The organism is Agrobacterium bohemicum, from assembly GCF_002896715.1.
Classification (GTDB): Bacteria; Pseudomonadota; Alphaproteobacteria; order Rhizobiales; family Rhizobiaceae; genus Agrobacterium; species Agrobacterium bohemicum.
The window spans coordinates 173,014-230,684 of the sequence record NZ_PGEL01000027.1; the positions used below are offsets into that span (position 1 = coordinate 173,014).

53 protein-coding genes, 1 tRNA gene, 1 pseudogene and 1 riboswitch (1 of these 56 running past the window's edge) are annotated in these 57,671 nt (G+C 55.4%); of the genes and pseudogenes, 28 read left to right on the top strand and 27 right to left on the bottom strand.

The genetic code is table 11. The features are described from left to right. Positions 1 to 61 precede the first annotated feature (61 nt). On the bottom strand, positions 62 to 1,438 hold the full coding sequence (locus CUC55_RS16260) for an SPOR domain-containing protein (RefSeq protein ID WP_425352173.1): 1,377 nt from the start codon (positions 1,436 to 1,438) through the stop codon (positions 62 to 64). Positions 1,439 to 2,071: 633 nt separating this feature from the next. Between CUC55_RS16260 and CUC55_RS16270 the strand changes: the two genes are divergently transcribed. The 4 genes and pseudogenes from CUC55_RS16270 (at position 2,072) to CUC55_RS16285 (ending at position 4,719) form a co-directional block, all read left to right on the top strand. Further along, positions 2,072 to 2,323, top strand: coding sequence for a hypothetical protein (locus CUC55_RS16270; RefSeq protein ID WP_082760107.1), 252 nt, complete (start codon positions 2,072 to 2,074; stop codon positions 2,321 to 2,323). A 487-nt stretch (positions 2,324 to 2,810) separates the two neighbouring features. Further along, positions 2,811 to 3,176, top strand: a complete 366-nt coding sequence (locus tag CUC55_RS16275) for a hypothetical protein (RefSeq protein WP_103088524.1) — start codon at positions 2,811 to 2,813, stop codon at positions 3,174 to 3,176. Between the two features lie 139 nt (positions 3,177 to 3,315). Then, on the top strand, positions 3,316 to 4,296 hold the full coding sequence (locus CUC55_RS16280) for a zinc-binding dehydrogenase (protein WP_103088525.1): 981 nt from the start codon (positions 3,316 to 3,318) through the stop codon (positions 4,294 to 4,296). 68 nt (positions 4,297 to 4,364) lie between these two features. Then, positions 4,365 to 4,719, top strand: a pseudogene (locus CUC55_RS16285) (DUF1304 domain-containing protein). A 1-nt stretch (position 4,720) separates the two neighbouring features. Here the strand turns inward: CUC55_RS16285 and CUC55_RS16290 are convergent. Continuing rightward, positions 4,721 to 4,891 (bottom strand): hypothetical protein, encoded by a 171-nt coding sequence (locus CUC55_RS16290; protein WP_157940971.1) that lies wholly within the window; start codon positions 4,889 to 4,891, stop codon positions 4,721 to 4,723. A gap of 185 nt (positions 4,892 to 5,076) precedes the next feature. Next, a tRNA-Ser gene (locus CUC55_RS16295) sits at positions 5,077 to 5,166 on the bottom strand. Positions 5,167 to 5,401: 235 nt separating this feature from the next. Here CUC55_RS16295 and CUC55_RS16300 point away from each other — a divergent pair. The 11 genes from CUC55_RS16300 (at position 5,402) to fghA (ending at position 16,878) form a co-directional block, all read left to right on the top strand. Next, a complete protein-coding gene (locus tag CUC55_RS16300; protein WP_067642971.1) occupies positions 5,402 to 6,481 on the top strand; it encodes a septal ring lytic transglycosylase RlpA family protein in 1,080 nt (359 codons plus the stop codon). Positions 6,482 to 6,617: 136 nt separating this feature from the next. Beyond that, positions 6,618 to 7,784, top strand: coding sequence for a D-alanyl-D-alanine carboxypeptidase family protein (locus CUC55_RS16305; protein ID WP_103088526.1), 1,167 nt, complete (start codon positions 6,618 to 6,620; stop codon positions 7,782 to 7,784). 71 nt (positions 7,785 to 7,855) lie between these two features. Beyond that, a complete protein-coding gene (gene tmk, locus CUC55_RS16310) occupies positions 7,856 to 8,542 on the top strand; it encodes a dTMP kinase (protein ID WP_082760108.1) in 687 nt (228 codons plus the stop codon). Then, entirely contained in the window at positions 8,539 to 9,564 is a 1,026-nt protein-coding gene (locus CUC55_RS16315) for a DNA polymerase III subunit delta' (protein WP_103088527.1), read from the top strand. The genes tmk and CUC55_RS16315 overlap by 4 nt, the downstream gene beginning before the upstream one ends. Positions 9,565 to 9,660: 96 nt before the next feature. Further along, entirely contained in the window at positions 9,661 to 11,211 is a 1,551-nt protein-coding gene (metG, locus tag CUC55_RS16320) for a methionine--tRNA ligase (RefSeq protein WP_067642981.1), read from the top strand. Between the two features lie 5 nt (positions 11,212 to 11,216). Further along, the gene (locus CUC55_RS16325; RefSeq protein WP_103088528.1) at positions 11,217 to 11,999 is read left to right on the top strand and encodes a TatD family hydrolase; all 783 of its coding nucleotides are present in this window, start codon (positions 11,217 to 11,219) and stop codon (positions 11,997 to 11,999) included. 3 nt (positions 12,000 to 12,002) lie between these two features. Further along, on the top strand, positions 12,003 to 12,836 hold the full coding sequence (locus CUC55_RS16330) for an MBL fold metallo-hydrolase (RefSeq protein WP_103088529.1): 834 nt from the start codon (positions 12,003 to 12,005) through the stop codon (positions 12,834 to 12,836). A gap of 24 nt (positions 12,837 to 12,860) precedes the next feature. Then, positions 12,861 to 14,642 carry a chloride channel protein gene (locus CUC55_RS16335; protein ID WP_103088530.1) on the top strand — a complete coding sequence of 594 codons (1,782 nt, stop codon included), beginning with the start codon at positions 12,861 to 12,863 and terminating at the stop codon, positions 14,640 to 14,642. 243 nt (positions 14,643 to 14,885) lie between these two features. Continuing rightward, positions 14,886 to 15,332 carry a YaiI/YqxD family protein gene (locus CUC55_RS16340; protein ID WP_067642989.1) on the top strand — a complete coding sequence of 149 codons (447 nt, stop codon included), beginning with the start codon at positions 14,886 to 14,888 and terminating at the stop codon, positions 15,330 to 15,332. Positions 15,333 to 15,353: 21 nt separating this feature from the next. Beyond that, complete coding sequence (locus CUC55_RS16345; protein ID WP_103088531.1) at positions 15,354 to 16,016, top strand: DUF1345 domain-containing protein; 663 nt, start codon at positions 15,354 to 15,356, stop codon at positions 16,014 to 16,016. Positions 16,017 to 16,044: 28 nt separating this feature from the next. Then, entirely contained in the window at positions 16,045 to 16,878 is an 834-nt protein-coding gene (fghA, locus tag CUC55_RS16350) for an S-formylglutathione hydrolase (RefSeq protein ID WP_103088532.1), read from the top strand. Positions 16,879 to 16,984: 106 nt separating this feature from the next. Here the strand turns inward: fghA and CUC55_RS16355 are convergent, their stop codons facing one another. The 6 genes from CUC55_RS16355 to CUC55_RS16385 form a co-directional block, all read right to left on the bottom strand. After that, positions 16,985 to 17,500 (bottom strand): hypothetical protein, encoded by a 516-nt coding sequence (locus CUC55_RS16355; RefSeq protein ID WP_103088533.1) that lies wholly within the window; start codon positions 17,498 to 17,500, stop codon positions 16,985 to 16,987. 71 nt (positions 17,501 to 17,571) lie between these two features. Then, positions 17,572 to 18,369 (bottom strand): ATP12 family chaperone protein, encoded by a 798-nt coding sequence (locus CUC55_RS16360; RefSeq protein WP_103088534.1) that lies wholly within the window; start codon positions 18,367 to 18,369, stop codon positions 17,572 to 17,574. 12 nt (positions 18,370 to 18,381) lie between these two features. Next, the gene (locus CUC55_RS16365; protein WP_103088535.1) at positions 18,382 to 19,038 is read right to left on the bottom strand and encodes an HAD-IA family hydrolase; all 657 of its coding nucleotides are present in this window, start codon (positions 19,036 to 19,038) and stop codon (positions 18,382 to 18,384) included. Further along, positions 19,035 to 20,027, bottom strand: a complete 993-nt coding sequence (locus tag CUC55_RS16370) for an RluA family pseudouridine synthase (protein WP_103088536.1) — start codon at positions 20,025 to 20,027, stop codon at positions 19,035 to 19,037. Before CUC55_RS16370 ends, CUC55_RS16365 begins: the two co-directional genes overlap by 4 nt. Before the next feature lie 62 nt (positions 20,028 to 20,089). After that, entirely contained in the window at positions 20,090 to 20,467 is a 378-nt protein-coding gene (gene crcB, locus CUC55_RS16375; protein ID WP_067643009.1) for a fluoride efflux transporter CrcB, read from the bottom strand. A gap of 498 nt (positions 20,468 to 20,965) precedes the next feature. Continuing rightward, positions 20,966 to 21,952 carry a copper chaperone PCu(A)C domain-containing protein gene (locus tag CUC55_RS16385; protein WP_103088767.1) on the bottom strand — a complete coding sequence of 329 codons (987 nt, stop codon included), beginning with the start codon at positions 21,950 to 21,952 and terminating at the stop codon, positions 20,966 to 20,968. A gap of 627 nt (positions 21,953 to 22,579) precedes the next feature. On the opposite strand from CUC55_RS16385, the gene CUC55_RS16395 reads away from it, so the two are divergent. From CUC55_RS16395 to gcvP, 4 genes are all read left to right on the top strand, one after another. Beyond that, entirely contained in the window at positions 22,580 to 22,765 is a 186-nt protein-coding gene (locus tag CUC55_RS16395) for a DUF3008 family protein (protein WP_067643018.1), read from the top strand. A 128-nt stretch (positions 22,766 to 22,893) separates the two neighbouring features. Further along, a riboswitch (glycine riboswitch) is annotated at positions 22,894 to 22,981 on the top strand. Positions 22,982 to 23,134: 153 nt separating this feature from the next. Continuing rightward, on the top strand, positions 23,135 to 24,274 hold the full coding sequence (gcvT, locus tag CUC55_RS16400; RefSeq protein ID WP_067643021.1) for a glycine cleavage system aminomethyltransferase GcvT: 1,140 nt from the start codon (positions 23,135 to 23,137) through the stop codon (positions 24,272 to 24,274). 15 nt (positions 24,275 to 24,289) lie between these two features. Then, entirely contained in the window at positions 24,290 to 24,652 is a 363-nt protein-coding gene (gene gcvH / locus CUC55_RS16405; RefSeq protein ID WP_067643024.1) for a glycine cleavage system protein GcvH, read from the top strand. Then, positions 24,652 to 27,516 (top strand): aminomethyl-transferring glycine dehydrogenase, encoded by a 2,865-nt coding sequence (gene gcvP / locus CUC55_RS16410; protein WP_103088539.1) that lies wholly within the window; start codon positions 24,652 to 24,654, stop codon positions 27,514 to 27,516. Before gcvH ends, gcvP begins: the two co-directional genes overlap by 1 nt. A 63-nt stretch (positions 27,517 to 27,579) precedes the next feature. On the opposite strand, the gene CUC55_RS16415 is transcribed toward gcvP, so the two are convergent. Further along, the gene (locus tag CUC55_RS16415; RefSeq protein ID WP_103088540.1) at positions 27,580 to 28,083 is read right to left on the bottom strand and encodes a hypothetical protein; all 504 of its coding nucleotides are present in this window, start codon (positions 28,081 to 28,083) and stop codon (positions 27,580 to 27,582) included. Between the two features lie 141 nt (positions 28,084 to 28,224). On the opposite strand from CUC55_RS16415, the gene CUC55_RS16420 reads away from it, so the two are divergent. Continuing rightward, a complete protein-coding gene (locus CUC55_RS16420; RefSeq protein ID WP_103088541.1) occupies positions 28,225 to 29,493 on the top strand; it encodes an MFS transporter in 1,269 nt (422 codons plus the stop codon). Between the two features lie 56 nt (positions 29,494 to 29,549). Here the strand turns inward: CUC55_RS16420 and CUC55_RS16425 are convergent, their stop codons facing one another. From CUC55_RS16425 to cysG, 5 genes are all read right to left on the bottom strand, one after another. Further along, on the bottom strand, positions 29,550 to 30,362 hold the full coding sequence (locus CUC55_RS16425) for a ferredoxin--NADP reductase (protein WP_103088542.1): 813 nt from the start codon (positions 30,360 to 30,362) through the stop codon (positions 29,550 to 29,552). Positions 30,363 to 30,508: 146 nt separating this feature from the next. Next, on the bottom strand, positions 30,509 to 31,015 hold the full coding sequence (locus tag CUC55_RS16430; protein WP_067643041.1) for a DUF934 domain-containing protein: 507 nt from the start codon (positions 31,013 to 31,015) through the stop codon (positions 30,509 to 30,511). 11 nt (positions 31,016 to 31,026) lie between these two features. Beyond that, the gene (locus CUC55_RS16435) at positions 31,027 to 32,697 is read right to left on the bottom strand and encodes a nitrite/sulfite reductase (RefSeq protein WP_103088543.1); all 1,671 of its coding nucleotides are present in this window, start codon (positions 32,695 to 32,697) and stop codon (positions 31,027 to 31,029) included. Between the two features lie 8 nt (positions 32,698 to 32,705). Continuing rightward, entirely contained in the window at positions 32,706 to 33,020 is a 315-nt protein-coding gene (locus CUC55_RS16440) for a DUF2849 domain-containing protein (protein WP_067643048.1), read from the bottom strand. Further along, positions 33,013 to 34,473, bottom strand: a complete 1,461-nt coding sequence (gene cysG, locus CUC55_RS16445) for a siroheme synthase CysG (RefSeq protein ID WP_103088768.1) — start codon at positions 34,471 to 34,473, stop codon at positions 33,013 to 33,015. The genes CUC55_RS16440 and cysG overlap by 8 nt, the downstream gene beginning before the upstream one ends. Positions 34,474 to 34,706: 233 nt before the next feature. On the opposite strand from cysG, the gene CUC55_RS16450 reads away from it, so the two are divergent. Continuing rightward, complete coding sequence (locus CUC55_RS16450) at positions 34,707 to 35,294, top strand: tRNA-specific adenosine deaminase (RefSeq protein WP_067643054.1); 588 nt, start codon at positions 34,707 to 34,709, stop codon at positions 35,292 to 35,294. Between the two features lie 23 nt (positions 35,295 to 35,317). Next, positions 35,318 to 36,154, top strand: coding sequence for a nucleoside triphosphate pyrophosphohydrolase (gene mazG, locus CUC55_RS16455; RefSeq protein WP_067643057.1), 837 nt, complete (start codon positions 35,318 to 35,320; stop codon positions 36,152 to 36,154). 16 nt (positions 36,155 to 36,170) lie between these two features. On the opposite strand, the gene CUC55_RS16460 is transcribed toward mazG, so the two are convergent. The 6 genes from CUC55_RS16460 to CUC55_RS16485 all read right to left on the bottom strand — a co-directional run bounded on the left by CUC55_RS16460 (position 36,171) and on the right by CUC55_RS16485 (position 44,557). Next, entirely contained in the window at positions 36,171 to 37,358 is a 1,188-nt protein-coding gene (locus tag CUC55_RS16460; protein WP_103088544.1) for a GGDEF domain-containing protein, read from the bottom strand. Between the two features lie 194 nt (positions 37,359 to 37,552). Then, the gene (gene hflX, locus CUC55_RS16465; protein WP_067643063.1) at positions 37,553 to 38,881 is read right to left on the bottom strand and encodes a GTPase HflX; all 1,329 of its coding nucleotides are present in this window, start codon (positions 38,879 to 38,881) and stop codon (positions 37,553 to 37,555) included. A gap of 203 nt (positions 38,882 to 39,084) precedes the next feature. After that, positions 39,085 to 39,327 carry an RNA chaperone Hfq gene (hfq, locus tag CUC55_RS16470; RefSeq protein ID WP_103088769.1) on the bottom strand — a complete coding sequence of 81 codons (243 nt, stop codon included), beginning with the start codon at positions 39,325 to 39,327 and terminating at the stop codon, positions 39,085 to 39,087. A gap of 189 nt (positions 39,328 to 39,516) precedes the next feature. Continuing rightward, the gene (gene trkA, locus CUC55_RS16475; protein ID WP_067643066.1) at positions 39,517 to 40,893 is read right to left on the bottom strand and encodes a Trk system potassium transporter TrkA; all 1,377 of its coding nucleotides are present in this window, start codon (positions 40,891 to 40,893) and stop codon (positions 39,517 to 39,519) included. A 39-nt stretch (positions 40,894 to 40,932) separates the two neighbouring features. Next, a complete protein-coding gene (ntrX, locus tag CUC55_RS16480) occupies positions 40,933 to 42,297 on the bottom strand; it encodes a nitrogen assimilation response regulator NtrX (protein ID WP_103088545.1) in 1,365 nt (454 codons plus the stop codon). Beyond that, positions 42,287 to 44,557 (bottom strand): sensor histidine kinase NtrY-like, encoded by a 2,271-nt coding sequence (locus CUC55_RS16485; RefSeq protein WP_103088546.1) that lies wholly within the window; start codon positions 44,555 to 44,557, stop codon positions 42,287 to 42,289. The genes ntrX and CUC55_RS16485 overlap by 11 nt, the downstream gene beginning before the upstream one ends. A 453-nt stretch (positions 44,558 to 45,010) precedes the next feature. Here CUC55_RS16485 and CUC55_RS16490 point away from each other — a divergent pair, with 453 nt between their 5' ends. Further along, a complete protein-coding gene (locus CUC55_RS16490) occupies positions 45,011 to 46,324 on the top strand; it encodes an MFS transporter (protein ID WP_103088547.1) in 1,314 nt (437 codons plus the stop codon). A gap of 157 nt (positions 46,325 to 46,481) precedes the next feature. Beyond that, the gene (locus CUC55_RS16495) at positions 46,482 to 47,849 is read left to right on the top strand and encodes an enoyl ACP reductase FabMG family protein (RefSeq protein WP_103088548.1); all 1,368 of its coding nucleotides are present in this window, start codon (positions 46,482 to 46,484) and stop codon (positions 47,847 to 47,849) included. 92 nt (positions 47,850 to 47,941) lie between these two features. Here CUC55_RS16495 and ntrC read toward each other — a convergent pair whose 3' ends face one another. The 3 genes from ntrC to dusB form a co-directional block, all read right to left on the bottom strand. Beyond that, positions 47,942 to 49,393, bottom strand: a complete 1,452-nt coding sequence (ntrC, locus tag CUC55_RS16500) for a nitrogen regulation protein NR(I) (protein ID WP_067643079.1) — start codon at positions 49,391 to 49,393, stop codon at positions 47,942 to 47,944. Continuing rightward, positions 49,390 to 50,538 carry a two-component system sensor histidine kinase NtrB gene (locus CUC55_RS16505; protein WP_103088549.1) on the bottom strand — a complete coding sequence of 383 codons (1,149 nt, stop codon included), beginning with the start codon at positions 50,536 to 50,538 and terminating at the stop codon, positions 49,390 to 49,392. Before CUC55_RS16505 ends, ntrC begins: the two co-directional genes overlap by 4 nt. Then, a complete protein-coding gene (gene dusB, locus CUC55_RS16510; RefSeq protein WP_103088550.1) occupies positions 50,535 to 51,551 on the bottom strand; it encodes a tRNA dihydrouridine synthase DusB in 1,017 nt (338 codons plus the stop codon). Before dusB ends, CUC55_RS16505 begins: the two co-directional genes overlap by 4 nt. A gap of 251 nt (positions 51,552 to 51,802) precedes the next feature. On the opposite strand from dusB, the gene CUC55_RS16515 reads away from it, so the two are divergent. Then, positions 51,803 to 52,990, top strand: coding sequence for a bifunctional 2-C-methyl-D-erythritol 4-phosphate cytidylyltransferase/2-C-methyl-D-erythritol 2,4-cyclodiphosphate synthase (locus CUC55_RS16515; RefSeq protein WP_103088770.1), 1,188 nt, complete (start codon positions 51,803 to 51,805; stop codon positions 52,988 to 52,990). Then, positions 52,987 to 53,490, top strand: a complete 504-nt coding sequence (locus tag CUC55_RS16520; RefSeq protein WP_067643091.1) for a CinA family protein — start codon at positions 52,987 to 52,989, stop codon at positions 53,488 to 53,490. The genes CUC55_RS16515 and CUC55_RS16520 overlap by 4 nt, the downstream gene beginning before the upstream one ends. Here CUC55_RS16520 and CUC55_RS16525 read toward each other — a convergent pair. Then, positions 53,478 to 53,927 carry a type II toxin-antitoxin system RatA family toxin gene (locus CUC55_RS16525; RefSeq protein ID WP_067644174.1) on the bottom strand — a complete coding sequence of 150 codons (450 nt, stop codon included), beginning with the start codon at positions 53,925 to 53,927 and terminating at the stop codon, positions 53,478 to 53,480. The two genes, CUC55_RS16520 and CUC55_RS16525, sit on opposite strands and share 13 nt — an antisense overlap. Before the next feature lie 9 nt (positions 53,928 to 53,936). Beyond that, the gene (locus CUC55_RS16530) at positions 53,937 to 54,506 is read right to left on the bottom strand and encodes a EutP/PduV family microcompartment system protein (protein ID WP_067643094.1); all 570 of its coding nucleotides are present in this window, start codon (positions 54,504 to 54,506) and stop codon (positions 53,937 to 53,939) included. Positions 54,507 to 55,389: 883 nt separating this feature from the next. Here CUC55_RS16530 and CUC55_RS23670 point away from each other — a divergent pair. After that, a complete protein-coding gene (locus tag CUC55_RS23670) occupies positions 55,390 to 55,650 on the top strand; it encodes a helix-turn-helix domain-containing protein (protein ID WP_425352868.1) in 261 nt (86 codons plus the stop codon). Between the two features lie 62 nt (positions 55,651 to 55,712). After that, positions 55,713 to 56,645 (top strand): DMT family transporter, encoded by a 933-nt coding sequence (locus CUC55_RS16545; protein ID WP_103088551.1) that lies wholly within the window; start codon positions 55,713 to 55,715, stop codon positions 56,643 to 56,645. Between the two features lie 103 nt (positions 56,646 to 56,748). On the opposite strand, the gene lipA is transcribed toward CUC55_RS16545, so the two are convergent. Then, positions 56,749 to 57,671: the 3' portion of a lipoyl synthase gene (lipA, locus tag CUC55_RS16550; protein WP_103088552.1), read on the bottom strand. 49 nt of this gene lie beyond the right edge of the window; the window shows 923 of its 972 coding nt (coding positions 50-972); the start codon falls outside the window, past its right edge; the stop codon is at positions 56,749 to 56,751.

The following is a 57,671-nucleotide window of genomic DNA, read 5'->3' on the forward strand; positions in this document are numbered from 1 at the left end:
TCGAGGAGTGGAACCGGTAATCTGTATTTTCATCCTACCGGCCCCTGAAACCGTCTTCCGCTTACTGGAGCGATGCCCAGCAGCTGATGCCTTTCTTCTTCAAAGCATTACATGCATTGACCGCTTCATTCTGGCCACCAAAGCCACCGAAGCGAGCGCGGAACATCTGGGCGCCATCCTTATTGAAGGCGACCGTAAAGGGCTTGGCCGAACGGAGCGAGATGCCACCTTTGTCCTGCGCTGCCTGAAGCAGGTTACGGGCGGAGCCTTCGTCTGGAGACGCACCGATCTGGATAACCCAACCTGCTTTGCCTGTTCCCGAAGGAGCTGGGGTGGTGGACGCAGTAACGATGTTGTCCACCTTGGTGGAATTGGTCACCATTGAACGATCAGGCCGCATGTCGACAGGTGGAGTGAGGTTGGCCGGAGGCTTTCCACGTGTTGCTACATCCATGGCCGTGACTGCTGCATTGGCCTGGCTTGGAGCGAAAGCGGATACAGGTGTCTCGTCGGCATAGCGTGCCTGCGGAACGGGGCCAGCATTGGGAAGACCCGCAGACGGCGTATATGCTTGCGTCGTTGCAGCAACAGCCACCGGCTCTTCAATCCGCATGGTCGGTGTCGACGCAATCAGGTTGCTGTTACCGCCACGTGAAGCCTGAGGAAGGTATTGCGCCACAAGCTTGCGCATCGTTGCATCGCGGGCAGCACTGGAGCGACCGCCAAGAACAACAGCGACGATGGAACGACCGTCGAGTTGGGCCGAAGTTGCCAGATTGCTCCCTGCCGCACGGGTGTAGCCCGTCTTGATACCATCAACGCCGCGAACGGTGCCAACCAGACGATTGTGGTTGCCGATGACCTGCTTGCCGAAATTGAAGGTGCGGGTGTTGAAATACCCGTAATATTGCGGGAAATGCTGGCGTAGCGCGACGCTCAACCGAGCTTGGTCGCGTGCCGTCGTCATTTGAGCCGTATTTGGCAGGCCATGTGCGTTGCGATAGGTCGTGCGGGTCATGCCCAGAGCACGGGCTTTCGCCGTCATGATGCGCCCGAAACGTTCTTCGTTGCCGCCGATCAATTCACCCAGAGCTGTCGCAACATCGTTGGCAGAACGGGTCACGAGGGCGAGAATTGCCTGCTCCACGGTAATGCTACCGCCAGCGCGCACGCCCAGCTTGGATGGAGGTTCCTTGGCGGCATTCGCCGATATAGGAACCATCGAATTCAAAGAGAGCCGACCTGAATTCAACGCTTCGAACGTCAGATACAGGGTCATCATCTTGGTTAGTGATGCTGGATAGCGCAAGCCATCAGGGTCTTCACCATAAAGAACCTTGCCGGTCTTGGCATCAACAACGATGCCCGCAAATTTGGGGTCAGCATTCGCAACCTGGGTGGCGGCGGCAGTTGCCGTCGCCATTGCCATTGCAAACATGAAAACTTTCACGAAAGACGAAGCGCCTGCCGTGCGCCCTAGTGCCTCAGATAGTTTTTTGAACACGGTTGAACTCTTTAATCGCATGCCACAGGTTCCGTCCGACACGCCCCGCCAGACTTTTTCAGACGCCAACCTTAGAACCATGGCGTTACCAAGTGGTTTATGAATGGTATCTGAAGCGGATAAAATGCGGTCTTTGATCGAAAACGGAGCAGGGGGAGGTCGCACGGGCCTTCCACGCAGATGTGCATTCGGTGCGGGAAATGAGATATTCTAAAGGTGACGTGTATTGAACTGCCGCAAGCAGATTGCTACCTGTCCCGAAACAAAGGATAAACCATGGCTTCGCGTGACCGATATTCCCGCAAACTCGAATGTGCNAAATGCGGCCATAGCGGNTTTGCCGAAGCCTCGGAGCAGGATGAAAAGCGGAATACCGACGTCGATTTTCGTATAGACGAGATGCCGCAGGGATTTCGGGCGGAGCGTCCTTCCAGAAACCCCGCCGAATACATGATACGATGTGCACAGTGCGGCAGCANTTTCCGGTTTCTGCAAAAGGCGACCTATGCGCCAGGCGGGGAGCCTCGGCGGAGTCGAAACTAGTGCTTTTGCGCTTGAGAGGACGGCATGACGATGGTCGACAACAACGATATCAAGGGCAGGCCGCACCGTAAAAAGCCGCTCTGGCCTTGGCTGTTGCTGCTGATCTTGACACTCGCCGCCATCTATTCCTGGAACAGGGCAACGGAGTTATTCGATGATTTCGAGCGGAACATGCCAGCCGCCATTATCGATCTGTTCAACGATATATTGCGAGATCATGGCCGTGAAAAGCCTTATGGTCCGGGTGTGGACGTGGTCGTTCCGACCCGTATTTAGAACGAATAGAACCGTCATTTACAAAAAAGCCCCGCAAAGTGGCGGGGCAGGTTGTTCGCTCGGGGAAAAATCGGGCAATGCCCTTGAGCGATAATCTTCTCATATTCAAAAACGGGATGTGGCTGGTAGTGCAGTCGTTACGATATCGGTACGCTCTACGAGATAAAAACGTCAGGAAATGTGACATANTTTCATCGAGGATGTTAATTGCCATAAAAAAGGCCCCACCAAGAGGCGGGGCTAAAGTTTCGCCTGATTGGCTTTCAGGACTTGGGAGCTCCTCCCGTGGAGGAAGCCAGTTTGAGATACCGTCGATCTGCAAACTGCGAAAGGCCAGTGTGCCTGCGAACGGTACTCCAGTCCGATTTAAAGAATATAAAGGCATGGTGAATTTAGCGTTCAGAACTTGTTCATCAGTGGCGTGCCATTTTTGGAGCATATTGAGACGCTACCCGGTAACGGTTCGGCTCACATGGAGAGGCCCGCTATGNAAAAAATTCTTCTGACAATGCTTGCTGGTGTTATCGCGAGTGGCGCAGTTCTGGCCAGCGTTCAGACCGCATCAGCGCAGTATTATGACGGCCCCTATCGCTATGATCGTCGCGGTCCTCCGCCACCACCATATCGCGACCCACCGCGCAGACATCGCGACCATGACAATGGCCGTGTCATCGCTGGCGGCATCGCGGCCGGTGTTTTGGGTGGTCTCATCGGCGGTGCGTTGGCACGTGATAGTGGTCCTCGTTACGTTGAGCCCCCACCACCACCGCCACGTTGCTGGTTTGAGGACCGGCAGGTTCGCAACGCCTATGATGGCGGCTGGCACATGGAAAGCATGCGCGTCTGCCAATAAGGCGTACTTAATCGNAAAAAAACGAGAGCCGGCCCTTGGGTCGGCTTTTTTGTTTTCATGCTGTCGATCTCGATCCATGCTTCATAGCAATGCCTCATTGTTTCGAGACTCTTGGACATCCATCAAAAAGGNAAATCTTATGCGTAGCGCAACCCACGACGTTTTTGGTGACCCGCAGGACGTTCTTCAGTTAAGGGATTCGCCCGTTCCGCAGCCGGGTGAGGGCCAATTGCGCATTCGCACGTTGCTATCGCCCATTCATAACCACGATCTTTGGACAGTTCGGGGAAACTATGGATACAAACCACCACTGCCCGGCGCTATCGGTGGTAGTGAAGCCGTTGGCATCGTCGATGCTATAGGCAAGGGCGGTGATCAGTCACTGGTCGGAAAGCGGGTTGCCGCCGCAGGCGTTCACGGCTCCTGGGCCGAATATTTTCTGGCTACGGCCTCTGGCGTCGTACCCGTTCCCGATACGATCTCGGATGAAGCGGCTGCTCAACTCATCGCCATGCCGTTCAGCGCCATCACACTCTTGGAATTTCTAGGTGTCGNAAAGAATGACTGGATCATTCAGAACACCGCCAATGGCGCGGTTGGCAAGGCGGTCGCGATGCTTGCGCAGGCACGCGGCATCAACGTCATCAACCTCGTTCGTCGGGATGAGGGAGTTGAAGAACTTGCGGAACTTGGAATCGTCAATGGTGTGTCTACAGCAGGTGATGATTGGAAAGACGAGGTGCGTCAATTAACCGGCGACAAGCCCATTCGCGCCGGTGTCGATTCGATTGGCGGCACAGCCAGCAACGATATCGCCGAGCTTTTANGGGATGAAGGCCTTCTAGTATCCTTCGGAAGCATGACGGGAGAGCCGATGCAAATTTCATCGGGTCCGGTTATCTTCAAGCAGCTGACAATCAAGGGGTTCTGGGGCAGCACGGTCATCGGCTCGATGCCAGCCGATGACAGGCGCCGCCTGATCGGCGAATTGATCCAGCTTGTTGCAAATGGAACAATCCAGTTGCCTGTCGAAGACATCTATGAACTGGCGGACATATCCGCAGCTGTAAAAGCGTCTCTCGGCTCAGGCAAGACAGGAAAAGTATTGCTGAAACCATAGGCTGCATTGCACCCAGATCACTTTTCGTCTTTCAATCGGTTTTTGTTGCAAGCCCGGGAGGACGAAACTTGATTGCCAACGCTCTGATTGCGATGATTGGCCTTTTGCATTGTTATATTCTTGTGTTGCAAATGGCACTGTGGACGAAACCGGCAGGTCGCAGAGCCTTTCGGCTTTCGCCTGAATTTGCTGAATCGACCAAAGTCCTTGCTGCTAACCAAGGGCTTTACAATGGCTTTCTTGCTGCCGGTTTGTTTTGGGGTCTGATGCAAGGCGAGGAGAGCCGCGGCATTGCGATCTTCTTCCTTGCTTGCATTTTCATCGCCGGTATTTTTGGCGCCGTGACGGCGAACAGAAAAAATACTGTTCATTCAAGCGATGCCGGCAGTTCTAGCGCTGATAGCGGTGTATGCGAAGATCTGACTTACTTAGGCGCTGTGGCATGAAGGCGGGCAACGATGTAATCGTAGCTTTCCATGACCTGCACGCGCTCATTACCAGCCCGTAGAATAAGCGTGCCTTGGACAAGCGGCGATATCTGCGTGACGTGATCGAAGTTGATGGCGAATTTCTGGTTGTTGCTAACCGCTGTCACTTCAATCCACATATCAAGGCCTTTCAAGAATCGTCGTTTGTTGGACCTTATAAATGCACGCGCAAACGTCGCCAATGCTTGCAGACAACACCACGCGCAACTTTTTCNAAAAAAATAGTATGATAAAATTTCCGATTCTCGGCTTCGCGACTGTGACAGCGGTTTGTAATAACAAACGGNAAATATGGCAGATGGGGTNGGATTCGAACCCACGGTACGCTCTCACGCACGCCGGTTTTCAAGACCGGTTCCTTAAACCACTCGGACACCCATCCGTGTTACGCGACGCTTTATAACTGTTTGCTCTGTCTCGTCAATCCATCCTCACAGCCATTTTGGTGCGCAAAAGGAGGGCGCCTCGTTAACCAACGGCTAACCACGTTGATTACAATTTTACCTAATCTGAGAGGAGCGTTCGTAATTTTGCCATGTTGCGGGCAAGATTAAGCGGCTGTTAGGTGCTTCGATGTCACGGGCATGATTATCGAAGCTTGAGGGGTGTCGTGTAAAATGCGACACAATGCAGCACGGGGCGTGGATTTGAACAATACCGTTACGAAAGTCGGTGTGAGCGCGAAATGGCTCGGCATTGCCGTTCTTTGCGCAGCGACCGCATCCTGTTCTACGACATCAAAAACCGAAACGAAGCCGAAGCGTAGCAAGGAATATTTTTCCGAGTCCGAGTACGGCGTGAAGGCTAGCCCACGGGTTGCCGAAGGTGCCAATGTTCCCAAGGGCGGCGGGCGATTTCTGGTTGGTAAAGCCTACACGGTCAAAGGCCGTCGCTATTTCCCCAAGGAAGAGCAGAACTACGATAAGTCTGGCCTCGCGTCCTGGTACGGCTCCGCGTTCCATGGGCGCCTGACGGCCAACGGCGAAGCTTATGACAAGGAACACCTGTCTGCTGCGCACCCGACTTTTCCGCTTCCAAGCTATGCCCGCGTTACCAATCTGAACAATGGCTCTTCCGTTATCGTTCGCGTCAATGACCGTGGCCCTTTCCACGAAGGCCGTTTGATCGACGTATCGAGCAAGACCGCAGATCTTCTGGATATGAAAGCGACCGGCACGGCCAGCGTTCGCGTCCAGTATGTTGGCCGCGCGCCGCTCGATGGTCACGACATGCCCTATCTGATGGCATCCTATTCGCCTAAAGGATCGCGTAATCCGGGTATCAACCCTGAAGGACAGATCGCAACCGGTGTAATGGTTGCGTCAGCTTCACGATCCAATCTCCCAATTCCGCAGAGCGCTGCCTATGGTGGTTCTGCACAGACGGCACTAGTAGGTTCCAAAACCAACCACGCGCTCCAGGCGATGCCGCTGGTCAACGGTCCGGCACCCGTCATGGGGCAGGGTAATGAGGAGTTTGTGATTCTGCCCGAAATCGGCCCCTTCATAACCGAGCGGCCAGAGGGTAACTTCCTGCGTGCGCCAACGCCCGCTGGCAGATTTGCCGCAGCTTATTCCGAAGAGGCACCGGTCTCCCAAGCTGCCAGCGCATTCGACAAGGTTCTTGTCAAGCGCGGTGCTCTGACCGAACAATCCATTCTCAGCTTCGTGAAAAACAAGCAGGGCAAAACCCGCTGATTTTTGCCCTTTCAGACCGCCACTCGCATATTATCCAAAATTGCGTAGTGATTCTGATAAACCCTGCCGCAGATACCGGCAGGGCGTTGGATCATCTGCACAGACAAAGTGTTACAGACTGACGGGCTGACGTTTGATGTGCAAACCTACTTATCGACATCTTTGTACGCTTGTCATCGCAGCCGCTTGTCTGGCTGCGGCTCCTGCGATTGCTTTGGCGCAATCGGCCACCATCGCCATCAAGGCGCAGCAAGCCTATATGATCGACGCCGAGACGGGCACGGTTCTGCTGGCAACCAACGNAAATACGGCATTCCCACCCGCTTCGCTGGCCAAACTTATGACGGTCGAGGTCGTAACGGATGCGCTCTCCAAGGGCCAAATAAGTGCGGACACCAGCTATCCGGTTTCAGAATATGCCTGGCGCACGGGCGGTGCACCTTCGCGCACTTCGACCATGTTTGCGGGGCTGAAATCGTCTATCAGCGTCAATGATTTGCTGACCGGTATCATCGTGCAGAACGCCAATGACGGCTGCATCATCGTGGCAGAAGGCATGGCGGGTTCAGATGCCGCCTTTGCCAAACGCATGACCGAGCGTGCTGGTGTACTGGGTATGAGCGGCAGCACCTTCGCCAACTCCACAGGTCTCCCTGATCAGGTCAGCAAGACGACGGCCAGGGATATGGTTCTGCTGGCAAAACATATTCATGAGACGTTTGGCGAGCGCTACGGTCTCTTCAGCAAGCCTGATTTCGAATGGAACCGCATTTTCCAGCGCAATAAAAACTCGCTTCTCGGCAACGGCATAGACGGGCTGGGACTTGGTTTCGCAGAAGGTCACGGCTTCTCCACCGTCCTGTCCGCTGAGCGCGATGGCCGTCGCATTTATCTTGCGCTAGCGGGTCTTGCAGATGACAAGACGCGTCAGGAAGAGGCGCGCCGGGTGGTGGAGTGGGGTCTAACGGCTTTCCAGAAGCGCAACCTGTTTCAGAAAGATGAAACGGTCGGCAATATCGGCGTTTACGGCGGCGGGGTCGGGGCTATCGATCTTGCCGTTCATGAGGCCGTGAGTGTGCTCATACCCATCAGCAACCCGGAGCGCCTGTCCGGTCGCATCGTCTATAACTGGCCATTGAATGCCCCGCTGGCGGCGGGATACAACGCCGCAACGCTGAAGATATTTTCCGGCGAGAAGCTGCTTCGTGAGGTGCCGCTTTACACCACCGTTGCAGTGGAAAAAGGGACGCTGACTCAAAACGCAGCGGGCGCGCTCAAGGAACTTCTGTTCTTCTGGTTATAGTCCCATGGTTTCGCAACGCACCGAGATGGGTTAAACACGAAATTGCGTATCGCTGACATCAGGAAGAAACATTGCCGGAAAATACTGGTCCCAAAAACACTGGATTGTTCATCAGCTTTGAAGGCGGCGAGGGTGCTGGCAAATCCACGCAGATCCGCATTCTTGCCGATAGTTTGCGGGCGCGCGGTCTCGACGTCGTCGTAACGCGAGAGCCTGGTGGTTCGCCGGGTGCGGAGGCGGTGCGGCATGTGCTTTTATCGGGTGCAGCAGAACCGTTCGGCGTGCGTATGGAAGCAATGCTTTTTGCCGCTGCCCGAAACGATCACGTCGAAGAAGTCATTCGCCCCGCTCTGGAAAAGGGTTCCGTTGTGTTGTGCGACAGGTTTCTGGATTCGTCGCGTGTCTACCAGGGCACCACCGGTAATCTGGAACCTGATTTCATCGAGACCCTGCAACGAATTGCCATCGATGGCACCATGCCGGATATGACGCTGATCTTCGATATTTCAGCCGCAGCGGGTCTCGCCCGTGCCCGCAAGAGAGCTGATGAGGGTGCAACGCCCGATCGCTTCGAAAAAGAAGAGCTGGAGACGCACGAGAAGCGTCGCGAGGCCTATCTTGACATCGCGCTCAATGAGCCCCGCCGCTGCCGCATCGTAAACGCTGACCAGTCTCAGGAAAGGGTCACGGAAGACGTCTTTTCCTTTGTTGAGCCACTGCTTTCGAAACTGAACGCCGCTTCGGAAGTGGCGCAATGAGCGAAGGGCAGGGTGTTCTGGACGGAGCCATTCCGCCGCAGGAAAATGCCAAACTGTTTGGCCACGATGAGGCGCAGCAGTTTCTGGCGCAATCCTATCGCTCTGGCAAAGGCCACCATGCGATCCTCATCGANGGGCCGGAGGGCATTGGCAAGGCGACACTGGCTTTCCGGTTTGCCAACTACGTTCTTGCCAACCCCGAACCATCGCTGGCGCCTTACATTATCAGCGATCCCGATCCTGCATCCATGGTCAGTCGCCAGATATCGACAGGCGCATCCCATAATCTTTTACATCTGACACGTCCGGTCGATGAGNAAACGGGGAAGGTCAAATCCGCCATTACGGTGGATGAGGTGCGCAGGGCAGGGCATTTCTTTTCGCAGACGTCGGGCACCGGCAACTGGCGGATCGTCATCATTGATCCCGCCGATGACCTCAACCGCAACGCCGCGAACGCAATCCTGAAAATACTGGAAGAGCCGCCAAAACGGGCGATGTTTCTGGTGCTTTCCCACGCGCCGGGCAAGCTTCTGCCGACCATTCGCTCTCGCTGCATGCCGCTTCGTCTACTGCCGTTGCAGAATGACGAGATGGAGCAGGCCTTGCAAAATCTCGGCCTTTCGATGTCCGGCGAAAAGCGCGACGCGCTGTTGACTGCTTCCAAGGGCAGCGTTTCGCAGTCGTTGAAACTTCTCAATTATGGCGGCTCGGATATTGTCGATGTCTTTGCAGAAGTGATGGCTGCAACCGGCCCATCTGCGCGCAAGCAAATGCACAAGCTAGCCGATGTTCTTGCACAAAAGGACGGCGATATCGTCCTTGGCTTTTTCATGGAGCACGCGACCGAAACGTTGATGGAACGGGCGCGGGCAGCGGCGATGGCGGGTGACATCAACGCGGCGGAACGCCACGCACGTCTTTCCTCTTCGTTGTCAGAACGCATCACCATTGCGCAAGCCTACAATCTCGACAAGAAACAGATGGTGCTTTCGATTCTGGAAGATATGCGCTTGGTTTGATGTGGTCGANTTTGTACTGCTTTTGCTTTCGCTTGTGCGAACAATAGGCTAAGAGCGGTCTATCNAAAAACAGACCGTNAAAACCGATTGAGCGTCATGACAGACAAGACACCTTTCTACATCACCACAGCGATTTCCTATCCCAACGGCAAGCCGCATATCGGCCACGCCTATGAGCTTATCGCAACGGATGCCATGGCGCGTTTCCAGCGTCTGGATGGAAAGGACGTCTTCTTCCTGACCGGTACCGACGAACATGGCCAGAAGATGCAGCAGACCGCACGCAACGAGGGCATTACGCCGGAAGAGTTGGCGCAGCGCAATTCCGACCAGTTTCGCGCAATGGGCAAGCTGCTTAACGCCTCCAATGACGATTTCATCCGCACCACGGAAGAGCGTCACCACGAGACGTCGCGCAGTATCTGGAAGATGATGGAAGCCCGAGGCGACATCTACAAGGACAGCTATGCGGGTTGGTATTCCGTACGTGATGAGGCATATTTTGCCGAAGAAGAAACGGAACTGCGCGCAGATGGTGTTCGCTATGGACCACAAGGCGCACCGGTCGAATGGGTCGAGGAAGAAAGCTATTTCTTCAAGCTGTCCGAATATCAGGACAAGCTGCTAAAGCTCTACGAAGAAAACCCCGATTTCATCGGCCCTGCAGAGCGCCGCAACGAAATTATGTCTTTCGTCAAATCCGGTCTGAGAAATCTCTCGGTTTCACGTACGACCTTCGATTGGGGCATCAAGGTTCCCAACGATCCGAAGCACGTCATGTATGTGTGGGTGGATGCTCTCACCAACTACATTACCGCGACAGGCTATATCGAAGACAAAAACGGTCCGCGTGCCAAATACTGGCCAGCAGATGTTCATATTATCGGCAAGGATATTATCCGCTTCCACGCGGTCTACTGGCCAGCCTTTCTGATGAGTGCCGGTCTGCCGCTGCCCAAGCGGGTCTACGCGCACGGCTTTCTGCTCAACAAGGGCGAGAAGATGTCGAAGTCTGTCGGTAACGTCGTTGATCCAGTCGATCTGGTGAACCATTTCGGGCTTGATCAGGTGCGTTATTTCTTCCTGCGTGAAGTCTCGTTTGGCCAGGATGGCAGCTACAGCGAAGATGGCATCGCCACGCGTATCAATGCCGACCTCGCAAACGGTATCGGTAACCTTGCCAGTCGCTCACTGTCCATGATCGTGAAGAACTGCGAAGGGCAGGTGCCAACACCCGGCGCTTACACCGATGAAGACAAGGCGATGCTTGCCGCCGCTGATGCTTTGCACACAACGTGCCGTGATGAGATGAGCAAGCAGATGATCCACAAGGCACTCGCTGCCATCATCGCCGTTGTTTCGGAAACCGACCGCTACTTTGCAGGCCAAGAGCCTTGGGCGCTGAAAAAGACGGACCCTGAGCGCATGGGAACCGTGCTTTATGTGACGGCGGAAGTCGTTCGCCAGATTGGCATTCTGCTTCAGCCATTCATGCCAGATTCTTGTGAAAAACTGCTCGACCTCGTCGCTGCACCTGCAGACAAGCGTGATTTCGCGGCGTTGGGCGAAGCCGGACGTCTGGTTCCCGGGACGCCGCTCGAAGCGCCGAAGCCGGTCTTCCCACGCTATGTAGCACCAGAGGCTTGAAGCCGATGCTCATCGATACGCATTGCCATCTGGATTTTGCCGATTTTGATGCGGAGCGCGATGATATCATCGCCCGCGCTCACGCATCCGGCGTTCGGCAGATGGTGACGATCTCCACCCGTGTTGCCCGCTTACCGGAACTGTTGAAGATTACAGAGAAATATCCCTCGGTTTTCTGCTCGGTCGGCACGCATCCCAACAACGCCGACGAAGAACTCGACATCACTGCTGACGATCTGGTGCGGCTGGCCAACAGCCATGAGAAGATCGTCGCGATCGGCGAGGCGGGTCTGGACTACTTCTACGATACGCAAAAGCCGGAAGACCAGAAAACCGGCCTGCGACGCCACATCGAGGCTGCGCGCATCACGCAGCTGCCGCTCGTCATTCACAGCCGCAGCGCCGATGACGACATGATTGCCANTTTGCGCGAGGAAAGCGGGAAGGGGACTTTCCCCTTCATTCTCCATTGCTTTTCCGCCGGACCGGAGTTGGCAAAAGTCGGGGTCGAGCTTGGTGGCTACGTTTCTTTCTCCGGTATTTTGACCTTTCCGAAGTCTCAGGACATCCGTGATATCGCCGCAACCGTGCCACTCGAGCGGTTGCTGGTGGAAACCGATGCTCCGTATCTTGCGCCCAAGCGTTGGCGCGGGAAACGTAACGAGCCATCATACGTCGTCAATACAGCGGACGTGTTGGCCGAGGTTCACGGCATTGCTTGTGAGCAAATGGCAGAAATCACTACCGAAAATGCCTTCCGCTGCNTTTCGAAAATGACGAAGGTGTAGGCTTTGGTACTCTATCGGCGCCGGTTCACGATACTCGGTTGCGGTTCATCGCCCGGCGTGCCGCGTATCAACGGCGACTGGGGCGCTTGTGATCCCGCCAATCCGAAGAACCAGCGCATGCGTGCCGCGTTCATGGTGCAACAATTGGCACCTGGCGGCGGTGTGACGACAGTCGTTATCGATACCGGGCCGGATCTGCGCGCTCAGTTAATTGCCGCAAAGGTCTCGCATATCGATGCCGTGCTCTATACGCATGCCCACGCTGATCATCTGCACGGGATCGATGATCTACGCGGCTACTTCATTTCAAGCCGGGAACGCATTCCCATTTACGCCGATCCGACGACAATGCAGCGTATTCGCGATGGTTTTCCCTATTGCCTCGAAACCCCGCAAGGCAGCAGCTATCCACCTATCGTCATATCGCACACGATTGACAACTTGAGCGCGGACGTGGCGATCAATGGTGCAGGTGGAATGATCCANTTCAAGCCGCATATGCAGCAGCATGGCGATACGCATTCTCTGGGTTTCCGCATCGGTAACGTCGGCTATTGCACCGATGTCAGCGACTTTCCACCGGAGACGGTATCAAAATTGGGTGGCCTCGATGTGTTGATCATCGATACGCTGCAATATCGCTATCACCCTAGCCACCTTTCGCTGGAGCAGTCTCTCACATGGATCGAAAAGCTTGCGCCTAAACGCGCGATCCTAACGCACATGCACACGCCTCTCGATTACGATACGGTGATGCGCGAAACACCCTCACATGTCGAGCCGGCATATGATCAGATGCAATTTGAATTTGAAGTCGAACTGGCTCACTCACTCTGATATTGCGAGGCACGGAGGTACATCATGGCGATCAATCCATTTCGTGCTCCCAGCATGTCCAGCTTTTTCGATAATATTCGCTCGACACGTCTGCGCGCAATCTTTCGGCGCGGAGAGCTGGCGCTGGTCGTTCTCGCGATTTTCGTGGGGATCGCTGCAGGCTTTTTCGTTGCATTGATCGGCGCGATAACCACAAAACTTCATGTTATGTTCTTCGGCGTCGAAAGGCTGAGCAGCAGCGATCTTTCTGGCTGGATCGTGCTCGCCGGTCCGCTGACAGGCGGCGTGATCCTCGGCATTGTCATTTTCGTTCTGTCGAAAACGCGAAAAAAGCCGATGATCGACCCCATCGAAGCCAATGCACTTCACGGCGGACGGCTGTCTCTTACAGACAGCATGATCGTTTGCCTGCAAAACATAATATCCAACGGGTTTGGCGCGTCAGTCGGGTTGGAAGCCGGCTACACCCAGGTGGCCAGTGGCGTTGCATCCAAGCTCGGCGTGAATTTGAAGCTGAGGCGAGGGGATATGCGCATCCTCGTCGGCTGCGGTGCCGCTGGCGCAATAGCCGCCGCATTCAATGCGCCTTTGACCGGTGCTTTCTACGCAATAGAGCTGATCATCGGCACCTACACCGTTGTCACGCTGGCACCCTTGATTGTATCTGCGCTGGTCGCGACTATCGTTGCAGGCTTGATGTCGCAGCACGGCCTCAGCATCGACATACTGGGTTCCAGCGTCGTCACGCCACCGGATTATGTACCTGCCATATTCCTCGGTGCCGTCTGTGCCGGCATCGGCATCGTGCTCATGCAGGCCGTGTCCTTCATTGAGGAAACGGCACGGNAAAGCAAAATTCCCATCTGGCTGAGGCCATCCATTGGCGGCATTGTNGTTGGTGCTCTGGCGCTCATTTCGCCCCAGGTTCTATCCAGTGGTCACGGCGCTTTACACCTCAACATCGATGCTGACATGACGATTGCGGGCCTTGCCGGTCTGTTCATCCTGAAAGCAGCGGCTAGTGCCATTTCTATCGGCTCCAGCTTCCGTGGCGGCCTGTTTTTCGCGTCGTTGTTCATGGGCTCGCTGCTTGGCNAAATCTTCGCTGTTTGCGCACCTTATATCGGCTACGGCGATACGCAGCCCATCGTCTATGCCGTTATTGGCATGAGCGCATTTGCAGCCGCCATCATCGGTGGACCTTTGACGATGACGTTTCTAGCGCTTGAACTGACAGGAGATTTTCAGATCACTGTCCTGGTTCTGGCAGCCGTTATGACGACATCGCTGGTGGTGCGAACGACGTTCGGCTACTCTTTTGCCACATGGCGCTTCCATCTGCGTGGCGAAAGCATCCGCAGCGCCCATGATATCGGCTGGATCCGCGACCTGACGGTCGGCAAGATGATGCGCGCAGACATCCGCAAAGAACCGGTTAGCATCGGCCTTGCGACTTTCAAGGAGAAATTTCCACTAGGCTCGACACAGCGGGTCATCATGACCCATGACGACGGGCGTTATGCGGGCATGATCATTGTCGCTGAAATCTACGCCGATCCGATGGAGCGAGACTCAACAAAGATCAGCCTTGAAACCTATTTGCGTTTCAAAACCGATGTGCTGTTGCCAACCATGAACGCCCGCCAAGCCGCAGCCTTGTTCGACGCGACAGAAAGCGAAGCATTGGCCGTCGTCAACGACNAAATCGNAAACAGGCCCATCGGACAGCTGACCGAAAGCCATACGTTGAGACGTTACAGCGAAGAACTCGACATCAGACGCCGGGAAGCATCAGGAGAGATATAAAACCGCTAGAACTTTTCGTTTTATCACTATGATATATCTGGTGTTACGGCCTGATAGAACGAGAGTTTGGTATGGATATTGATAACTGATTAGCATCAAAAAGTTCCATAATCTATCTTATGCGATCTTTATCTGNTTTCTGCNTTTCGAGTGAATGCGGATATACGTGGCAAATAGCTCTTGGGAATTGTTTGCAGTCCTTCTAAAAGCTAACCGAAGATTGAGCCGAAGAAGAAGTGCCTTATGCCGCAGATTTATGTTGATGCTGATGCGTGTCCGGTAAAGCCGGAGATTTTGAAGGTTGCTGAACGGCACGGGCTTGAGGTTACGTTTGTTGCCAATTCCGGTCTGCGGCCTTCCCGCGACCCGATGGTCAAGAATGTCATCGTTTCCAACTCTTTCGACGCCGCTGACGACTGGATTGCGGAGCGTGCTGCGCATGACGATATCGTCATTACCGCCGACGTGCCTCTGGCGGGACGCTGCGTTGCCAATGGTGCGCAGGTGACCGGCCCTACGGGTCGCATCTTCGATAAGACCAATATCGGCATGGCAACTGCGATGCGTGATTTGGGCGCACATTTGCGCGAAACCGGTGAAAGTAAGGGGTACAATGCGGCCTTCTCTCCTCGCGATCGCTCCCAGTTTCTTGAAACGCTTGACCGCCTCTGCCGTCGCGTCAAAAAATAGCCAACGCTTTGGAGGCGGATTATGAAAGCAACGCAGTCTCGGGTCAGTAATTTTTACCGTCATCAACCATTTCTGATCGCTCTTGCCCTGGCCTTTGTGGTGCTGCTCGCTTCACTCATCTTCACACCGTCTCTGGCGGTCGAGGGCGCNGCAATTGCGTTCTTTCTGACCTACCTCGTGATCATCCNTTTTCGCCTTCCTCGCCTCACCGCCGCGCACTTGAAAGCGCATGCCGATAGCGACGACCTGCCCGCAATCGCCATCATCGCCATCACGTTTCTGGCCGTGGGTGTATCAGTCGCATCCCTGTTCAGCGCGCTCAACCACACGACAGGTGAAACGGTCTGGACGCTGAGTCTGGCTTTCATGTCGGTCGTTTTTGGCTGGTTGACGATCCACACGATGACCGCGATGCATTATGCCCATGTCTTCTGGCGGCCTTCTAAAACCAAAGGGAAACAACAGACACGTGGCGGCATGGATTTTCCCGATACGGGGGAACCAGGTGTCTACGAATTTCTCTATTTCGCGATCGTAATTGGCATGACGGCGCAAACGTCCGATGTCGCCGTTACCACGACATCGATGCGAAAAGTCGTGCTTTTACATTCCATCGTCTCTTTCTTCTTCAACACAGTGTTGGTTGCCGCTGCGGTCAACGCCGCTGTGTCGCTTGCAGGTTAAGCTGCGCTTATAAAACAAGGAATGCACCATGAAAATCATCTCCCAGAATTCCTCCTTTGGTGGCATGCAGAGTGTTTTTTCCCATGATTCTGATGTCAATAAATGTGAGATGACATTTGCGGTTTATGTTCCGCCTAAAGCGATACAGGAGCCCTGCCCGGTCGTCTGGTATCTCTCTGGCCTGACCTGCACCCATGCCAACGTCATGGACAAGGGTGAGTATCGTCGTATGGCGTCGCAGCTTGGCTTGATCGTGGTTTGCCCTGATACCAGTCCGCGCGGTAATGACGTGCCCGATGAGCTTACGAACTGGCAGATGGGCAAGGGCGCGGGCTTTTATCTGAATGCGACAGAGACACCATGGTCCGACCATTACCAGATGTATGACTATGTTGTAGATGAACTCCCTGCCCTCGTTTCAGAACAGTTCCGGGTCGATATGAGCCGTCAGGGAATTTTCGGCCACTCCATGGGCGGACACGGCGCCATGACGATTGCGCTGAAAAACCCGGACCGCTTCAAAAGCTGCTCGGCCTTCGNCCCGATCGTGGCGCCCTCCTCTGCCGACTGGTCGCAACCGGCGTTCGAGAAATACCTTGGTGCCGACGAAGCCGCATGGCGTCAATACGATGCCTGCGCGCTGGTGGAAGATGGCGCGCGCTTCGCCGAGTTCCTGATCGATCAAGGCAAGGCCGATAANTTTCTCGAAAAAGGCCTGCGTCCCTGGCTTTTCGAAGAAGCCGTCAAGAGAACTGAAATCGACCTGACGCTGCGCATGCATGAGCGTTACGACCACTCCTACTACTTCATCTCGACATTCATGGATGACCACCTGAAGTGGCATGCGGAGCGTCTTGGCTAACGCTCTAGCTTGCAACCCCGTTTATTCCGGTTTGCGGTGTTCCAACCGCAAGCTCTGGCGCATCGGGGCGACTGCGGTCGATAACCAACGGTCAGAAAATCACGTTCTAACCAAAAAAGGTGACGGTGAATTNAAACCTGCCGGGAAACAAGGCTGTCGCCAAAGTGGCAGGACGGTTGAGCCTAAATTCTGCGATCACGCGCTCAGCAATACCGTAAGCTAACTCCTGTTCTATGGAGGCTTTATCCATGCCGAGAATGGTAGCCCTGAATTTTGCCTCCGCAACCACCTCGCCCGTCTGGACCGCCGCGGCTCGTACTACCACGCGGGCCGACGCCCTACCGCCAAAAATGAACGAGCCCTTGGTGACAGATAAAAGACGAATCGTCAGAACCACCCTTGGACGTGTTCTGTCGCGGGTGGTCGATTTGATGGCATTCGACATTTGATATTGAACGGACTGCATCAGTTCGGCGGAAATATCCGGCCTTGCTGCGACGAATGCGCCACGCACGTCATACAGCAACCTTTCGCCTTCGCTCGTCTCAGGCTCCAGCCTGAAAGACATGAGCGACAAAGATGCCAGCAAAACGATGCCAAGGCGCTTCAGCGACAGGTGCATGATAGACGCCTCCCCTTACGTCAGGATATGCGTCCATACTCCTCATTTACGGTTAGAAAAGCGTTAAAGCGTCACGCTTTATCAACTCTGGCTGCGCGTAAAACATCAACAGCAGCCCGCATTTCCACCAGCCGTTTGGCGCGTCTGATCTGCGCATCCTCGTCTTCGCCCCACTGCTCCGCAGTCCAGTCTTCGTCGATATGCGCCAAGGCCCAGACTTCCTCCAGCGAGCGTTCGCCTTCCGCCAAGGCGACCGCCAGGATAGCCGATCCGGTCAGCGACGTCATGGTGTGAAGGGCGGCAAGCTCAATCGCCGTATCATANTTTTGCAGTGTTACGGCAAAGGCGGCAATCGCTTCGCGCGGCTGCTCCTGGTGCATGACGCCTTCGACCAGAATGAAGCGAGCGCCAAGTGAGTACGCGGCCCAGTCGATGACAGGGTCCCAATGCTCCGACTGACGCGCCACGAGCGCCTCCGGGTCCGCCGCCCGATAACACAAAAGATCGCTGGAAGAAAAACGCAGGATGTCTTCAAACACGGCCTGAGTATCAACGGCTATGCCATCGATTGCCGTGTTGATGTGGCGGGAGACGGGCATGATCGTCGGATCTATGACATCCGCCTGTGCGTCCCACTCGTCGCGCAGCAATTGCGCAAGTGCTCGCGTGGGCACCGTCAACGGGCTCTTCGCAGGCGTGCGCAAAGTCTTACCGTCGAGCAGAACGTTGAATGCGCCCTCTTCCGTCTCACCCACTGCCACGTCCTTATAGAATCGCTTCGGCAAAGGTTTCTGCATCTGGATTTGCGAACGACGGATGGGATCGGGGTGGCTGAGACCTTCGGTCAGATCATTCAACAGGTCACGCATGATACGTCCTTATCAGCCCGGAATGTGACCGGGAATTTCACTTGGATGGTTCACGATGGCATCGGCGCCCGCTTTCCACAGGTCATCCACGGAAGCATAGCCCCACGCCACGCCGATAGCCTTGGCACCAGCCGCCTTCGCCATCTGCATATCGTAAGTAGCATCGCCGATCACAATGGTATCGGCCGGAACGATGCCGGTCTGGCTGCAACATTCCGTCACCATGGCTGGATGCGGCTTGGAAGGGCAGTCGTCGGCCGTGCGCGATACGATGAAATGTTGGCGGAACCCGTGTGTATCCATGATGAGATCAAGCCCGCGACGGGANTTTCCTGTCACGGCACCCATCAACAGTTCTTCGCGCTTTGCCAACGTCTCGATCATAGCCCGAATACCATCGAAAACGGGTTCCTGNAAACCGGCCTCTGCGCGGGTTTGCGCATATATGGACTTGTAGTGCCCCGTCATCGCCACAGCTTCATCGTCCACATGCGGTTTGCCCTGCATGCGGGCAATGGCGATATCGAGCGTCAGGCCGATGATCGATTTGGTCAGCGACACGTCCGGTCGATCATAACCGAAATGAACGAAGGTACGCGCCATGACCTCATGAATGAGGCCGACGCTGTCCACCAGCGTGCCATCGCAATCGAACAGGACAAGCTTCATTCGTCGTCCCTGTCACCATCTGCAACATCAAGGCCGAGCAGATTCCAGGTCTGCACCATATGCGGTGGCAGCGGCGCTGTAACACGCAGGCGCCCGCCGGATGGGTGCGGAATGTCGATGCGACGTGCATGCAGATGCAGGCGTTTCTGGACGCCGCCAGGGAAATCCCAGTTGCTGTCCTCGACGTAATATTTCGGATCGCCGATAATCGGATGGCCCATATGCAGAGCATGAACGCGGAGCTGGTGCGTGCGGCCGGTGTAAGGCTCCATTTCCAGCCATGCCAGGTTTTGCGCAGCGGTATCGATAACGCGGTAATAGGATATGGCGTGGTCGGCGCCCTCTTCACCGTGCTTGGCAATGCGCATGCGGTCGCCATCCGGTGTCTGTTCCTTGACGAGCCATGACGACAGCTTGTCCTGATGCTTACGCGGCACGCCTTTCACCAGAGACCAATAGGTCTTCTTGGTGTCGCGTTCACGAAACGCAGCCGTCAGCTTTTGTGCTGCACCCCTGGTGCGGGCAACGACGAGAACGCCCGACGTATCGCGGTCGATACGGTGAACGAGGCGCGGCTTTTCGCCCTTCGAACTCGTCCATGCTTCCAGAAGGCCATCGATATGACGATTGATGCCGGAGCCGCCCTGCACTGCAATGCCAGCCGGTTTATTGNAAACGAAGACCTTTTCGTCTTCATGTNAAAGCATACGCTTCAAAAGATCGACATCGTCGGAATTCTTGAGGTCTGTCGAGCTGATCGGTCCACCCTTGACCTTGCTGTCGACATCCAGCGGCGGCACCCGAACCATCTGTCCGGCTTCAACGCGCGCATCCGTTTTCACCCGGCCGCCATCGACCCGAACCTGCCCGGAACGCATCAGCTTTTGCAGCGGTCCGAAGCCGAGACCCGGATAGTGAATCTTGAACCAGCGATCGAGACGCATCCCGCCTTCTTCGGCCTCTACCTTGATGTGCTCGATACCAGCCATGGCAATTCCAGTCTTTCTTTTCTCAACTCCGCATCGTCAGTGTGCGGTATTTTCCGTTGCCTTTAGAACAAAGCGCGGCCCAAGGCCAGCCCGGCGAAGACCGCAGCGAAAGAAACGACCAGACTGCCGGCGAGATAAAGCGCCGAAAGTCCCAAATCTCCCCGTTCGAACAGCACCACCGCGTCCAGCGTGAAGGACGACCATGTTGTGAAACCGCCGAGGATGCCAGTGACCAGAAAGACCCGCATTTCTATGGAGGCTTCAAACCGGCGCGCAATGACTTCTACAGTCAGCCCGATCAGAAAGGCACCGATGACGTTCACCGTCAATGTACCCCATGGAAAGCCGGGTCCGGCAAGACGCATACTCCAAACCCCAACAAGATACCGAGCAACCGAACCGATTGCACCACCCAGGGCGACAAGTGCGATATTCAGCATGAGGCTACTCCCGTTGTTATGCTTTTCTCTACGATAAAGCGGAGGAAAGAGAAATTCCCGCCTATACAGGCTTCGGTAAAAAATCCATTTTTTTATTCATTAAAATTCAGCTCAATTGCAACCCTTGGATTTAATTGAGAATAAATTCACCAATGATAACGTAATTCAATTCAGGATTAGGAGGGTGATCGTATGGTGCAAATTTTGTCAGTTTCAGCGACCACCGCTGGCTATGTTTCTGACAGCATCAAGTCCGTGCAGCGCCCCTCCAGAAAAAACGAGGTCGAGCAAGCCGCGCGTGAGCTTGCTCGTNAAACAAGTCGGAGTGAAGAAACGCAAGTGGATGCTGCCTCGACCGTCGTTAGACAGCCCGCAATATCGCTTCATTTCCTGACAGCTGGNAAACATCAGAATCCGCAGGCTACTCTGGAAGAGGTCATAGAAGCCTATGAGGAAAACAAAACCGCCTGATCACAAACGATCAGGCGGCCGGATTTTTTAGTTATGGTTATGCATCTGATCCGCGCCCTTTGCAGATCCGACCTCGATGACAACATCGACCTTGCCAGCCTTTTCGAAGGTCAGCGTCACAGGCACCTTGTCACCCTCAGCAAATGGCTTCTTCACATTGAAGAACATGAAGTGCAAACCGCCCGGCGTCAGTTCGATGGTCTTGCCAGCGGGAATGACGATACCGTCATCCAGCTTTCTCATCTTCATCACGTCCTTGACCACGGCCATCTCATGGATTTCGGCTCGACCGGCGGCGGGCGNTTCTACCGAAACAAGGCGGTCGTCCGATGAACCGTTGTTTTTGATCGTAACGAAGCCGCCACCCACCGGCTGTCCAGGCAGCATGGCTTTCGCGGCTGCACCCGAAAGCTCCAGATCTCCCGCCTTCACCGTATCTGCCATGTGGTTGGCAGCGCCGTGATCATGATCGTGCTCGCCGCCATTGTTCTGNTTTGCAAGGACCTTGATCGTGGGCGCAGGATTATCGAGAGAATGCGGGTCCTGACCATTTTCTGCAATTTGATCCCAGATAGCTGTCGCCTTGTCTCCGCACAATTGCGTCACTTTGAACGACAGATTTGTGTTTGCCGCGATGCCTGAGATTTTGCCCTGCACGTTGAAGGTGTCGTAAAAAGCATCCGGCAGGTCACCACCCTTCCAACGAATTTCCACTGGTCCGCTTTTTACGTCCGCGCCGTGGTTCTTATAGGCTTTCTGATAATCGCCCTGGATGATTTCGAGGTCCCATCCTGCCTTTGGCTGTGGCTTCGCTGAGATAAACCCTTCAGGCAGCACCATCCGCACCTCGGTAGTGGCAAGCCCACCTTCGCAGCCATGTGGCACCTGAAGCGCTGCGACAATGGTGCTTTCCTGTTCAGCCGTTGGGTTGACGAAACTGGTATGGGCAAACGCCGGAATGCTGGAGACAGACGCCAGCAAAGTGGCGCAAAGGGTGANTTTGCGAATATTCATTTTGAAATCCTCTCGACTGCGGCGCATCGGCATCATCAGTCGTCTGTGCCGCTAAAGGCGGCTAACTTAACGCGGGCTCGTCCTGATCAATTGAAAATGGGTGGCGCGCGTGCCTTCGGTCGTTGATGATCGAAATCCAGCGCAGAAGCCAGATAGAGCGGCGGGCGGTTGACGAGCCAGGCGAAATGCGCCCTCGCCCAGGAAGTCGTATCCGGCGTAGGCAGAAGAATTGACGCTGCCAAAAGACAGGCTTCGCAAAACAGCGATGTTTTGCCGGAATGATCCGTCGTCTTGCCGTTCTCGTGGATAATCTGCACGCCCGCATGACCTTCGCAAATTTCGGCGAAACTGCCATCAGGAAGGCGATACGCTTCATCAAGTAGAGATACGGGCGCAGCCATTGCTGCGACGGGCTTGTGTGCAAAACCGAGAGACAGCATCAGCACAGCGCNAAAGATGCGTGTGAAATATGCCAAATCTGCTGATCGACTGTTGATGGAAGCCCTCATGCAACGAAGCGATATCTTGGATTGGAAGGTAAATCAAAGTGGATTTTCAGCCGCGAGGAACCTGCGCATCCAAAAATCATTCTTGTCGATATAACTAAATTTCGAGGAGATTCTCCCAATGCCCGCGAAATCCAAGGCCCAACAGAAAGCTGCTGGTGCAGCACTGGCCGCTAAACGTGGCGACATGCCTACAAAACGTTTACAAGGCGCTTCAAAAAGCATGGCTAAGTCCATGACAGAAAAAGAACTTGAAGAGTTTGCTTCTACGAAACGCGATAATCTGCTGGATAAGAAAAGTGGATGAGTTTAAGCGCATCGTCACCTGAGCATCNAAACTGCACTCGACAAGCGCGATGACGCAAGCTGAACAAAAAACTGTTTAGATGCGTCATTTGGTCCTTGCCAAGAAACTGGCTTAGCAGATATTAAACTTTCATCCCGCTGGGAGACACCGCCTCACGGCGGGGCCGAAGGAGCAACCGCCCCGGAAACTCTCAGGCAAAAGGACCAGCGGACGAGGACGGAACTCTGGAGAGAAGCCACCTGCGTAAGGANGGCTCGCCGAAGGGATAACAATCTCAGGCGACAAGGACAGAGGGGGCTCTTGAACCCGGCGCTTTAGACAGTGTCATGACATGAGCCCGCGCGACATCGCGCAAACCTGGAGGCGTCCTTGGCCGATACAGCCGAGTTACAAGTCACCCCACTTCATTCTCTGCACGTGTCCCTTGGTGCCCGCATGGTTCCATTCGCAGGCTACGACATGCCGGTGCAGTACCCTGCAGGCGTGATGAAAGAGCATGTGCAGACGCGCATATCCGCTGGCCTGTTCGACGTTTCCCACATGGGCCAAGTCCTTGTGAAGGCGAAGTCCGGTAAGATCGAAGACGCAGCAATTGCGCTAGAAACACTTGTTCCTGTGGATATTCTCGGCCTTAAGGAAGGTCGTCAGCGTTACGGCTTCTTCACGGATCAGAATGGCTGCATTCTGGATGATCTGATGATCACCAATCGCGGAGATCACCTCTTCGTGGTCGTCAACGCCGCCTGCAAGGATGCAGATCTGGCGCATATGAAGGCGCATCTATCCGATAGCTGCTATGTCACGCTGCTTGAAGATCGCGCTTTGATCGCCCTTCAGGGTCCCCGCGCCGAGGCCGTTCTGGCGGAACTCTGGGCTGGTGTTTCGGCCATGAAGTTCATGGATGTCCGAGACGTGCCGTTGCACGACGTTCCCTGCATTGTCTCCCGTTCCGGCTATTCCGGCGAAGACGGCTTTGAGATTTCCGTCCCGGCCGCTAAGGCACAAGAGGTTGCCAAGGCGTTGCTGGAGCACCCAGACTGCGAAGCTATCGGTCTTGGCGCACGTGACAGCCTGCGTCTCGAGGCGGGATTGTGCCTCTATGGCAATGACATCGACACAACGACCTCCCCAATCGAGGCATCGCTTGAATGGGCAATCCAGAAAGCACGCCGCACCGGCGGTGATCGTGAAGGCGGTTTTCCGGGTGCCGAGCGCATTCTGGGTGAGCTTGCCAACGGAGCCACGCGTCGCCGCGTTGGCCTGAAGCCGGAAGGCAAAGCCCCGGTTCGCGGCCACGCCAAGCTGTTTGCAGATGCCGAAGGCAAGACCGAGATTGGCGAAGTCACGTCAGGCGGTTTTGGTCCAACTGTCGAGGGCCCCGTCGCCATGGGTTACGTACCGAAAGAATTCGCAACGCCCGGCACGACAATTTTCGCGGAAGTCCGTGGAAAATACCTGCCAATCGCCGTTGCTGCCCTGCCCTTTATAACTCCCACTTACAAACGCTAATTTCCGGAGAGACCGATGCTGAAATTTACTCAAGAACACGAGTGGCTGAAGATTGAAGGCGATGTCGCCACTGTTGGCATCACCAGCCACGCTGCAGAACAGCTGGGCGATCTGGTCTTTGTCGAGCTACCGGATGTGGGCGCGACCTTCTCAAAGGATGGCGATGCAGCAACCGTCGAAAGCGTAAAGGCTGCCTCCGACGTCTATTGTCCGCTGGATGGCGAAGTTGTGGAAGTCAACCAAGCCATCGTGGATGATCCATCACTGGTGAACTCTGATCCGCAGGGCGCTGGCTGGTTTTTCAAGCTCAAGCTTTCCAACGTCTCCGACGTCGATGCCCTCTTGGATGAAGCGGCCTATAAGGAGCTTATCGCGTAATGACGACTCCCACTGAGTTCCATTTCACCGATTATCAGCCCTATGACTTTGCTAACCGGCGTCATATCGGGCCGTCGCCGTCGGAAATGACGGATATGCTGAAGGTGATCGGTTACAATAATCTCGACGCCCTCATCGACGCGACCGTGCCATCCTCCATTCGCCAGAAAGCGCCTCTCACCTGGGGCGCAGCATTGACGGAGCGCGAGGCGCTGGACCGTCTCCGCGAAACCGCCAACAAAAACAAGGTTCTGACATCTCTCATCGGTCAGGGCTATTACGGCACCATTACGCCACCGGTCATCCAGCGCAACATTCTGGAAAACCCGGCCTGGTACACAGCCTATACGCCCTACCAGCCAGAAATATCGCAGGGCCGTCTGGAGGCGCTGTTGAACTTCCAGACAATGATTTGCGACCTGACGGGTCTGGATGTCGCCAACGCCTCGCTTCTGGATGAAGCAACCGCTGCTGCCGAAGCCATGGCCATGTGCCAGCGCGTAGCGAAGTCCAAGGCGACCGCCTTCTTCGTGGATGCCAACTGCCATCCGCAGACGATTGCACTCATCGAAACACGCGCCGCACCGCTTGGCTGGAACGTCATTGTCGGCAATCCCTTCACCGATCTCGATCCTGTCGACGTCTTCGGTGCGCTGTTCCAATATCCCGGCACGCACGGCCATGTGAATGACTTCACCGGCCTGATTTCCCGTCTGCACCAGACCGGCGCCATTGCCGCTGTTGCAACAGACCTGTTGGCGCTGACGCNTTTGAAATCCCCCGGCGAAATGAATGCCGACATTGCCATTGGCTCGTCGCAACGTTTCGGTGTTCCCGTTGGTTATGGTGGCCCGCATGCGGCCTTCATGTCCGTCAAGGACGCGATCAAGCGGTCCATGCCTGGTCGTCTCGTCGGCGTATCGGTCGATGCGCGCGGCAACCGCGCCTATCGCTTGTCGCTCCAGACCCGTGAGCAGCATATCCGCCGTGAAAAGGCGACGTCCAACATTTGCACCGCGCAGGTGCTTCTAGCCGTCATGGCTTCCATGTACGGGGTGTTTCATGGCCCGCAGGGCATCAAGGCCATTGCTCAGCAGACCCATCAGAAGGCCGTATTGATGGCCAANGGGCTGGAAAAGCTGGGCTATGTCATCGAGCTTGAAACATTCTTCGATACGATTACCGTCGATGTTGGCCATATGCAGGGCGTCATCATGCGCTCGGCCGTTGCAGGTGGCGTGAACCTGCGCAAAATAGGCGCGACCAAGATCGGCATGAGCCTTGACGAGCGCACACGCCCCGCGACACTCGAAGCCGTCTGGCGTGCTTTTGGCGGCAGTTTCTCCATCTCGGATTTCGAGCCGGAATATCGCCTTCCGAAGGATTTGCTGCGCACCAGCCAGTACATGACGCATCCGATCTTCCACATGAACCGTGCCGAAAGCGAGATGACCCGTTACATCCGCCGCCTTTCGGACCGCGATCTGGCGCTTGACCGCTCCATGATCCCGCTCGGTTCCTGCACCATGAAGCTGAACGCGACAGCCGAAATGCTGCCGATCACATGGCCGGAATTTTCCGACATCCACCCCTTCGTGCCAGCCGATCAGGCGCTGGGTTACAAGGAAATGATCGACGATCTTTCCAACAAGCTATGCCAGGTCACCGGCTATGACGCCNTTTCCATGCAGCCGAATTCCGGTGCGCAGGGCGAATATGCGGGCCTGTTGACCATCCGCAATTATCACCTCGCACGCGGCGATGCCCACCGGGATGTCTGCCTCATCCCTACCTCCGCACATGGCACAAACCCTGCCTCAGCGCAGATGGTCGGTATGCGCGTGGTGCCGGTGAAGGTGAGAGAAAACGGCGACATCGATATTGATGATTTCCGTTTAAAAGCAAAGAAATACGCAGAAAACCTCTCGTGCTGCATGATCACGTATCCGTCGACCCACGGCGTGTTTGAGGAGACCGTCCGCGAGATTTGCGACATCACACACGAACATGGCGGCCAAGTCTATCTCGACGGTGCCAACATGAATGCCATGGTCGGTCTATCCCGCCCCGGCGATATCGGCTCCGACGTCTCGCATCTCAACTTGCACAAGACCTTCTGCATTCCGCATGGCGGCGGCGGTCCCGGCATGGGTCCGATTGGCGTCAAGGCGCATCTGGCACCTTACCTGCCCNGGCATCCGGCAAGCGACGGACGCACGGGTGCGGTTTCGGCGGCCCCCTTTGGCTCGCCATCGATCCTGCCGATTTCCTGGAGTTACTGCCTGATGATGGGAGGCGAAGGGCTGACGCAGGCAACAAAGGTGGCAATCCTCAACGCCAACTACATCGCGGCACGGCTAAAGGGCGCTTATGACGTGCTTTACAAGTCTGAAGCCGGACGCGTGGCACATGAGTGCATCATCGACACACGCCCGCTCAACGACAGCTGCGGCGTCACGGTGGACGATGTAGCCAAGCGTCTGATCGACTGCGGCTTCCACGCCCCGACCATGAGCTGGCCGGTTGCTGGCACGCTGATGATCGAGCCTACCGAATCCGAGCCAAAGGCCGAACTTGATCGCTTCTGCGACGCGATGCTGGCCATCCGTCAGGAAGCCCGCGATATCGAGGAAGGTCGATCGGACAAGACCAACAACCCGCTGAAGAACGCGCCTCACACGGTGGAAGACCTTGTCGGCAACTGGGATCGTCCGTACTCCCGCGAACAGGCCTGCTATCCACCCGGCGCGTTCCGCGTGGACAAATACTGGTCCCCGGTCAACCGCGTCGATAACGTCTACGGCGACCGCAACCTCATCTGCACCTGCCCGCCGATGAGCGAATATGCCGAAGCGGCAGAGTAACATTCACACACAAAAAGGCCCGGAGAGAACCGGGCCTTTTCACCGAACTACGAGCGCTTGTGTCTAACGCGTCAGTTGAATATCGGCTGTCACCACCGTCGGTCCGCCTGCACCATCCTTGTCGGTCGTGCGCAGACGCAATCCATTGTTGCCAACCTTTGTAATCGTCATGCCAGCGACCCGGTCACCATTGATGACGCGCTTCCAGGTGATCGAAAGATTGATAGAATTGTTTCTACGGCTGCCCGAGAGTGCCGAGGGGATGCCGGACGGGCCGACGTAGTTTCCGCGGTAGCGCGTGNCCGACGCGCTCAAATCGGCGGAGATAGCACGGCGGATGACCAATAGACCGCGGCAGGTTCCATTCATACGCAATGAAGGACCTGAAGAGGTCGAGTTAAAGGTGCAATTGACGTTGATGGGNTTTGAGCCAATCTTCATGGTGACTGTGCCGGAGCCTTTCCAGCTTCCTTTCAGCGAGGAAAGAAACTGGCTTTCGTCGGCCATTGCTGGCGGCGCCATCAGGGCGGTCGCGAGCGTTAATATGGAAATGAATTTGCCTGTCATTCGCGTTTTCCTTGTGTGTGGAAACCGAACGCTCCGCTCTAACGATAGTTCCTTCGCACAGATTCTATTGCGACAAAGCAACCTAAACCTATCAAGTGCGTTTCTCGCCAGCTTCATCTCGCCCGTCCCGGAGAGCCTTAAATGACAACGCTAACACCGCCTATCGATGCCAGCGCTCGCTCGCTCGGGAAATCCCCTGGGACCGGCCTATCCGATCGTTCGATTTTTGCTCTTGCCGTGCTCAATTTCTTTCTCGCAGATGCACGCGACGGGCTTGGACCGTTTCTGGATGCCTTTCTGGCCACCAACGGCTGGTCGGCCATGCAGCTTGGCGTCATAGCGACGGTTGGCGGCTTGGTCGGACTTGCCGCAACGCCGCTCTGCGGTGCTTTGGTTGATGGCACCACATGGAAGCGGACACTCATTGCCGTTCCAGTCGTCCTCGTCACGATCGGTGCGTTGATTACGCTGCTCTTCACCAATGAGGCTGTCGTCTGGACGGGCCAGATTATGACGGCTGTTGTCGGTGCGGTCGTCGGCCCTGCCCTCGCCGGTCTCACACTGGGTCTCGTTGGTGAAAAACTGTTCTCACAACAGATTTCCCGCAACGAGTTCTGGAATCACGGTGGCAATTTCGTCTCACTGTTCGCCACCTATTTCGCGGTAACTGCCTTCGGCATATCAGGCGTTATCGGCCTGATGGTGGCGACAGCGATTGGAGCGCTTGCGGCGGTGGTGGCGATTGATCCCAAAAGGATCGATCACAAGGTGGCGCGCGGGCTGGGCCACGATGAAGGCGAGCCAGGACCATCCGGGGTCAGGGTTCTGTTTAAGGAACGCGGACTGATCTTTCTGTCGATTATCCNTTTGATTTTCCATTTTGGAAACGCCCCCATGGGCCGCTTGATCGCACAGAATTTTGCAATCGAGTTGAATACACCGTTCCGAACCACCGCGATCATTACCGGCGTTGCGCAATTTGCGATGATTTTCGTGGCCGCCGCCGCGCCTTGGCTCATCCGGCGGTTCGGGTTGTCAGCTGTGTTTATAATTGCACTGATTGCTCTGCCTATTCGTGGCGTCCTAGCCGCTTCGTTTGATTGTTTCTGGGTTATCTATCCGGTCCAGCTACTGGACGGCATTGGTGCAGGATTGCTCGGCATTGCAACACCGGTTGCGGTCGAGCGAATTTTGAAAGGCACGGGTCGTTTCAACGTGGGTCTCGCCAGCGTCATGACGGTGCAGGGCATCGGTGCTTCGCTCAGCAATGGCGTGGCGGGATGGCTGACCACGCAGGGCGGCTATGCCCTCTCTCACCTTGTCGGCGGCGGCATTGCGGCTATCGCCATCATTACCTTCATCGTTTACAGACACGATATTGCGCCGAGGCAGGATACCGATGGGACGTGATATNAAAAAGGAGGCCGTAGGCCTCCNTTTTTTCATTCGTTTGGTGCGCGCGGCGCTTAACCGACGAAGGCGCGCTCGATAACAAACTCAGCGGGCTTGTTGTTTGCACCTTCCGTCAATCCAGCGTTTTCCAGCAGAAGTTTGGTGTCCTTCAGCATCGCGGTAGAGCCGCAGATCATGCCGCGATCCACTGCCGGGTCTAGGGCTGGGACGCCGAGGTCTGCAAACATCTTGCTATTCTCGATCAGATCGGTGATGCGACCCGTGAAGGCGTAATCTTCACGGGTGACAGTGGCATAATGCTTGAGCTTGTCACCGACTATTTCGCTCAGGAACTCGTTGTTCTTGATTTCCTCGACCAGATCAAAGCCGTATTTCAGCTCTGCAACGTCGCGGCAGGTATGCGTGAGGATGACTTCCTCGAACTTCTCGTAGGTTTCAGGATCACGGATGAGGCTCGCAAAAGGCGCAATACCGGTTCCGGTGGAGAACATGTAGAGACGCTTCCCAGGGGTCAGTGCATCCAGAACTAGCGTGCCTGTCGGCTTCTTGCGCATCAGGACCGTGTCACCAGGCTTGATCTGCTGGAGATGCGATGTCAGAGGACCATCAGGTACCTTGATCGAGAAAAACTCAAGTTCTTCATCCCAGGCAGGGCTGGCAATGGAATAGGCGCGATAGATCGGCNTTTCACCGACCATCAGGCCGATCATTGCGAACTCGCCTGAACGGAAGCGGAAGCCCGCAGGGCGCGTCATCCGAAAGCGGNAAAGATGGTCGGTGTAATGTTCGACGGACAGCACCGTTTCGGCGTAGACACCATCAGGGANTTTCACCGCAAATTCTTCCGTCTTGGCTGGAGCGTTCATTCTCTCTATCCGTCCATCTTCATAGGGGTGTGCAACATTCCAGATGGGCAATATACCATCTGACCCGCCTTTTGAAGGCACAGGAATGTCATTGTAGCTATGCGTGTAGAAATATGTATTAAAAACTCATATTTCTACATAACACCTCAATTCGAGGCGCGACGACGCCAGCTATAAGCCGGTCCATTGTCCGCCGCCTTTGCCGTTGGCTGATAATAGTGATCGATGCCCGGCAGACGCCCTTCAGACAGCCGCCGGATCGCCGTTTCGTTGCTCACTGCAAAGCTGTTAAAACCGGTACGCAGCATCAACGGCACCTGGTCGATCAGCACATCACCAACCGCCCTGACCTCGCCTTCATAATTCAGGCGAGAGCGCAAAAGCGATGCATGGCTGAAACCACGACCATCGCTGAACGCCGGAAAGCTGACGGCGACAAGTTCGATGCGATCGATGAAAGGCCGAAGCTTTTCGACATTATCTGCGGGAGTAATGAGGACCCCGAGGCCGACATCATTGCTTTCCTCGGCGCGCGCGATAAAAGCATCAAGGGTTAGAACGGCCTGCTGGCCATCCTGCGCCTTAAGCTCTTCCGTCTCTATGACCCAAGGGTCGTTTTCAACGAAACCGCGCTCGTTCCAGATTTTTGTCATCACACGGTTCCTTATGCAGCGGCAGCAGCGGCGGGGTAGAGCGTATCCTTGAACGGCTGCGGTCCGACACGACGATATGCTTCGAGGAAAGTCTCCTCCTTTGACAGCCGCAAACCAAGGTAGGTATTGACGATGGTTTCCACCGCGTCTGTCACCTTATCCGGCTCAAAGCCGCGGCCGATGATTTCACCGATTGATGAGNTTTCATCACCCGATCCGCCAAGTGTGATCTGGTAGAGTTCCGCGCCCTTCTTTTCTACACCCAGAAGGCCGATATGGCCGACATGGTGGTGGCCGCAGGCATTGATGCAGCCGGAAATCTTGATCTTCAGCTCACCGATTTCCGCCTGACGCTCCGGCGAGCCAAAGCGGCTGGAGATTTCCTGAGACAGCGGAATAGAACGCGCATTGGCAAGCGCGCAGTAATCCAGCCCGGGACAGGCAATAATATCCGTAATCAGACCAGCATTGGCCGTGGCAAGACCAGCGCCCAGCAATGCACGATAGACCGGTTCCAGATCGGCCAGTGCCACGTGCGGAAGAATGATATTTTGCTCGTGGCTGATGCGGATTTCGTCCAGCGCATACTCTTCGGCAATATCTGCGACGATATCCATCTGCTCATCGGAGGCGTCACCCGGAATGCCGCCAATAGGCTTCAGCGACACCGTCACCATGCCGTAGTCCGGATTCTGATGTGGCTGCACGTTCTGGTCCACCCAGCGCGCGAAATCCGGGTCGGCCTTCTTCCAGCGTGCCAGACTTTCCCAACCTTCGGGACGCGCCTTCAAATCGGGCAAAGCGAAGTATGAGGTAATCGCTTCGATGTCGGCATCCGGCAATTTCAGCTCGCCGTTTTTCAGCTGCGCGAATTCCGCTTCCACCTGACGCGCCAACTCTTCGGCACCAGTCTCGTGGACGAGGATTTTGATACGCGCCTTGTACTTGTTGTCGCGACGGCCATGCAAATTATAAACGCGCATGATCGCGGTCGTGTAGGACAGCAAATCTTCTTCGGACAGGAAATCATTGATCTTCTTGGCGATCATCGGTGTTCTGCCCTGCCCGCCGCCAACGTACACTGCAAAGCCAATCTCGCCTTTTTCGTTCTTTTTCAGATGCAGACCGATGTCGTGGACCTGAATGGCGGCTCGATCTTTGGCAGCACCCGTGACGGCGATCTTGAACTTTCTCGGCAGGAACGAGAATTCCGGGTGAACGGAAGACCATTGACGCAGGATTTCCGCGTAAGGGCGCGGATCGGCGACTTCATCTTCGGCAGCACCAGCAAAGTGATCTGCGGTGACGTTGCGAATACAGTTGCCCGAAGTCTGCAAGGCATGCATTTCAACGCTGGCCAATTCCGCCAGAATGTCTGGCGTATCGGCGAGGCGTGGCCAGTTGTATTGAATATTCTGGCGCGTGGTGAAGTGACCATAACCGCGGTCGTATTTGCGCGCAATATGCGCCAGCATCCGCATCTGCCTGGCATTCAAGGTGCCATAGGGAATGGCAACGCGCAGCATATAAGCGTGCAGTTGCAGATAAACCCCATTCATCAAACGCAATGGCTTGAAAGCATCTTCGGCCAACTCACCGGAAAGGCGTCGTTCCACCTGATCGCGGAACTGATCCACGCGGCCTTGAACGAAAGCATGGTCGAACTCATCATAGCGGTACATGATATTCCTCAGACTGCAATAAAGTCGGGATCGGCAGGCTTGAAGCCGGCGGCATACTGAATGGTTGGCCCTGCGGCACGAATGCGTTCGCGAAGGCGCGTGGGCCATAAACGACCGTCCGTCTCCGCGACATCAACAATGTTCACATCAACGACCTTGTTGGCGGAGAAATCCCGCTTGCCGATTTCTTCCAGCGAGGCTTCCGCCTCAGCATGACGCGCCACGAGTGCCGACTGGAGGTCTTCGGACCACTCACCATTCGCATCAAGCCACACGGCGATGCCATCACCCAGACGGTTGGCTGTCAGAACCTTGTCAACCATTTGCATACTCCTGCTTTAAATCCGAATGTTCGCCAGCAAGGGATAGAGCTTCGGATCTCTCGAAATTCGCACCGGCAACCGCGTCACCGATGATGACCATGACAGGGCCGGTCAGTTCGTCGCGATGTTCCAGATCCGGTAAATCTTTCAATGTGCCATGCATGAGGCGGCGATAGGACCGGCTGGCATTTTCGATAACGGCGACTGTCGTGTCCGCATTGAGGCCAGCATTCATGAGGCGTGTAGCAACCGAAGCGGCAACAGACCGGCCCATGTAAACTGCGATGGTTGCTCCCGACACTGCGAGCCGAGCCCAGTCAGGCAAAATGTCACCGGCTAGATCATGGCCGGTGGTAAAGATGAGCGAAGATGCGACCCCGCGCAAAGTCAGGGGTAGTTCGAAATCCGCTGCCGCTGCGAAGGCAGATGTAATACCCGGCACGATTTCGTAGCCGATGCCAGCCTCGCGCAAAGCCGCCATTTCTTCTGCGGCACGTCCATAAACAAGCGGATCCCCAGACTTGAGGCGAACGACCCTTTTGCCCTCTTCCCCCAGTTGCACCAGCAGCTTGTTGATGTCTCCCTGAGACTTGGAATGACAGCCTTTACGCTTGCCGACAGACAGACGTTCGGCATCCCGGCGGCCCATATCAACGATTTCCTGCGGCACCAGCGCATCGTAAACGATGACGTCAGCCTGCATCAACACGCGCTGCGCACGCAAAGTCAGCAAGTCCTCAGCACCGGGACCTGCGCCAACCAGCCAGACGTAGCCTTCGCGGCTTTCAGGTGACTGAAGAAGTTTCGATGCGGCTGCATGAGCAGCATCGATATCATTAAGCGCGACTGAGTCCGCCACGCTGCCCGTGAAAAACCGACGCCAGAAATTACGGCGAAGCGCGCCCTTGGGAATGGAGTTTTCAGCCGCGTCGCGATATTCGACCGCAAGCCTAGCCAGACGGCCGAGCGACGGCGCCAGCATTTGATCGATGCGTGCGCGTATCATCTGCCCTAAAACCGGTCCCGCACCTTCCGTGCAGATGGCAACAGCGAGCGGTGCGCGCGCGACCAGACCAGGCGTGTAGAAATCGCAGTAACCGGGCTGATCCACCGCGTTGGCAGGAATAGATTTGGCGCGTGCTGCGTCCACGATGTCCCGGTCCAATGCCTCTTCGCCGGTGGCTGCGAAAACCAGAACCATTCCGTCGATCAGCTCCGGTGCAAACGCAAGCGGACGGTGGACGACGTTTCCCTGCTGAAGCAAGGCCGCATAGTCATCCTGGGGAGCATCAGCGAATGCGCAAATCTCGGCACTCGTATTAAGAAGAAGCCGCACCTTGGCAAACGCTTCGTCACCATTTCCAAACACCGCCACAGAACGTCCCTCAACCCTGNAAAAGGCAGGAAATGTCGTCAGCCGATGATCGGCTTTTTCTGTGGGGTCTTTAAGCATGGTCATAATATGTCCGATCCGGTGCCCGTATTGAAGGTACAGAAATTCAGTTGCTATATTGCAGTAGATTTTTATTTCCCGACAAGGGTAGATTTGGAGGAAAAGCACCCGACAGGGCGAAATCGCCACACTGTTGTAATCCCAACGATATTCTACAAATTTGCTATACTTTTATGGCGATTCCCGCCGTATTCACGACTTGACCGCTGGCCCCTCTACGACAGGAAATTACCTTGACTGAACAGACAATAGCATCTCGACTGCTGGACGTCATCGAGAACGATATTCTTCCTCTGACCGTGCGCGGAGTTTCACTCGGCAATAAGGTATTTGGCGCAGCTATTTTACGCAAATCCGACCTATCGCTTGTTATTGCTGAAACCAACAACGAGCTTGAGAACCCGCTATGGCATGGTGAGATTCACACATTGAAGCGGTTCCATGAACTGGGCGAGAAACCCGACACGAAAGAGCTGATCTTTCTATCGACGCATGAGCCCTGCACCATGTGTATGTCGGCAATAACATGGGCGGGTTTTGACAATTTCTATTCCTTTTTCAGCCACGAAGATTCGCGTGATGCCTTCGCCATTCCGCATGATCTGAAAATTCTGAAAGAGGTATTCGGGTTAGAGCCGGGTGGTTACAGGCGTAGTAACGCGTTCTGGAACTCCTATTTTATTTCCGATCTGGTGGAAAACGAGGATCAGCCCCTTAAAGCACAGCTTAAAGACCAGACGGCGCGCATCAAAGCAGCCTATGATGATCTGTCGACCAATTATCAGTCGTCCAAGAGCGAAAACAACATTCCGCTGAACTGAAACACGTCAGAAAGCAAGATGACATGGAAGCCTCGAAAGATATTTCTCGCCTCATAGAGATCATGGAAGCGCTCCGCCAACCGGAGACAGGCTGCCCGTGGGACATCGTCCAGACGTTTGAGACGATCAAGCCTTATACGATTGAGGAAGCCTATGAGGTTGCGGATGCCATCGAGCGTAACGACATGGACGATCTCTGCGACGAGCTTGGTGATCTGTTATTGCAGGTGGTGTTCCATTCCCGCATCGCAGAGGAAATGGGCGAGTTTTCATTTGGCGACGTCGTCAATGCCGTAACGACCAAGATGATCCGCCGCCACCCGCATGTTTTTGCCAAGTCGGAAGCCGATACGCCCGCATCGGTAAAGCTGCAGTGGGACGCGATAAAAACCCAGGAAAAACGTGAGCGGGCAGAGCGCCGCGCTCTAAGAGGAACAGGCGGGGATTCGAAAGCCGGTTTTCTAGGCGCTATCCAGCGCGCTCAACCCGCGCTGACAGAAGCATTGAAACTTCAGGAACAGGCCGCGCGCGTTGGTTTCGACTGGTCAGCGCCAGAACCCATTCTCGACAAGATCGAAGAAGAAATAGCCGAGCTACGCGAAGCTCTGGCCGAGGGGAAAGCTGAGAAAGTGTCAGACGAATTGGGAGACCTTATCTTCGCGCTCGTCAACATAGGTCGACATGTGAAAGCCGACCCGGAAAATGCACTAAGAGGGACCAACACGAAGTTTCGCCGCCGTTTCCAACATATCGAGACATCACTGGCGGAAAATGGTGAGACTTTGGAGTCTGCGACGTTGGACCGGATGGAGCAGCTTTGGCAATCGGCCAAGGCCATCGAACGCCAGATCGCAGAATAACCGGTTGACTGGCCAATCAACCAGCGTGTCGTACGGTATCTGACAATGCCGGANTTTTTTCGAAATCTTCGGCATTGTAAACTGTCAGTCGATCACGACCCGCAGCCTTCGAGGCGTAGAGCGCCGTATCGGCCATTTTCATGAGAGCATGCGGCGTGCAGGTTTTATCTGCGCAAATCGCAAGCCCCATACTCAGTGTAGCAACGACGTTCTGATCGTCGATCGAATGNTTTATCGAGCTGACGACTTGGCGAATGCTTTCGGCCAGAGCTGCAGCTTCCCCCTCACCTGCCGCCGGCATGAAGAGGATGAACTCTTCACCGCCAAAGCGCGCAAAACTATCATTGGGTCGAACGCGCACGGATAGCTCTCGCGCTACGCGCGCGAGCACTTCATCACCAGCAAAGTGACCAAAACCGTCATTTATACGTTTGAAGTGGTCGATATCGATCATGACGATCGCATCGCCCTGGCGCATGTGTTCGGGCAGCCGCGTCGAAAACGAGCGCCGGTTGAGAACTCCGGTCAGAACATCGAGATCCGCGAGCCGTTTCAACCCCTCTTCCGCGCGCTCCTTCACCAATGCGAGAACGAAGACGGCAATTGCGAAGTGACAGACGATTGATACGAAAAACGCATTTCTCGATGAAACGAGTGCAACATCTGGAAATAGAATGCCGATGACGACAAGTGCACTCAGCAAAGCAGCAAACGCCATTGTGGCCGCGAGAGCTTTTCTAACCGGAAGCGGTTCGATAACTCGGTCTGAAAAAACGGTGACTGCCGCGGCNAAAAGCAAGAGAACAGTCGTGGATTGCGATGCGGTGGTTCGCGCGCCCGTGGACTGGTAATAGCCAGTCACCAGCAGGCCGACACAAACAATCACCGGAAGGCACAGAATGAGCCATTCTCTGCGTCTACGCTGCTGTGTGCTTATCCGACACATCCCGATCCAGAAAATCGAATATCCCACAAGGCCAGCGAAGTTACCCGCCAACGCCAAACAATGTTCGAAATCCGTAAAAATCTTACCGACTGCCACAAGCGTAGACGCCATCGCGACGAGGAAGAAACCAATCGCCAGAAAGCCGAGCCCAACACTTTCACGCGACTGAGACCGGACATACAGGAAACACAGAGCTGCTACGNAAAATGATAGCTTGTGAAGCAACAGAACAGTGGGAAGATCTAAAGGTTGAAACATTATGGCAAGCTCATATGAATTGAGCGACAATATCACACAGAGCTGATTACTAAAGCCTCACGAAATTCAGGCTATTGGTTGCACAGGGCATATACCAGATAGGCGAAATGTGAATTAAGTTAAGTAGAAATGAACTCCTCAGCGGGTCGCTCTGCCAGCTCTCTCCAAGAAAGAAAGCACAGGGAATGTTCTGCTCACTCGTTCCAGTCTTCCGTTTCGGCCTTTTGCACCTTGCCTAATCGCCTTTCAATTTCAAGCGCCTGCGTCCCGGAAAGACGCACGTCCAGCGAGACCGAGCCGTCTTCGTTATCTGTGCGAGAATCCACGATTGCATTGTTGTAGACCCAGGATAGAAACTGTAACTGCTCTACGTTCAGGTCTATGGTCGTTTCCATCAGTACGCCGGAAAGGCGTTGCGATATGTCGTCCATGAGAGCGTCGACGCCCTCGCCGGTGATGGCGGAAACCGCGCGAACATTGGTCCGTCCTTCAGCATTCTGCAATATCGCATCGTGCTGTTCAGGCTTAAGCCTGTCGACCTTGTTCCAGACTTCGATCAGCCGCTCGTCTGCGACCTTCTCATCAATTCCGAGATCCTTGAGAATACGCATGACATCGGAAGATTGCGCGCCGTTATCGGGATCAGACATATCCCTGACGTGAAGAATAAGGTCGGCTTCAAGAACCTCTTCCAGCGTCGCGCGGAAGGCGGCGACCAGATGTGTCGGCAGGTCAGAAATGAAACCGACTGTGTCCGAAAGGATGACAGTGCGGCCATGTGGCAGCTTCATACGACGAAGCGTAGGGTCCAACGTCGCAAAAAGCATATCTTCTGCCAGTACGCCAGCACCGGTTATGCGATTGAAAAGCGTCGATTTCCCGGCATTGGTATACCCCACCAGAGCGACGATGGGGTGCGGTACCTTGCGGCGTTTTGCGCGGTGAAGCTGGCGGGTTCTGACGACCTGCTCCAGCTCACGTTCGAGTTTTACGATACGATCCTGCAACAAACGACGGTCGGCTTCGATCTGTGTTTCACCGGGGCCGCCCATGAAGCCCGCGCCACCACGCTGGCGTTCAAGGTGTGTCCAGCTTCTGACCAGTCGGCCCTTTTGGTAATTCAGGTGAGCGAGATCGACCTGAAGCGTACCTTCCTTGGTCGAAGCGCGCCGTCCGAAAATTTCAAGGATAAGGCCGGTTCGGTCGATGACCTTCGCGTTCCACTCCTTTTCAAGATTGCGCTGCTGAACCGGCGTCAACGGATGATCGATGATGACCAGACCGGAGTCGGTTTCTTCCAGTAGATGTTTGATTTCCTCGATCTTGCCGCTGCCAAAAAGCGTGGCCGGGCGTGGCTGACTGATTGGAACGATGAGACCTTGGGAAATATGCAGATCGATGGCGAGGGCAAGNCCCTTTGCCTCTTCCAACTTCGCGTCCATGGAACGGAGTGGCGTCGTGGCCGTGGATTCTTTCGGGGGACGCCCCTGTTTCAAAACCGGAATGATAACCACTGCGCGCATGTCATCCCGGCGCTTTTCCTGTTCCGGGATTATGGATTCGTTCGATGTGTCGCGTGTAGAAATGTGCCTGCACCTTTCGAGTGTCAGTTGAAAACGCCAGACATTCTCATGGCGTATGGAATGCAAAACAACGGTCCGTTACCACGGTTCCGTTGTTTGCAATATCATAGCGGGAATGATGGCTAAAAGACAGCCGTACTGTCTTAAGCAGCGCCCTCTTCCGATTCGAACATCTGCATAGGCTGGCCCGGCATGATGGTCGAGATCGCGTGCTTGTATACGAGCTGAGAGTGACCATCGCGGCGAAGAAGAACGCAGAAGTTGTCGAAGGATGTGACAACGCCAGTCAACTTGACGCCGTTGATAAGGAAAATAGTCAGCGAAATCTTCTGCTTGCGAACAGTGTTCAGGNAAAGATCTTGCAGGTTTTGAGAACGTTCCGCCATGGCGCCGATTCTTTCTTTTTTGCCCGGATGGGAGACCGGGAAATAAACAATCAATAATAGGATCGGTTGAACGTAGTCCCCCTGTCAGCCGATCAGCAACTCTGGTATCAAATCACGATCTGTTCCGCAATGTCGAAAAACTTACCCGGATTTACTCAGGCGAGCNTTTTTTATTTCATACCCAATGTTTTAGAAATATTGAATAGATACGCGAAATAGCTGCTCTACGTCTCGTACTGCATCCGCCGAAGCAAACAGGATAACGCGGTCTTTCGCCTTGATTTTCGTGGCTCCATCCGGGCGAATTACGGTCTTGTCACGGTAGATCGCTCCGATGCGAACCCCATCTGGCAAGTCCACCTCACGCAATGCCTGGCCCACCAGCGGCGATGTGTCGAGGGCCTCTGCCTCGATGATTTCGCCGTTCCCTCTTTGCACCGCATAGACCGAGCGTATCCGTCCTTTTCTAACGTGCTGCAACACGCGAGAAATGGTAACGGCGCGTGGGTTGATATAGGCATCGAGACCAAGCGACTTGGCGACATCGTGAAAAGACGGACCGTTCAGCAGAGCAAGGTTCGACCTGCAACCAAGCTGTTTGGCCATGACTGCGCCAAGGATGTTCGTCTGGTCGTTATTGGTCAGGGTGACGATCAGATCGGCATCCTGAATATCCGCTTGATGCAGGATTTTCTGGTCCAGCACCGAACCACATAAAACGATTGTGGAATTGAGTTTTTCGGACGCAGCAATGGCTCGCTCCCTGTCGGACTCGATGATCTTGACCCGCGTCTTGGGCTGGAACTCTTCGATGGAACGCGCAACATATTGTCCAATATTGCCGCCGCCTGCGATCACGATACGGCTTGCTTCCTGCTCCTCATGGCCGAACAAGCCAAGTGTTCTGCGGGCGTGGTGCTTCTGGCAAATAACGTATGCAAGGTCACCCGTGCGCAGTTGCTCAGAGGAGTCGACCGCTTTCAAATGACCGCCGCGATAGACACCGACGACGGTGGCGACCAGATCCGGAAAGAGATGGCTGAGCTGCTGCAACGGCGTATTCACGACCGGGCAATTATCCATGCATTCGATGGCAAGCATGAAGACGTTGTCATCGGCAAAGCGCACCACATCGGTTGCCCCTGGAAACGCGATGCGGCGTAGGACCATCTTGCCCACTTCGATTTCCGGTGAAATCGTGACATCGATGGACATGTTTTCGCGACTGAAAAGGTCGCCATATTCTGGCTGAAGATAGCTCTGGTCGCGTATTCGAGCCACTTTGGTGGGAACGCTGAACAGCGCATGCGCCACCTCGCAGGCTACGATATTGATTTCGTCGTACAAAGTCACGGCGATGATCATATCCGCCTGATCGGCACCCGCCTTGGCCAGCATGTCCGGATGCGCGCCGTGCCCAACATAGCCGCGAACATCGAGCGTTTCAGTAATCGCCGCGATCAGCGCTGCCGAGGTATCGATAACGGAGACCTCGTTATCCTCACGCGACAATTGCTCCGCAATGCCGTAACCCACCTGGCCTGCGCCGCAAATGATGACTTTCATGCGCTCTCTCTAAGGTATCCGAACAGCAACTTCGGATCGTTATACGCCGAGCGACTTCAATTTGCGATGCAGGGCCGAGCGTTCCATACCGACAAATTCAGCGGTGCGGGAAATATTCCCACCAAAACGGTTGATTTGTGCCACCAGATAATCACGTTCGAACATTTCACGCGCCTCGCGTAATGGCAGCGTCATGATGTGCTGGTCACCCTGCGCCGCGATTCTGGGCAGCATATCGCCAATATCAGCAGGCAGCATGTCTGCCGAAATCGGTGTTTCGCCGCTTTCAGGACGCGCGAGAATCATCAGGCGTTCGATGTTGTTACGAAGCTGGCGGATATTGCCAGGCCAGTCATGTGTCTGAAGCACCGCCATAGCATCGTCACCGATCTTGCGCGGGCGAATGCCAGCCTGTTCGGAAATCTGACGCATGAACATATCCACGAGAAACGGAATATCCTCACGGCGTTCCGACAAAGCAGGCACCTTGACTGGAACAACGGCAAGGCGGTGGTACAGATCCTCACGGAACAACCCGTCGGCAATCAGCCCTTCCAGGTTATGCGCGGTGGAGGAAATGATGCGGACATCTACCTTCACACGCTTTCCGCCGCCCACACGCTCAAACTGCTGGTCCACGAGCACGCGCAGGATTTTGTTCTGCGTTTCGCGTGGCATCTCACCGACTTCATCGAGGTAGAGAACGCCACGGTGCGCTTCTTCCAAAGCGCCGACCTTGCGTGGTTGCCCCGGTAGGCCCTCGGTGCCGAAAAGTGCAATTTCCATGCGGTCCGGCGTAATTGTCGCTGCATTGAGGGCCACGAAAGGACCCGTCGCACGCGACGACTTCTTGTGGATCATACGTGCCACCAGTTCCTTGCCGGAACCGGAAGGACCGAGAATCATGATGCGGCTGTTGGTGGGGGAAACGCGGTCGATCGTCTGGCGAAGCTGCGAAACAGCAAGAGAAGCACCAATCAGTTCAACCGCATCCCCTGCCCGCNTTTTTAGCTCGAAAACCTCTCGCTTCAACTTGGAATTTTCCAATGCCCGCTCGGCAATCAGAATAAGACGGTCAGCCTTGAATGGCTTCTCAATGAAGTCAAATGCACCGCGTTTGATGGCGTTGACGGCCGTTTCGATGTTGCCATGACCGGAGATCATCACAACGGGAAGATCGGGATGCCGGCTCTTGATCTCATCCAGCAGCGCCAGGCCATCCAGCTTGCTGCCCTGCATCCAGATATCGAGAAATATCAGCCGAGGCACACGCTCGGAGATAGCCGCCAGCGCACTGTCGCTATCGAACGCCATGCGCGTTTCGTGGCCTTCATCGGACAGAATGCCCGCAACAATCTCTCGGATATCGGCTTCGTCGTCTACGACCAGAATATCAGACGCCATATGCAACTTCCTTGTCAATTTCGCTGGCCGCAACGTCGACATGCGGCAACAGCACTCTGATCATGGCGCCGTGGCCCTGATCGAAATCGGCGGGCGCATCATGCAACTCAAGATGACCACCGTGCTCTTCAATAANTTTCTTGACGATGGCGAGGCCAAGGCCGGTACCCNTTTCACGCATCGTCATATATGGCTCCAGAATCCGATGGCGGTTTTCCACCGGCAGGCCGCGCCCGTTGTCGATGACATCGGCGATGAAGCGGTTGTGTTCCGCATCAAACGATGCCCTGACCAAAATCCTTCCGCTGCGCGGGNTTTCACTCGCTTCAACGGATTCGATGGCCTCGGTCGCATTCTTGATAAGGTTTCCGAATGCCTGCCCCAACATCCGGGCATCGAACATACCTTCCAGAGGTTCATTGCCAAATTCGGTCGTGAACTTGATGTGCGCAGCACCCATTTCACGCAGAAACGCCGCGTCTTTCAGAATAGTTCGCAAATCCGACATCTCTTTGGTCGGCTTCGGCATCCGCGCGAAAGCGGAAAACTCATCTACCATNCGACCAATATCGCCGACCTGCCTGACAATCGTATCCGTGCATTGATCAAATACGGTGCGGTCAGCCTCATCGGTAATCTGCTTGCCGAACCGGCGCTTGATGCGCTCCGCGGAAAGCTGGATTGGCGTGAGTGGGTTTTTGATTTCATGCGCGATGCGCCGTGCAACTTCCGACCACGCTGTCGAACGCTGAGCGATAACCAGATCAGTAATATCATCGAGCGTGATGACATAGGATTCATGGCCATCGCGTGCATCTTCGCGCGTGACCTGAACGTTCAACGTGCGTTCCTTGCCACGCCTGATGATGTTGATCTGATTGCGAAAATCCATACGCGCCGAAGCGGTCGCCTCGGCAACGACCTGCTCGATCTCAGGTGCAACCTCGATCAGAGGCGACCCGAGCAATCTGTCTGAAGTGACGGCCAAAAACTCTTCTGCCGAAGGATTGGCGATGGTGATGTTGCGGTGCTCGTCGACGCCGATGACGGCAGCAGTCACACCAGACAGAACGGCCTCGATAAAGCGACGGCGGTTATCGATGTCATCCTTGGCATCGATGATTTCTTCCTGCTGGCTGCGGATTTCAGAAATCATCTTGTTGAAGGTTCGCGCAAGACGGCCAACGTCGCCGTCCACGGCACGGACAGGCACGAGTACATGCATGTTGCCCATCGCAACACTGTCTGCCGCACTGATGAGCAACCGGATTGGCCTCACGATACGGTCAGCAATCGCGATAGCCGTCCAGATGGCCGCGAGCAGAACAATCAGCGCNAAACCCAGGTATAGGATAGCGAATGCGATCTGCAACGGCGCGCGGCCGGCCTCCATCGCCTTGTATTCTGCGCGGTTCTCTTCCATCTGCCGCATCGCCGACATGACCTTGGGGTCGACAGCGCGCACAGTATAGAGAAAAGTCCCGCCTATTCCCTCAAGCTTGATGATGGCACCAACGAGATTGGTCACGCCCGGCGGGATAAGGGTCGGTTGACCAGCCGCAGCTTTTTCTAACGCATCGTGTGGGATGGCGGGCAATGGCCGTTCCGTCTTGATGTCGGCTTGCACCACCGCATCGCCGTCTTCCTGCACCAGAAACGCGCCTAGGAAACCGCGCCCTTTTGCCTGACGGGTGATCAATTCAACGAAACCGGTGCGATCCAAATAAAACAGCGCTCTGTTACGGTCGAGATCCGTCGCCATGGAAAGCGTTTGTCCCTGCAGATAACCTGCATTTTCCAGCATATAGGCCTGAGCAATGTTGCTAGACGAATCGACGATGGACTGCGTGCGAAGCGCAAACCAGCGGTCCAGTCCGACATTCAGCGTGATACTGGCAAAGATAGCGACAAGAACGGCGGGCGTTATGGCAACGATGGNAAACAGTGCAACGATGCGGACGTGAAGGCGGGCGGCGGCACGGCCCCGGCGTCTCGCTTTCATCAACCGGCCGATTTCACGACCGATCAAATACATCAATCCAAGCACGAGCAATGAGTTGAGGACTACGGAGGCAATCACAACATTTGTCGTTGGTGCAATCGGCGTCAGTCCCAACAGCACGAAAAGCGTCAGTGTTGCGCAGACGAGTGCGACACCTGCAAGCACAAGTCCCGGAAAAGCAAAGGACATGCGGCGGTCGGCGATCACTATATCGCCCGACGCCCGGTCAGACACCCTATCGGCGACAGGTTTGCGCATCGATCATATTTTCCTATGCCGCGATTTGAGGCGTCACAATCTTGNAAAAAGAGCTCGTTCGCATCAAAGCGAATCCAGCCTTCTCGTGTTTTTTAAGCAACACATTGTGGCGAAAATGCAACGACACATCAGAGGTTGTCAACCTCGTTTGTACCCTGTCCTGCAACAAGATTTACGGCACCGGTTACCAGCAGCGTGCCTTACACGCCTGTTACCGGACAGCATATCCGGCTGAATATCGATGCATTCCAGTCTTTGGCGAAAACGATGATGATCTCCATTACGAATCATCACAATAATGCTATCGGCAATCACAGGCCTGTGTGAGGGATGTAAACCGCTGCCATGCGGCCCCCGCCACGTATCATGAGTAAACCATCGTTCCGCGTGCAGACAGCAAGATGTAACCGCAGCCAGTGGCTGTTGTTGGCAACGATTTGAGAGAGTGTGGCCATGAAATCAAAAATGACGGTCGAAGACGGCATCAGAGCGGCAGGCGTCGGTGCTTTTCAGCGGCGTTTGTTCATCATATTTGGGCTGGTTTGGGCAGCCGATGCCATGCAGGTTCTGGCAATCGGCTTTAGTGCGCCATCCATAGCCGTCAGCTTTGGTGTTAGCGTTCCACAGGCGCTACAGACCGGCACAATGTTTTTCTTCGGAATGTTGATCGGCGCCTTTGTTTTCGGACGTTTGGCAGACAGGATCGGTCGACGGCCCGTCCTGTTCATGGCCATCATTCTTGATGCAATTTTCGGCGTTGCTTCCGCATTCGCACCCGATTTGCAATGGCTGCTGGTGGCGCGTTTTCTGACCGGTCTTGGAGTTGGCGGAACACTCCCCGTCGATTATGCCATGATGGCCGAGTTTCTGCCGTCCGATCGGCGTGGCCGCTGGTTGGTCATGCTTGAAGGCTGTTGGGCGATAGGCACTGTCGCGCTTGCCCNTTTGGCGCTTGTTGCTGGCACACACGGCGGTGAAGCATGGAGAACGATCTTCTTCGTAACCGGCATTCCAGCACTTATCGGCATTGTGCTGCGGTTCTATGTTCCCGAATCTCCTTTCTATCTTAACCAGCAGGGCCGCTCCGATGAGGCGCGAAGGGTTCTGCAACGGGTGGCAAAGGATAACGGCCACAACACCGAAATTCTGCCGCTTGCGCCGCAGGTACCACAGCGCAAAGCATTCAGCGCGTTATTTTCGGTTACTCTCCGCCGCCGCACGANTTTCCTTATGCTGGCATGGATGCTGATTTCTGTGTCCTACTATGGCGTGTTCGTCTATCTGCCGATCAAGCTGGCGGCCGATGGTTTCGGCTTCGTGCGCGGTCAGGTTTTCCTTGTTATTCTGGCTATTGCGCAGTTGCCCGGTTATGCGCTGGCGGCCTACGGCGTCGAGAAATGGGGGAGAAAGCCCACATTGATCGGGTTTCTATTGCTGAGCGCCATTGGGACTCTCGGCTACGGGCTTGGGCAATCGGTCGAAATCACGGTGGCCGCGACGTTGCTATTAAGCTTCTCACTGCTTGGCACATGGGGCGCGATCTACGCATTCACACCGGAACTCTATCCCACGACATTGCGTGCCAGCGGCATGGGAATGGCGGGGGCGGTTGCGCGATTCGGGGGATTGCTGGCCCCGTCTATCGTCGCTCCACTCATGGCAGCCAACTTCGGGCTGGCTTTGGGCGTCGTTTCCGGTCTGCTGGTCGTTGCCGCTGTCAGTGTCTCGCTTATCGATGCGGAATCGNAAAATCAGGCTTTGGAATAAGGACTTAGCTCTTGTTCCACCGATAATGTCGGGGTCCGCTCACGTTTCGATATATTCGGTTACTTTAAATGACTTTCCATATGGGCCGACTGCGTTCAAGTAGTGCTCAATATATGTCGGGTTCACGGCCCGAATCCCCNTTTGAAGAACTGAGCACATGNAAAACCCTATCGCGCTGGAGAACATCTCCNAAAACACAGTGTTTCGAAAAGGCGACGTCTTCGTTCTGTTCGGCGAGTTGTTCGGACGAGGCTACGCGACCGGCCTTCTCGACCAGGCCCGGAAAGCGGGGATGCAGATCGTGGGAATTACCGTCGGGCGGCGTGACGAGAACAACGCCCTACGTCCGCTCACAAGCGAGGAGCTTCTGGACGCTGAAACACGACTCGGCGGTAAGATCATCAACGTCCCGCTGATGGCTGGATTTGATCTCGATGCGCCAGAGGGTGGCCGCACCCCGACTGATCTTTTGGCCGGGCTGACGCTGGAGAGCTGGGAGCGTGAAAAGCTCGATTGGGATTACATCGATCAGTGCCAGGCCATAGCGACAAAGCGATTTACCGATTCGGCAGCAGAAGTCATGACCATTCTCGATGGTATGATTCCCGCTGGCCGCAACGTCTTCTTTGCCCACACCATGGCTGGCGGTATTCCCAAGGCCAAGGTTTTCCTGGTTATAGCCAACAGAATCTATAAGGGCACCGGCGCTCGTCACATGTCTTCGCAATCGTTGATCGACAGCGATATGGGCAAGCTGATTCTCCGCAACTTCGATGAGGTTTCTGCCAACACATTCGGCCATCTCATAAACGCCAGTGCAGCCATTCGTGAACGCGTCGAAGCGTCCGGCGGTCAGGTGCGGTACACGGCTTACGGTTATCACGGAACGGGTATCCTGATCGATGGTGAATACCGTTGGCAGACTTACACCAATTATACCCAAGGCTATGCCAAGATGCGTCTTGAAGGCATTGCCGAGGCTGCATGGGCGGAAGGTATCAAAGCTTCTGTCTATAACTGCCCTGAAATCCGGACCAATTCCTCAGATGTGTTCACAGGCATCGAGTTGCCTCTGATCCCGCTTCTTCTTGCTTTGAAGAAAGAAGATGGCGGTCAATGGGCAGATGAGCAGTGGCGTGCATGCGAAGCGCTTCTGGCTGATGGATTCACGCTGAACGACGTCATAGCAAAGATCGCCAAACTGCAAGCCAGTGACGTGATGGTACCGTTCTACGATTTCTCGTCGTGGCCAATGCCCAACAGCCAGACACAGGCTGACCTGACCATTGGCACGTCCAACGAAATCACCGCCATGCACCGCGACAGCAAAACGTTGATTAGCGATCTCTTGAGCTCACTCGTGGTCGAGGCGACGGGCAAGCTGATTTTTGGCGCTTCGTCTCAGCCAAGCGGTCCCGTTCAATGGCTCAACCACGATGTGGTCGCGCGTTGCCTCAACGCATCTCACGGAGATCAAGAGCGGGCTGCAGATAACTCTGAAGCAAGACAGACGGCAGTCGCTTGATCCATAAATCGAAGGTGTCACTCCTTCGAACCTCAATATAAAAAGCCACCCGTGCGGACGGGTGGCTTTTTTGTTCGTTCGGACTTTTATGATCAGGCTGTTCGTGAGCTTCGATAGACGGATACGCCGAGCTCACGGATTTTCTTGCGTAGGGTATTTCTGTTCAGGCCCAGAAGATCGGCTGCCTTGATCTGATTGCCACGTGTGGCCGTCAGAGCTGCTAGAATCAGCGGATACTCCATTTCTCGCAGAACACGATCATACAGGCCGGGTGGCGGCAGGTTTTCACCGAATCCGGAGAAGTAATCGCGCATATTTTCCTCAACGGCCTGCGATATGGTCAACGAACCATTTCGCACTGCCGTCCGGTCGATNGGGCTGTCAGGCACGTCGGATTGAAGCTCCTGATCGATGATCTCGCGCGTGATCACTTCCTGTGGATAAAGCGCCATCAGGCGGCGGATGAGGTTTTCCAACTCACGCACGTTGCCGGGCCAGGCATAGGCCTTCATCAGTTCCAGCGCTTCGGTTTCAAATCGCTTGCCCTCGAGACCTTCCTTTTCTCCCGTCTGGATGAAATGACGAACGAGGTCTGGAATATCTTCCGCACGGTCCCGCAGTGGCGGAAGACGCAATGGAACGACGTTCAGTCGGTAATAGAGGTCTTCGCGGAACAGACCCTGATTGATCGAGGTCTTCAAATCCTTGTTGGTCGCGGCAACGATGCGAACATCAGTGCGGATCGGCGTGCGCCCACCAACGGTCGTATATTCGCCTTGCTGCAACACGCGAAGCAGCCGTGTCTGCGCATCCATCGGCATATCGCCAATTTCATCGAGAAAAAGCGTTCCACCTTCGGCTTGCTCAAACCGGCCGGTAGAGCGGTTCTGCGCACCGGTGAAGGCACCCTTTTCGTGGCCGAAGAGTTCCGATTCGATAAGGTCGCGCGGAATGGCGGCCATATTGATCGCCACGAACGGGCCATTTCGGCGCTTGCCGTAATCATGCAGCGCCCGTGCCACGAGTTCCTTGCCGGTGCCGGATTCACCGGTGATCATCAGTGTCAGATCCGTCTGCATCAAACGCGCCAGCACACGGTAGATTTCCTGCATCGCGGCAGAGCGGCCCACCAGCGGCATGCCATCCTGCATGTCATCATCAAGCTTGGCCGGCTTGCGTTTCGGCTCCGACAAAGCGCGCCCGATGATGGCGATCAGTTCCGTCAGATCGAAGGGCTTTGGCAGGTAATCATAGGCGCCTTTTTCCGAGGCCTTGATGGCTGTCATGAAGGTGTTCTGAGCACTCATCACCAGCACCGGCAGGTCGGGACGCGCCTTCTTGATGCGGGGCAGAAGGTCGAAGGCATTTTCATCCGGCATAACCACATCGGTCACGACAAGATCGCCCTCACCTGCCGATACCCAACGCCAGAGCGTCGCCGCATTCGAGGTAATCCGCACATCGTACCCGGCACGGCTGAGAGCCTGATTGAGAACGGTACGGATGGCCGCGTCGTCATCGGCCACGAGAATCGTTGCTGTCATCGTTTAGATCCTGTCGGGTTCGGCAAAATGCTGTCTTCGGCCGCAACCTCGGGCGAAACGGGCATCAATACGCGGAATGTCGTGCGATGGTTCTGGCTGTCACACTCCACGATGCCGCCATGTGCACCGATGAGNTTTGCGACAAGGGCAAGACCAAGGCCGGAACCATTGGTCTTGGTGGTGATGAAGGGATCGAATAGGTGCGGCACGAGATCCGGCGGAACGCCGGGACCGTTGTCATGCACACAGAATTCCAGCGGCAGCGAGATACGCTCGCGAGTGCCTGCCACGGATAGACGGATGCCCGGACGATAGGCCGTCGTCAGAATGACCTCGCCATCCTGCTGATTACCCACGGCTTCTGCGGCATTTTTTACGAGATTGAGGAAGACCTGAACCAGCTGGTCCCTATTGGCATAAACCGGAGGCAAAGACGGATCGTAATTTTCGCTGATCTTGATGTTGCGCGCNAAACCGGCTTTGGCCACCGCCTTCACATGATCGAGCACCGAGTGAATATTGATCGGCATGCGATCTACTGGACGTTCATCGGAGAAAATTTCCATGCGATCGACCAGCGACACGATGCGATCCGTTTCATCACAAATCAGCCGCGTCAGCGCCCGGTCCTCGTCGGGGACGGATGTTTCCAGCAATTGTGCAGCACCGCGAATGCCTGAAAGCGGATTTTTGATCTCGTGTGCCAGCATGGAGGCAAGACCGGTGACGGAACGCGCGGCGGCGCGGTGCGTCAGTTGCCGGTCAATCTTGTCTGCCATGGACCGTTCCTGAAACACCACGACGACCGAACCCGGCTCGCTGACGACAGGCGCGACATAGAGATCGACCAGCTTGTCCTGTCCCAGGCGCGGCGACGACAGATNGACGCGATATTCATTGACCGGCGCGCGACGTTCACGCACCTGATCGATCAACGCCAACAGTGGGCTACCGAACGGGATGAAAGTGGAAATGCGGTAGCGCGCCAGATGCGTCGCACTCGCCCCAAAGAAGGCCTCTGCCTCCCAGTTGGCAAACGCTATGAAGCCTTCACTATCTACAAGAATAACCGGATTTTGCACGGCGTTGAGAACGGCCATGGCCAATACGTTATTGCCACCAGGTGGTGCGGTGTCAGCGCTCATGCGGCTTTCCTCGCCGCAGAGCTTTCCGCGCCCTGTTGGAGGGCAGACCGCAGTAACGCTGTCACCTGCCCGGTGNTTTTGGATGTCATGATGTCAACCTTGTCGTCTGTCTTCATGTCCGGCGCAAACCGGTCCAGATACCATCCGAGATGTTTGCGCGCATGACGAAGCCCTGCCTCAATGCCGTAAAATTCCAGCATCAATTCGTAATGTTCGACTGCTATGTCGGCGATTTTCTCAAGCGGCGGTGGGGCATGACCTGCCAGAACTGCGGGCAACCACGGCTGCCCTTGCGCCCCTCGCCCCACCATCACGGCATCGGCACCGGATCGACGCAGGATTTCCGATGCGTCGACTGCCGTTTCCACGTCACCATTGGCAATCAGCGGTATTGAAATCACGTCACGCACAGCCTTTATCGCATCCCAGTCCGCACGCCCTTCGTAAAACTGCATGCGCGTGCGGCCATGAATGGTGATGAGCTTGACACCGGCGGCCTCTGCTCGGGCAGCGATCTCCGGCGCATTGATGGAACTGTCATCCCAACCCAGCCGCATTTTGAGCGTTACGGGAACGTCAACTGCTTTCACCGTGGCTTCGATAAGGCTAAGTGCGTGGTCGGGCTCGCGCATCAGCGCCGAACCGGAGTAACCACCCGTAACCTTCTTGGCAGGACATCCCATGTTGATGTCGATGATCCCTGCACCATTATCCGCTGAGATTTTTGCTGCTTCCGCCATCCAGTGCGCTTCACGGCCGGCAAGCTGAACCATATGCGGAACCATGCCTGCATTTTTCAGGCGCGCCCAGGATTCTCCACGGTTGGCTACGAGTTCGCGGCTGGCAACCATCTCGGTCACAACGAGGCCTGCGCCAAACCGCCAGGCAAGCTTTCGAAATGGCAGGTCGGTCACACCTGACATGGGTGCGAGCACCGCTCGGTTGCGAACGGTGACGGTGTCGATCTGAAATGGGTCTGACAACGTCGGAATCATCAAATGGTGAACTTTCATGCATTTTTTAAATATGCATTANTTTTAGACAGTGTTTATGCGCTTGCCAAGCACTTTCGTTGACATATTGGTGTGTTTTTTCGATTTCCAATTTTGCTGCACCTCGGTGCTCTATGCAGAGAAATCGATGACAAAGCCCGCATATAAAGGCTTGCTTTCTCGCTGGCCATTCGTTTTTTAAAACGCTAGACCACCGGTGTAAACCTTTGAAGAAATGCGGAAACAACATAGGTTCAATGCAGGAAAGCGCTATGNAAATCGGTATCGTCATTGTGGCGGCAGGACGAGGTGAACGCGCGGGCGCACCAGAGGAGGGTCCGAAGCAATACCGTCTCATCGGTGGCAGGGCTGTCATCGAGCACACACTCGAATGCTTTCTGGAATGGCAATCAGCTGCTGATATCGTCGTCGTTATCCATCCCGACGACGACGCGTTGTTTGAACCTATCGCCAAAAGGCTGAATGCTGGCAGTCGGCTGAGCAGTGTGGTTGGCGGCCAAATGCGCCAGCAATCCGTTCTGGCCGGGCTGAAATCGCTGGAAGGTAAAGGCATCACGCATGTCATGATCCACGACGCTGTTCGCCCCTTTATCGATGCCGATCTTCTCCGGCGCATCGCGGATGCGCTTGCTGACGGCGCAGACGCCGTGCTGCCTGCGGTTCCGGTCGTTGATACGTTGAAGCGTGGCCAAGACGGCCTTGTCGGAACCACCGTTTCGCGCAGCAATCTCTACGCGGCTCAAACACCACAATCGTTCGATTACCCNTTAATTCTCAAAGCTCACACGGATGCCGAAACATCGGGGCGGACAGATTTCACCGACGACGCCGCGATTGCCGAATGGGCTGGTATTCCGGTAAAACTGGTTGAAGGGCTTGTCGACAATATNAAACTGACTTTGAAACGGGATATCGCCATGGCCGATGAGAAGCTTGTCCACACTCTGCCTGATGTGAGAACCGGCAATGGGTACGACGTCCACCAACTGGTACCAGGCGATGGCGTGACCCTGTGCGGCATATTTATTCCTCACGATCAAAAACTGATGGGTCATTCGGATGCCGACGTGGCGCTTCATGCGTTGACCGACGCCTTGCTGGCGACCTGTGGTGCCGGTGATATCGGCGATCANTTTCCGCCATCCGATCCGCAATGGAAAGGTGCCGCATCGCGCATTTTCCTTGAGCATGCTGCAAAGGTCGTGCGCGGCAATGGCGGCACGATCATGAATGCAGATGTGTCCTTGATTGCTGAAGCGCCGCGCGTGGGTCCTCACCGGCAGGCCATGCGCGAAAATCTTGCGGATATTCTCGGCATCTCGCTTGATCGCTGCTCGGTGAAAGCCACCACGAATGAAACCATCGGCTTCGTCGGTCGTCGCGAAGGTATTGCAGCAATTGCAACTGCAACAGTGGTCTATCGGCAGAGGCCCGCATGAGCCTGTTTCCGCCTGATATCGAGGAGCTAGCACAAAAACTAGTGTGGGACTTCACCAGCCGGGGACATATGGTTTCGACGGCAGAAAGCTGCACGGGCGGGCTAATTGCCGGTGCGCTGACGGAAATCGCAGGGTCTTCCGCCGTGGTTGACCGCGGCTTTGTGACCTATACCAACGACGCGAAGATGGACATGCTCGGCGTTAGTCCCGCAACGCTGGGGATGTTCGGCGCCGTCTCCAAGGAAACGGCGCTCCAAATGGCGCATGGCGCGCTCTATCGCTCGCGGGCGGAATTTACCGTCGCTGTCACCGGGATCGCCGGGCCGGGCGGCGGTTCCGCATTAAAGCCGGTCGGGCTTGTACACCTTGCTGCAAAGCGGCGGTGCGGTCACATCATCCACCGTGAAATGCATTATAGCGATATCGGGCGCGATCAGGTTAGGCTGGCAACAGTCCGAACCGCGTTTGAAATGCTGATCGAACTGTCTCAATCCGTATAAATCTTGTCCGCCCTTGCTTCGAAGGCTTCGGCAAACATGCGGAATGCCCGGTCGAACATCGAGCCCATGAGGGCTCCCAGGAGGCGGCTTTTGAATTCATAATCGATGAAAAAGTAGACTGAACATCCGCCGCCTTCGGCAGGTTCGAAACGCCATCGGTTGTCGAGGTATTTGAACGGACCGTCCAGATACTTTACATCAATGGCCGACTCCTCAGGCTTCAGCAGAACCTGCGTCGTGAAGGTTTCCCTTATGGCCTTGTAACCCACCGTCATATCAGCCACCAACAGGGTCTTGGTGTCTCGCTCTTTTCTGGAACGAACCGTCAAGCCGTCGCAAAGCGGCAGAAATTCGGGATACTTCTCCACGTCGGCAACGAGATTATACATCCGTTCGGGAGAGTGCTTGACGGGACGGCGTGTTTCAAATTGTGGCATGAAGCGCAATTAATGCGCGGAGATGATAAGATCAAGAAGCTCACGCGCCTGTGCTCTGGATTTTACCTGAAATATTGGCACTTGCGGCCCATAAAGCTCGAAGCTCCGGAGGAATACCGGCGCGTGGCGCTTTTCGAAATTCCAGATGTAGCTGAGGAAGTCCCAATTCGGTAAAGGTTCAGGGCAACCGGCCGCCATAGCGGGACGAACAGTTCCGTAGTTTCTTGCGACCCTCTTTGCGACACCAATCAGGCAAGTCACGCGCGGCAGCCTCATCCAAATGACGATATCCGTTCTCGGTAAACGCAATTCGAATGTGGAAGGACCGGAGCCGTCCAGAAGCCAGCGTTCACGGCAAACGATATCTTCGAGGATACGACGCTGCTCGCCGACCTCGCGCTGAGTCCAGCCGGAAATCCACCGTACGTCTCTATCAATCGAAAAGTACTCCAGGTTCCTATGGGAAGCCAAAGCCTGAGACAGCGTTGTTTTGCCCGCTCCTGAAGAACCGACAACCATGATCCGAGATGCTTTGGATACCAGTGATGCGGCTTCCTTGATATCGGTTATGGCAACCATCCTCTCCACCCTTGCATAGCAGTTTGCACAAATTGACTATTGCAACCCGACGGGGCTCGGCGTTATTTAGCAACAACAGCGATTGCAGCCTTGGGATGCAACAGAACAATTGAGTGATACGATGGACGACTTTGCCAACATCATCAACCTCCTGGAATCCGCNAAACAGCTGGCATCCATGAACAGCATGCCGATGCTCGCCTATCTCATCGATGTCGCCAAATGCGAGGCACGCGAGAACAAGCCTGTGTTGCGCAAGCGCAAGCGCGGCGAATCGACCGTGAAGCAGGAAGCCGAAGCCTGAGATATTGGCTGACGGCTTGCCTTTTGACATGAGACCATCAAAATAACGATTGGCCGCGACGCGGCCATCTTTCGTTTCAGGGTAAGGGAGAAAGGCCGAATGAAAACCGTGTCTGTCGACCTGCGCTCCTATCGCGGCGAAACGCCTAACGAACGCCATGCCTTTGTGCAAATCGTTCTTCCCGTTGCCGGGCACCTCAAAATCGATGTATGCGGCCTTCAGGAGAGATTGTCGCGGACGAAAGGTGTGCTCGTTCACAGACATACCTCCCACACGCAGATGAGCATTGTCCCGAACCTCTCACTGATCGTAGACCTGGACGAACAAACGATATCTGATCAAATCCTCGACAGGTTTTCATCAAATCCCTTTATCGAGCTCAGTCCACGCACGAAAAAGCTCGCACAGTATATGCATGATATGATGCAGGCGGGTGAACGGGATGCAAAGGCTGGCCAGGCATGGGCACCGATCCTTGTCGCAAGTCTNGGGGATGAAAACCCCGATGTGATTTCCAGAGTGTCTGTTCTGAAAGCGCTCGTCGAAATCGACCCCTTCATGCCGTGGAGCCTCGAGCGCATGGCCGATCATGCGGATATCAGTGCGAGCCGACTGCATGCGGTCTTCCGTGAGAAGTTCGATGAAACGCCGCATGTGTGGCTCTCCGATATCCGCATGAAGAAGATATGTACGCTTCTGGCAGACACATCGCTCCCGATCGCGCAAATTGCCGACGCGGCTGGTTTCTCGGACCAAACCGCTCTTACGCGCGCGATGAAGAAAGCCAAGGGGGTAACACCCGCCGTATATCGCCGGGAATTCTCGGTCCTGCCGCAGTAGTTTATGTCAAGACAGCCCCTCGCCGCCGTGGCAATCAGCGCCAGGCAACGAGTGGACATCACATGAACAAGACAGGACTGGGCGNTTTTTACGGCATGCTGGCAGGCGCGCTTTGGGGCGGAATTTTTCTGGCTCCTAAGCTGATACCTGACGGCTTTACGCCGTTGCAGCTTTCAACCGCGCGATATCTGACATTCGGCGTCGTGGCATTTATTCTGATTGNCCCGNAAATCCGTCGCGTTGCGTCGCGTTTCGGCAAGGCGGAATGGATTGCGCTCGGTTGGCTGAGCCTCATTGGCAATATCGTCTACTANTTTTTGATCTCGACCGCGGTACAGCTTAGCGGTGTGGCCTTCACTTCCATCATCATCGGTTTTCTACCAGTCGCCGTCACCATCATCGGCAGCCGCGACCATGGGGCGGTATCCTTGAGACGGCTGTGGCCATCGCTTTTCTTCGGAGCAATCGGCATTTTCGGCGTCTCGTGGCAATCATTATCTGAAGGGCAAGGTGGTTTCGATCTGACCAGAATCATCGGCCTTGCCTGCGCTCTCGGCGCGCTGGCCTCATGGACAGCGTTTGCGGTCGGAAATGCTCGCTGGCTGACGCGCCTGCACGATGTCAGCGCCGACGAGTGGAACCTGATGACAGGCGTTGTCACCGGCGGACTAGCCCTGACGCTCGCTATCCCCGCTTATGGCTTCAGCACAGATGTTCATGCAAGCGATGACTGGCTGCAATTCGCATCCGTCGCGGTTNGCCTCGGCATCTCCGCCTCCATCTTCGGCAACGCGCTCTGGAACCGCATGAGCCGCCTGCTGCCGCTGACCATGGTCGGGCAGATGATCCTGTTCGAAACGCTGTTTGCCCTGCTCTACGGATTCATTTGGGAACAGCGCGGGCCGACGCTGATCGAGTGTATTGCGATTGTTTCGGTGGTCATGAGTGTGCTGCTGTGCATGCAGGCGCATCGGCCTGCGAAGGTGCATGAGTGAGTCTGAGGCTTGGATCGCCTCGGTCGTCATCCTCGGATCAAGCCCGAGGATGATATTTCACGGTAGTATGGCCCTCGCGGCAAATCAGCGGCGTTTCCGCCTCTCACTCAGCAGCAGCCAGCAACTTCCGCTCGCGATTGGCGCGCAACCGCTCAAAATCATCGCCCGCATGGTGCGAAGAACGCGTCAGCGGGCTGGATGCCACCATCAGAAAACCTTTGGTGTAGGCAATCGTCTCGTAGGACTTGAACTCTTCCGGCGTCACATAGGCTTCGACCTTGTGGTGCTTGCGGGTTGGCTGGAGGTACTGGCCAATGGTGAGGAAATCGACGTCTGCGCTGCGCAGGTCGTCCATCAACTGCAGCACTTCGTTACGCTCTTCGCCCAGCCCCACCATGATGCCCGACTTGGTGAACATGGTCGGGTCCAGCTCCTTTACGCGCTGCAAAAGTCGCACGGAGTGGAAGTAGCGCGCGCCGGGACGAACAGTGAGATAGTTGCCGGGCACGGTTTCCATATTATGGTTGAAGACATCGGGCTTGGCGGCCACGACACGTTCCAGAGCGCCAGGCTTCTTCAGGAAGTCGGGCGTCAATATCTCGATGGTCGTGTTTGGCGAAGCGGCGCGGATGGCCCATATCACCNTTTCGAAATGTTCGGCACCACCGTCGGCTAGATCGTCGCGGTCCACGGACGTGATGACGACGTGTGACAGACCCATCTGCTTGACGGCCTTGGCGACGTTTTCCGGCTCGAGCATATCGAGCGCATTTGGCTTGCCGGTGGAGACGTTGCAGAAGGCGCAGGCGCGGGTGCAGATTTCACCCATGATCATAAAGGTGGCGTGCTTCTTTTCCCAGCATTCGCCGATATTCGGACAGCCGGCTTCTTCACAAACTGTCACCAGCTTGTGGGAACGCACCAGTTCGCGCGTCTCATGGTAGCCCTTAGATGTCGGCGCCTTGACGCGAATCCATTCGGGCTTGCGCATGACTTCGGTATCGGGACGATGCGCCTTCTCCGGGT

What these genes read in the sequence shown, in the direction of transcription:
- CUC55_RS16260 (WP_425352173.1), bottom strand. Translation starts at nt 1,438, where the DNA reads ATGTTTGCAATGGCAATGGCGACGGCAACTGCCGCCGCCACCCAGGTT.
- CUC55_RS16270 (WP_082760107.1), top strand. Translation starts at nt 2,072, where the DNA reads ATGACGATGGTCGACAACAACGATATCAAGGGCAGGCCGCACCGTAAA.
- CUC55_RS16300 (WP_067642971.1), top strand. Translation starts at nt 5,402, where the DNA reads ATGCGACACAATGCAGCACGGGGCGTGGATTTGAACAATACCGTTACG.
- metG (WP_067642981.1), top strand. Translation starts at nt 9,661, where the DNA reads ATGACAGACAAGACACCTTTCTACATCACCACAGCGATTTCCTATCCC.
- CUC55_RS16340 (WP_067642989.1), top strand. Translation starts at nt 14,886, where the DNA reads ATGCCGCAGATTTATGTTGATGCTGATGCGTGTCCGGTAAAGCCGGAG.
- crcB (WP_067643009.1), bottom strand. Translation starts at nt 20,467, where the DNA reads ATGCTGAATATCGCACTTGTCGCCCTGGGTGGTGCAATCGGTTCGGTT.
- CUC55_RS16395 (WP_067643018.1), top strand. Translation starts at nt 22,580, where the DNA reads ATGCCCGCGAAATCCAAGGCCCAACAGAAAGCTGCTGGTGCAGCACTG.
- gcvH (WP_067643024.1), top strand. Translation starts at nt 24,290, where the DNA reads ATGCTGAAATTTACTCAAGAACACGAGTGGCTGAAGATTGAAGGCGAT.
- CUC55_RS16430 (WP_067643041.1), bottom strand. Translation starts at nt 31,015, where the DNA reads ATGACAAAAATCTGGAACGAGCGCGGTTTCGTTGAAAACGACCCTTGG.
- CUC55_RS16440 (WP_067643048.1), bottom strand. Translation starts at nt 33,020, where the DNA reads ATGGTTGACAAGGTTCTGACAGCCAACCGTCTGGGTGATGGCATCGCC.
- mazG (WP_067643057.1), top strand. Translation starts at nt 35,318, where the DNA reads ATGGAAGCCTCGAAAGATATTTCTCGCCTCATAGAGATCATGGAAGCG.
- trkA (WP_067643066.1), bottom strand. Translation starts at nt 40,893, where the DNA reads ATGAAAGTCATCATTTGCGGCGCAGGCCAGGTGGGTTACGGCATTGCG.
- CUC55_RS16520 (WP_067643091.1), top strand. Translation starts at nt 52,987, where the DNA reads ATGAGCCTGTTTCCGCCTGATATCGAGGAGCTAGCACAAAAACTAGTG.
- CUC55_RS16525 (WP_067644174.1), bottom strand. Translation starts at nt 53,927, where the DNA reads ATGCCACAATTTGAAACACGCCGTCCCGTCAAGCACTCTCCCGAACGG.
- CUC55_RS16530 (WP_067643094.1), bottom strand. Translation starts at nt 54,506, where the DNA reads ATGGTTGCCATAACCGATATCAAGGAAGCCGCATCACTGGTATCCAAA.
- CUC55_RS23670 (WP_425352868.1), top strand. Translation starts at nt 55,390, where the DNA reads ATGGCCGATCATGCGGATATCAGTGCGAGCCGACTGCATGCGGTCTTC.